This window comes from Gulosibacter chungangensis (assembly GCF_008831155.1).
Lineage (GTDB): Bacteria > Actinomycetota > Actinomycetes > Actinomycetales > Microbacteriaceae > Gulosibacter > Gulosibacter chungangensis.
In genome coordinates, this window is the sequence record NZ_WBKB01000006.1 from 173,015 (window position 1) to 228,933 (window position 55,919).

At 62.4% G+C, this 55,919-nt stretch carries 55 protein-coding genes, 1 pseudogene and 1 riboswitch (1 of these 57 cut by a window edge); of the genes and pseudogenes, 15 read left to right on the top strand and 41 right to left on the bottom strand.

The features are described 5' to 3' along the window. Window positions 1-35: 35 nt before the first annotated feature. The 3 genes from thiD to F8O05_RS10640 form a co-directional block, all read right to left on the bottom strand. Entirely contained in the window at window positions 36-833 is a 798-nt protein-coding gene (thiD, locus tag F8O05_RS10630) for a bifunctional hydroxymethylpyrimidine kinase/phosphomethylpyrimidine kinase (protein ID WP_158052723.1), read from the bottom strand. Between the two features lie 124 nt (window positions 834-957). Beyond that, window positions 958-2,247: an adenylosuccinate synthase gene (locus F8O05_RS10635; RefSeq protein ID WP_158052724.1), complete on the bottom strand. Its 1,290-nt coding sequence runs from the start codon at window positions 2,245-2,247 to the stop codon at window positions 958-960. Between the two features lie 93 nt (window positions 2,248-2,340). Continuing rightward, window positions 2,341-2,781 carry a DUF3151 domain-containing protein gene (locus tag F8O05_RS10640; RefSeq protein WP_158052725.1) on the bottom strand — a complete coding sequence of 147 codons (441 nt, stop codon included), beginning with the start codon at window positions 2,779-2,781 and terminating at the stop codon, window positions 2,341-2,343. Window positions 2,782-2,823: 42 nt separating this feature from the next. After that, window positions 2,824-2,950: riboswitch (FMN riboswitch) on the top strand. 111 nt (window positions 2,951-3,061) lie between these two features. Between F8O05_RS10640 and F8O05_RS10645 the strand changes: the two genes are divergently transcribed. The 4 genes from F8O05_RS10645 to F8O05_RS10660 all read left to right on the top strand — a co-directional run bounded on the left by F8O05_RS10645 (window position 3,062) and on the right by F8O05_RS10660 (window position 6,605). Continuing rightward, on the top strand, window positions 3,062-3,910 hold the full coding sequence (locus F8O05_RS10645; RefSeq protein WP_158052726.1) for an ABC transporter permease: 849 nt from the start codon (window positions 3,062-3,064) through the stop codon (window positions 3,908-3,910). 174 nt (window positions 3,911-4,084) lie between these two features. Then, window positions 4,085-5,104, top strand: coding sequence for an ABC transporter substrate-binding protein (locus F8O05_RS10650; protein WP_158052727.1), 1,020 nt, complete (start codon window positions 4,085-4,087; stop codon window positions 5,102-5,104). A gap of 27 nt (window positions 5,105-5,131) precedes the next feature. Next, complete coding sequence (locus F8O05_RS10655) at window positions 5,132-5,800, top strand: homing endonuclease associated repeat-containing protein (RefSeq protein WP_158052728.1); 669 nt, start codon at window positions 5,132-5,134, stop codon at window positions 5,798-5,800. Window positions 5,801-5,969: 169 nt separating this feature from the next. Next, window positions 5,970-6,605, top strand: a complete 636-nt coding sequence (locus F8O05_RS10660; RefSeq protein ID WP_158052729.1) for a TrmH family RNA methyltransferase — start codon at window positions 5,970-5,972, stop codon at window positions 6,603-6,605. Window positions 6,606-6,759: 154 nt separating this feature from the next. Here F8O05_RS10660 and F8O05_RS10665 read toward each other — a convergent pair whose 3' ends face one another. Genes F8O05_RS10665 through pyrE form a run of 3 tightly spaced genes read right to left on the bottom strand, consistent with a single transcriptional unit; the run spans window position 6,760 to window position 8,733 of the window. After that, the gene (locus tag F8O05_RS10665) at window positions 6,760-7,635 is read right to left on the bottom strand and encodes a DNA-methyltransferase (protein WP_158052730.1); all 876 of its coding nucleotides are present in this window, start codon (window positions 7,633-7,635) and stop codon (window positions 6,760-6,762) included. A 9-nt stretch (window positions 7,636-7,644) separates the two neighbouring features. Then, window positions 7,645-8,169 carry a septum formation family protein gene (locus tag F8O05_RS10670; protein WP_192497137.1) on the bottom strand — a complete coding sequence of 175 codons (525 nt, stop codon included), beginning with the start codon at window positions 8,167-8,169 and terminating at the stop codon, window positions 7,645-7,647. A gap of 9 nt (window positions 8,170-8,178) precedes the next feature. Continuing rightward, window positions 8,179-8,733: an orotate phosphoribosyltransferase gene (gene pyrE, locus F8O05_RS10675; protein ID WP_158052732.1), complete on the bottom strand. Its 555-nt coding sequence runs from the start codon at window positions 8,731-8,733 to the stop codon at window positions 8,179-8,181. 74 nt (window positions 8,734-8,807) lie between these two features. Between pyrE and F8O05_RS10680 the strand changes: the two genes are divergently transcribed. Further along, a complete protein-coding gene (locus F8O05_RS10680; RefSeq protein WP_158052733.1) occupies window positions 8,808-9,644 on the top strand; it encodes an exodeoxyribonuclease III in 837 nt (278 codons plus the stop codon). Between the two features lie 18 nt (window positions 9,645-9,662). On the opposite strand, the gene F8O05_RS10685 is transcribed toward F8O05_RS10680, so the two are convergent. Then, window positions 9,663-11,009, bottom strand: coding sequence for a serine hydrolase domain-containing protein (locus F8O05_RS10685; protein ID WP_192497138.1), 1,347 nt, complete (start codon window positions 11,007-11,009; stop codon window positions 9,663-9,665). A gap of 136 nt (window positions 11,010-11,145) precedes the next feature. Here F8O05_RS10685 and F8O05_RS10690 point away from each other — a divergent pair, with 136 nt between their 5' ends. Next, on the top strand, window positions 11,146-11,724 hold the full coding sequence (locus tag F8O05_RS10690; RefSeq protein WP_192497139.1) for a nitroreductase family protein: 579 nt from the start codon (window positions 11,146-11,148) through the stop codon (window positions 11,722-11,724). A 95-nt stretch (window positions 11,725-11,819) separates the two neighbouring features. Here F8O05_RS10690 and F8O05_RS10695 read toward each other — a convergent pair whose 3' ends face one another. Further along, the gene (locus tag F8O05_RS10695) at window positions 11,820-13,334 is read right to left on the bottom strand and encodes a UDP-N-acetylmuramoyl-L-alanyl-D-glutamate--2,6-diaminopimelate ligase (protein WP_158052736.1); all 1,515 of its coding nucleotides are present in this window, start codon (window positions 13,332-13,334) and stop codon (window positions 11,820-11,822) included. A gap of 158 nt (window positions 13,335-13,492) precedes the next feature. Then, window positions 13,493-15,637 (bottom strand): ATP-dependent Clp protease ATP-binding subunit, encoded by a 2,145-nt coding sequence (locus F8O05_RS10700; RefSeq protein ID WP_158052737.1) that lies wholly within the window; start codon window positions 15,635-15,637, stop codon window positions 13,493-13,495. Between the two features lie 319 nt (window positions 15,638-15,956). Between F8O05_RS10700 and F8O05_RS10705 the strand changes: the two genes are divergently transcribed. Next, window positions 15,957-16,580 (top strand): SRPBCC domain-containing protein, encoded by a 624-nt coding sequence (locus F8O05_RS10705; RefSeq protein ID WP_158052738.1) that lies wholly within the window; start codon window positions 15,957-15,959, stop codon window positions 16,578-16,580. A gap of 234 nt (window positions 16,581-16,814) precedes the next feature. On the opposite strand, the gene F8O05_RS10710 is transcribed toward F8O05_RS10705, so the two are convergent. From F8O05_RS10710 to F8O05_RS10740, 7 genes are all read right to left on the bottom strand, one after another. Then, a complete protein-coding gene (locus tag F8O05_RS10710; RefSeq protein WP_158052739.1) occupies window positions 16,815-17,552 on the bottom strand; it encodes a FadR/GntR family transcriptional regulator in 738 nt (245 codons plus the stop codon). 219 nt (window positions 17,553-17,771) lie between these two features. Beyond that, window positions 17,772-19,001, bottom strand: a complete 1,230-nt coding sequence (locus tag F8O05_RS10715; protein ID WP_158052740.1) for an allantoate amidohydrolase — start codon at window positions 18,999-19,001, stop codon at window positions 17,772-17,774. Window positions 19,002-19,005: 4 nt separating this feature from the next. Then, window positions 19,006-20,190 carry an FAD-dependent oxidoreductase gene (locus tag F8O05_RS10720; RefSeq protein WP_158052741.1) on the bottom strand — a complete coding sequence of 395 codons (1,185 nt, stop codon included), beginning with the start codon at window positions 20,188-20,190 and terminating at the stop codon, window positions 19,006-19,008. Between the two features lie 27 nt (window positions 20,191-20,217). Then, window positions 20,218-21,354: a tyramine oxidase subunit B gene (locus F8O05_RS10725; protein ID WP_158052742.1), complete on the bottom strand. Its 1,137-nt coding sequence runs from the start codon at window positions 21,352-21,354 to the stop codon at window positions 20,218-20,220. Window positions 21,355-21,460: 106 nt separating this feature from the next. Beyond that, window positions 21,461-21,799 carry a P-II family nitrogen regulator gene (locus tag F8O05_RS10730; protein ID WP_158052743.1) on the bottom strand — a complete coding sequence of 113 codons (339 nt, stop codon included), beginning with the start codon at window positions 21,797-21,799 and terminating at the stop codon, window positions 21,461-21,463. 83 nt (window positions 21,800-21,882) lie between these two features. Next, entirely contained in the window at window positions 21,883-23,109 is a 1,227-nt protein-coding gene (locus tag F8O05_RS10735; RefSeq protein WP_158052744.1) for an ammonium transporter, read from the bottom strand. A gap of 336 nt (window positions 23,110-23,445) precedes the next feature. Then, the gene (locus F8O05_RS10740; RefSeq protein WP_158052745.1) at window positions 23,446-24,918 is read right to left on the bottom strand and encodes a maltokinase N-terminal cap-like domain-containing protein; all 1,473 of its coding nucleotides are present in this window, start codon (window positions 24,916-24,918) and stop codon (window positions 23,446-23,448) included. Window positions 24,919-25,048: 130 nt separating this feature from the next. On the opposite strand from F8O05_RS10740, the gene F8O05_RS10745 reads away from it, so the two are divergent. Then, window positions 25,049-25,567, top strand: a complete 519-nt coding sequence (locus F8O05_RS10745; protein WP_158052746.1) for an 8-oxo-dGTP diphosphatase — start codon at window positions 25,049-25,051, stop codon at window positions 25,565-25,567. 5 nt (window positions 25,568-25,572) lie between these two features. Here the strand turns inward: F8O05_RS10745 and F8O05_RS10750 are convergent, their stop codons facing one another. Beyond that, entirely contained in the window at window positions 25,573-26,796 is a 1,224-nt protein-coding gene (locus F8O05_RS10750) for a class I SAM-dependent methyltransferase (protein WP_158052747.1), read from the bottom strand. Then, the gene (locus F8O05_RS10755) at window positions 26,793-27,227 is read right to left on the bottom strand and encodes a pyridoxamine 5'-phosphate oxidase family protein (protein WP_158052748.1); all 435 of its coding nucleotides are present in this window, start codon (window positions 27,225-27,227) and stop codon (window positions 26,793-26,795) included. The genes F8O05_RS10750 and F8O05_RS10755 overlap by 4 nt, the downstream gene beginning before the upstream one ends. Before the next feature lie 79 nt (window positions 27,228-27,306). Here F8O05_RS10755 and F8O05_RS10760 point away from each other — a divergent pair, with 79 nt between their 5' ends. The 3 genes from F8O05_RS10760 (at window position 27,307) to F8O05_RS10770 (ending at window position 30,548) form a co-directional block, all read left to right on the top strand. Next, the gene (locus F8O05_RS10760) at window positions 27,307-27,780 is read left to right on the top strand and encodes a DUF3224 domain-containing protein (protein WP_158052749.1); all 474 of its coding nucleotides are present in this window, start codon (window positions 27,307-27,309) and stop codon (window positions 27,778-27,780) included. Between the two features lie 245 nt (window positions 27,781-28,025). Continuing rightward, entirely contained in the window at window positions 28,026-29,282 is a 1,257-nt protein-coding gene (locus tag F8O05_RS10765; protein WP_158052750.1) for an NAD-dependent epimerase/dehydratase family protein, read from the top strand. A gap of 18 nt (window positions 29,283-29,300) precedes the next feature. Then, window positions 29,301-30,548 (top strand): glycosyltransferase family 4 protein, encoded by a 1,248-nt coding sequence (locus tag F8O05_RS10770; protein ID WP_158052751.1) that lies wholly within the window; start codon window positions 29,301-29,303, stop codon window positions 30,546-30,548. Between the two features lie 10 nt (window positions 30,549-30,558). On the opposite strand, the gene F8O05_RS10775 is transcribed toward F8O05_RS10770, so the two are convergent. The 4 genes from F8O05_RS10775 to serA form a co-directional block, all read right to left on the bottom strand. Continuing rightward, the gene (locus F8O05_RS10775) at window positions 30,559-30,849 is read right to left on the bottom strand and encodes a hypothetical protein (RefSeq protein WP_158052752.1); all 291 of its coding nucleotides are present in this window, start codon (window positions 30,847-30,849) and stop codon (window positions 30,559-30,561) included. Between the two features lie 85 nt (window positions 30,850-30,934). Beyond that, on the bottom strand, window positions 30,935-31,768 hold the full coding sequence (locus tag F8O05_RS10780; protein ID WP_158052753.1) for a lytic murein transglycosylase: 834 nt from the start codon (window positions 31,766-31,768) through the stop codon (window positions 30,935-30,937). A 191-nt stretch (window positions 31,769-31,959) separates the two neighbouring features. Next, entirely contained in the window at window positions 31,960-32,733 is a 774-nt protein-coding gene (locus F8O05_RS10785) for an SDR family oxidoreductase (protein ID WP_192497140.1), read from the bottom strand. A gap of 90 nt (window positions 32,734-32,823) precedes the next feature. Next, entirely contained in the window at window positions 32,824-34,029 is a 1,206-nt protein-coding gene (gene serA / locus F8O05_RS10790) for a phosphoglycerate dehydrogenase (protein ID WP_158052754.1), read from the bottom strand. Between the two features lie 243 nt (window positions 34,030-34,272). Between serA and F8O05_RS10795 the strand changes: the two genes are divergently transcribed. Then, complete coding sequence (locus F8O05_RS10795) at window positions 34,273-35,220, top strand: hypothetical protein (protein WP_158052755.1); 948 nt, start codon at window positions 34,273-34,275, stop codon at window positions 35,218-35,220. Between the two features lie 72 nt (window positions 35,221-35,292). On the opposite strand, the gene F8O05_RS10800 is transcribed toward F8O05_RS10795, so the two are convergent. The 18 genes from F8O05_RS10800 to F8O05_RS10885 form a co-directional block, all read right to left on the bottom strand. Further along, window positions 35,293-36,543 carry a ferrochelatase gene (locus F8O05_RS10800; RefSeq protein WP_158052756.1) on the bottom strand — a complete coding sequence of 417 codons (1,251 nt, stop codon included), beginning with the start codon at window positions 36,541-36,543 and terminating at the stop codon, window positions 35,293-35,295. Next, the gene (hemQ, locus tag F8O05_RS10805; protein ID WP_158052757.1) at window positions 36,543-37,271 is read right to left on the bottom strand and encodes a hydrogen peroxide-dependent heme synthase; all 729 of its coding nucleotides are present in this window, start codon (window positions 37,269-37,271) and stop codon (window positions 36,543-36,545) included. Before hemQ ends, F8O05_RS10800 begins: the two co-directional genes overlap by 1 nt. Window positions 37,272-37,333: 62 nt before the next feature. Beyond that, on the bottom strand, window positions 37,334-37,657 hold the full coding sequence (locus F8O05_RS10810; protein WP_192497141.1) for a branched-chain amino acid transporter permease: 324 nt from the start codon (window positions 37,655-37,657) through the stop codon (window positions 37,334-37,336). Continuing rightward, window positions 37,654-38,358, bottom strand: coding sequence for an AzlC family ABC transporter permease (locus F8O05_RS10815; protein WP_192497142.1), 705 nt, complete (start codon window positions 38,356-38,358; stop codon window positions 37,654-37,656). The genes F8O05_RS10810 and F8O05_RS10815 overlap by 4 nt, the downstream gene beginning before the upstream one ends. A gap of 164 nt (window positions 38,359-38,522) precedes the next feature. After that, complete coding sequence (locus F8O05_RS10820) at window positions 38,523-39,446, bottom strand: ATP-binding cassette domain-containing protein (RefSeq protein ID WP_158052760.1); 924 nt, start codon at window positions 39,444-39,446, stop codon at window positions 38,523-38,525. Beyond that, on the bottom strand, window positions 39,443-40,492 hold the full coding sequence (locus F8O05_RS10825; protein WP_158052761.1) for an ABC transporter permease: 1,050 nt from the start codon (window positions 40,490-40,492) through the stop codon (window positions 39,443-39,445). The genes F8O05_RS10820 and F8O05_RS10825 overlap by 4 nt, the downstream gene beginning before the upstream one ends. Before the next feature lie 39 nt (window positions 40,493-40,531). Next, on the bottom strand, window positions 40,532-41,500 hold the full coding sequence (locus tag F8O05_RS10830; RefSeq protein WP_225735856.1) for a sugar ABC transporter substrate-binding protein: 969 nt from the start codon (window positions 41,498-41,500) through the stop codon (window positions 40,532-40,534). Between the two features lie 622 nt (window positions 41,501-42,122). Continuing rightward, window positions 42,123-42,293, bottom strand: coding sequence for an alcohol dehydrogenase catalytic domain-containing protein (locus F8O05_RS15315; protein ID WP_158052763.1), 171 nt, complete (start codon window positions 42,291-42,293; stop codon window positions 42,123-42,125). A gap of 119 nt (window positions 42,294-42,412) precedes the next feature. Further along, window positions 42,413-43,207: an SDR family NAD(P)-dependent oxidoreductase gene (locus F8O05_RS10840; RefSeq protein ID WP_158052764.1), complete on the bottom strand. Its 795-nt coding sequence runs from the start codon at window positions 43,205-43,207 to the stop codon at window positions 42,413-42,415. A 29-nt stretch (window positions 43,208-43,236) separates the two neighbouring features. Continuing rightward, window positions 43,237-44,658, bottom strand: coding sequence for an aldehyde dehydrogenase family protein (locus tag F8O05_RS10845; RefSeq protein WP_158052765.1), 1,422 nt, complete (start codon window positions 44,656-44,658; stop codon window positions 43,237-43,239). 30 nt (window positions 44,659-44,688) lie between these two features. Then, window positions 44,689-45,456, bottom strand: a complete 768-nt coding sequence (locus F8O05_RS10850) for an HpcH/HpaI aldolase family protein (protein ID WP_158052766.1) — start codon at window positions 45,454-45,456, stop codon at window positions 44,689-44,691. Continuing rightward, complete coding sequence (locus tag F8O05_RS10855) at window positions 45,453-46,211, bottom strand: SDR family NAD(P)-dependent oxidoreductase (protein ID WP_158052767.1); 759 nt, start codon at window positions 46,209-46,211, stop codon at window positions 45,453-45,455. Before F8O05_RS10855 ends, F8O05_RS10850 begins: the two co-directional genes overlap by 4 nt. Window positions 46,212-46,267: 56 nt before the next feature. Beyond that, window positions 46,268-48,145, bottom strand: a complete 1,878-nt coding sequence (gene iolD / locus F8O05_RS10860) for a 3D-(3,5/4)-trihydroxycyclohexane-1,2-dione acylhydrolase (decyclizing) (protein WP_158052768.1) — start codon at window positions 48,143-48,145, stop codon at window positions 46,268-46,270. Window positions 48,146-48,168: 23 nt separating this feature from the next. After that, on the bottom strand, window positions 48,169-49,080 hold the full coding sequence (locus F8O05_RS10865; protein WP_192497143.1) for a phosphoglycerate dehydrogenase: 912 nt from the start codon (window positions 49,078-49,080) through the stop codon (window positions 48,169-48,171). A 17-nt stretch (window positions 49,081-49,097) separates the two neighbouring features. Next, complete coding sequence (locus F8O05_RS10870) at window positions 49,098-50,069, bottom strand: sugar phosphate isomerase/epimerase family protein (RefSeq protein ID WP_158052770.1); 972 nt, start codon at window positions 50,067-50,069, stop codon at window positions 49,098-49,100. A 54-nt stretch (window positions 50,070-50,123) separates the two neighbouring features. Continuing rightward, window positions 50,124-50,939, bottom strand: coding sequence for an IclR family transcriptional regulator (locus tag F8O05_RS10875; protein ID WP_158052771.1), 816 nt, complete (start codon window positions 50,937-50,939; stop codon window positions 50,124-50,126). Next, entirely contained in the window at window positions 50,936-52,141 is a 1,206-nt protein-coding gene (locus tag F8O05_RS10880; protein WP_158052772.1) for a Gfo/Idh/MocA family protein, read from the bottom strand. Before F8O05_RS10880 ends, F8O05_RS10875 begins: the two co-directional genes overlap by 4 nt. Continuing rightward, window positions 52,138-52,740 carry a VOC family protein gene (locus F8O05_RS10885; protein WP_158052773.1) on the bottom strand — a complete coding sequence of 201 codons (603 nt, stop codon included), beginning with the start codon at window positions 52,738-52,740 and terminating at the stop codon, window positions 52,138-52,140. The genes F8O05_RS10880 and F8O05_RS10885 overlap by 4 nt, the downstream gene beginning before the upstream one ends. Before the next feature lie 413 nt (window positions 52,741-53,153). Between F8O05_RS10885 and F8O05_RS10890 the strand changes: the two are divergent. The 3 genes and pseudogenes from F8O05_RS10890 to F8O05_RS10900 all read left to right on the top strand — a co-directional run. Beyond that, a pseudogene (locus tag F8O05_RS10890) lies at window positions 53,154-53,318 on the top strand (hypothetical protein); the annotation flags it as partial. Window positions 53,319-53,445: 127 nt separating this feature from the next. Then, window positions 53,446-54,438 (top strand): Gfo/Idh/MocA family protein, encoded by a 993-nt coding sequence (locus tag F8O05_RS10895; RefSeq protein ID WP_192497144.1) that lies wholly within the window; start codon window positions 53,446-53,448, stop codon window positions 54,436-54,438. After that, on the top strand, window positions 54,435-55,457 hold the full coding sequence (locus F8O05_RS10900) for a Gfo/Idh/MocA family protein (protein ID WP_158052774.1): 1,023 nt from the start codon (window positions 54,435-54,437) through the stop codon (window positions 55,455-55,457). The genes F8O05_RS10895 and F8O05_RS10900 overlap by 4 nt, the downstream gene beginning before the upstream one ends. On the opposite strand, the gene F8O05_RS10905 is transcribed toward F8O05_RS10900, so the two are convergent. Next, window positions 55,454-55,919, bottom strand: the end of a protein-coding gene (locus F8O05_RS10905) for a LacI family DNA-binding transcriptional regulator (RefSeq protein WP_158052775.1). It continues 563 nt past the right edge of the window; only the last 466 of its 1,029 coding nucleotides appear in the window; its start codon lies off the right edge, out of view; its stop codon occupies window positions 55,454-55,456. The genes F8O05_RS10900 and F8O05_RS10905 overlap by 4 nt on opposite strands.

Sequence of the window (55,919 nt, forward strand, 5' to 3'; positions counted from 1 at the left end):
CAGAGGGCTACGCCCTACTCGGGGAACGAAAGGCGTTATTTACCCTGCCAGACCACGTCGAACGGGGTCTCGGCGGTGATCGCGCGCTGGATGCCCGCGGTTACGAACTCCTTCGCGTTCTCGACGGCGGTGTGGAGGTCCTGGCCGTGCGCGAGACCCGCGGAGATCGCCGAAGCGAGCGAGTCGCCGGCACCCGAAACGCGGTTCTCGCCGATCTTGGGGCGCGAGAACTCAACGAGCTCCGACCCATCCCACAGCACATCCACCGCGTGCTGACCCGGGGTGTCGACTCCGCCCTTCACGAGCACCGCCTTCGCGCCGTGCTCGGCGATGCGCTTCGCAGCCTCTCCGAGGTCAGCAATCGACTCGAGCGATTCGATACCCGAGAGAATCTCCGCCTCGATTTTGTTCGGGGTCAGCACATCCGCGAGCGGCAGCACCTCTGCGCGCAGCGAGTTGTCGATGTCGAGCGCGGCACCAGGTTCCTGTCCCTTGCAGATCAGTACGGGATCGAGCACGATGTTTGGCAGCTTTGCCTCGGTGAGGATGTCGCGGACCGCTTCGATCGTCGGGACGGCTCCGAGCATCCCGATCTTGACGGATGCGGGCTGCCAGTCGGCGAGGATCGCCTCGGCCTGGTGGCGAATCACCTGGGCATCGACGGGGACGAAGCGGTGGTTCCAGTCATCCTTCGGGTCGAAGGCAACAATGCAGCTGAGGGCGGCGGCACCGTAGACGCCGAGTTCCTGCAGGGTGCGCAGGTCGGCCTGGACGCCCGCGCCGCCGGTGGATTCCGAACCGGCAATGACAAAAGTGACTGGTGGTTTGCTCATAGGGAAACTCTAGCGGCTGGGTGCCTCATACGTCGCTGCGCTCCTACTCACCGGACGGAGAGTGGCGGGAGCGCGCAGCGGTTCGATACGGCGCTGCGCTCCTACTCACCGAGCGGGTGCGCGGTTAGTCGCCGAGGAGGTTGTGGCGCTCGATGATGTGGTCGCGGGCGGGGCCGGTACCAATCGCCGAGATGCGCGCGCCCGAGAGCTCTTCAATCGCGAGCACGTAGTCCTGCGCGTTCTTTGGCAGATCCTCGAAGTTCTGGATGCCCGAAATGTCTTCTTCCCAACCCGGGAACTCTTCGTAGATCGGCTTCGCGTGGTGGAAGTCGGTCTGCGACATCGGCATTTCGTCGAAGCGCTGGCCCTCGACGTCGTAGGCGACACACACGGGGATCGTTTCGAAGGTCGAAAGCACGTCGAGCTTGGTCATCACGATGTCGGTAAAGCCGTTGATCCGTGAGGCATAGCGCGCAATCACCGAGTCGAACCAGCCGGTACGACGCGGGCGGCCCGTAGTGGTGCCAAATTCGCCACCGCGCTGGCGCAGCTTCTCGCCAACCTCGTCGTCGAGCTCGGTCGGGAACGGACCCGAACCGACGCGCGTGATGTACGCCTTCTGGATGCCCACGAGGCGGTCGATCTGTCGGGTCGAGATTCCCGAACCGGTCGCCACACCACCGGCGGTTGCCGAGGAAGAGGTCACGTACGGGTATGTGCCGTGGTCGATGTCGAGCATGGTAGCCTGACCCGCCTCGAACACAACGTTCTTGCCGGCTTCCAGTGCCTGGTGCAGCTCGAGCGCGGTGTCACCCACCATGTCGCGCACGCGGTCAGCGAACGGCAGCAGGCTGTCGGCGATCTCGTCCACCGTGAACGCACGGCGGTTGTAGGCCTTTACCAGCAGCTCGTTCTTCTGTACGAGCGCGCCCTCGATCTTCTGACGCAAGATGCCCTCGTCAAAGAGGTCCTGCATCCGAATACCGACTCGCGACATCTTGTCGGAGTAGGTCGGGCCGATGCCGCGACCCGTGGTGCCGATCCGGCGCTTGCCGAGGAAGCGTTCGGTGACCTGGTCAAGGGCACGGTTGTACTCGGGGATGATGTGGGCGTTGCCCGAAATGCGCAGCTTCGACACGTCGATGCCGCGCGCTTCGAGGTGCTCGAGTTCTTCGAAAAGCACGTTGAGGTCAACGACCACACCGTTGCCAATAACCGGAGTCACACCAGGAGAGAGGATGCCCGAGGGCAGCAGGTGCAGGGCGTACTTCTCGTCGCCAATGACGACCGTGTGCCCGGCGTTGTTCCCGCCGTTGAACTTGACTACATAGTCAATTCGGTTGCCGAGTAGGTCAGTTGCCTTACCTTTTCCTTCGTCGCCCCACTGGGTGCCGATGATTGCAACGCCTGGCATGAACTCATCTCCTTGAGTAATGCATTCTTCGTAGTGCGCCCCGAAACGGATGCGCCCTGAAATGCGCCTATGTAGACGCAGCCGCAGTCAACTCTACTGCTGTGCGCCGTCCAGTTTTTCGATAGCGACCTCAGCATTGGGGTCCGCATCGAGCAATAGCGCGGTCAGACGCGCCACTTCATCGCCCTCACCAATCTGCTCCGCCGCGCGACGAAGCTGCCAAAACGAACGCAGCACGCCCTGGTTCGGCTCGTGTTCCCAAGGAATCGGCCCCTGGCCCTTCCAGCCAGCCTTTCGCAGCGCATCCAGGCCGCGGTGATAACCGACCCGCGCGTAGGCATAGGCCTCGAGGATGCGCCCGTCGAGAAATTCGCGTTGTGCCGCTTCCGCCCAGGCGAGGGATGACTTCGGATGCTTTTCGACGATGGCCGCGAGCGCGTGCTTTTCGCGGGGAAGGTGGCTGAGGTCATCGAGGACTTCGGGCTCTTCCTCGAGCCGGGTCTCGGGGATACCAAGCAGGTTATTTGAGGTCATAGTTTCATTATTGCCGCGAACACGTTAGATTTCCTTTCAGTACACGTGCTCCGGGGTCGGTGAAAATCCGAACCGGTGGTAATAGTCCACGACCCGCCTGCTTCGGTAGGTGGTTGATTCGGTGTAATTCCGAAACCGACGGTCATAGTCCGGATGGGAGGCGCGCGTGAGCTGCAGCAGATCCACACCGGCAATTGGGCCGGTGGATTCGCCACAGCACTAATTGCATTCGTGCCTTCCCTTGTTGAACCAGTTCCCCGGAGCTGGAAGAAGAAAGACAATGGCACGAAATTCCGCAACCGGGTGGGCGCGCATCCTGGCACCGGTGCTGCTCGCGCTCGCAACCGTCCTCGTGTGGGAAACCGCGGTGCGCACGGGTGCGGTGAGCGCAATGTTTCTGCCCGCACCGAGCGATCTCGCCGGCCGATTCTGGCTCGAACTCACGCAGGGACCGCTGTGGGAACACACCGGCCAGACCCTCATCGCCGCCCTGATGGGCACCGTGATCGCCACCATCGTCGCGGTGCCGCTCGGCTATCTCATCGCCCGCATCGTCTGGGTGGACATGGCCGTGACTCCCTACGTCACCGCATCCCAAGCCATCCCGGCCGTGGCAGTCGCACCACTACTGGCGCTGTGGATCGGCTACGGGCTCACCCCGATCGCGATCCTCTGCGCGGTCGTCGCGTTCTTCCCCATGCTCATCACCACCGTGATCGGCGTGCGGGCGCTCCCGCAGGATGTGCTCGAGGCGGCAAAACTCGACGGCGCGAGTGCCTGGCAGTCGCTGCTGTGGGTCGAAGCGCCACTCGCAATGCCGAGCGTGCTCGCAGGCATTCGCGCGGGCGTCGCCCTCTCGGTCACCGGCGCGGTCGTGGGTGAATTCACGATGGGCGGCCAGGGGCTCGGGATGCTGTTGACGCTCTTCCGCGACGCGAACGACACCGAGGGGATGTTTGCGACGCTCTTCATGCTTGCGTTCCTCGCGGTCGGCATGTTCACCGCGCTGCGCATCCTCGAGGCCCTTGCCAATCGCCGCCAGCGGCGAGTCTCTCGCGACTTGCGACAGGTCACCCTCGAGGAGGAGACCGAACCTGTCACCGGACCCATCCCCACCCTTGTGCCGTAGCGGGCCTCGATACGCTCCGCTACTCGGCCATCGAAATGCAAACACCCCGGTCATTGAGTAGACGCCACAGGCGTCCTATCGAAATGACCACCACCACGCCAACACCCCGGTCATTGAGTAGACGCCACAGGCGTCGTATCGAAATGACCACCACCTTCACCAGGAGAAACCCAAATGCCCCGCACCCTGAAAGTCCTCGCGACTGCCGCCGTCGCTGTACTCGCCCTCGCGGGCTGCCAGGGCGGCTCGCCCACCGCATCCGACACCACCGAAGCCGTCAGCGGCGAGGCCCTCACCATCGGCCTGACCTACACCCCGAACATCCAGTTCGCGCCCTTCTACGTCGCCGAAGAGCTCGGCTACTTCGACGAAGCCGGCGTCAATGTGGAACTGCGCCACCATGGCGAAAGCGAAGAGCTCTTCGGCGCGCTGAAGACCGGCGACGAGCAGCTCGTGTACGCCGGCGGTGACGAGATCGTGCAGGGCATTTCGGGCGACGTGCCAGTGCAGTCGGTCGCGACGCTCTACAACACCTATCCCGCCGTGCTCATCGTGCCCGCCGATTCCGAAATCGAATCAGCTGCAGACCTCGCCGGCCACTCGATCGGTACCCCCGGGCCCTACGGCCAAACCTACTTCGCACTGCTCGCAATGCTCGATGGCGCCGGACTCACCGAAGCCGACGTGGACATCCAGCACATCGGTTTCACCCAGCAAGCTGCCCTGTCCTCGGGCAAGGTGGATGCGGTTATGGGCTTCGCAAATAACGATGCGATTCAGTTCGTAGCCCAGGGCATGGATGTGCGGACCATCGAGGCCGTCGACCCCGAGAACCCGACGCTCGTCGGCCCCGCTCTCGGCGCCGACACCACCACCATCGCCGAGCGCGGCGAAGACGTCACCGCGGTGCTCACCGCCGTCAAGCAGGCCGTCGAATACATCGAAGCCAACCCCGAAGAAACCATCGAAATCGCGGCCAACTACATCCCGACCCTCACCACCGATGTGCAAAAGGACGCCGCCCGCGCCACCCTCGACGCGACCATCCCGCTGATGACCGCCGACGGCGACCTGCCACTGCTGACCAACAACCCCGACACCTGGGCCGCAATGGTCACCTTCATGTACGACTCGGGCATCATCACCACCCCGGTGGCCGCCGAAGACGCATACACGAACGACCTCCTGCCCTAACGCGCGGACTCCTCTAGGGTGGAGACCATGATGCCTGAGTCGGAGCTCACCGCCCATCTGCGAGCCTGGGCGGCCGAAGCATCCTCGTTTCGTCTGAGCGACTACGACGAGTGGGCCAGGGAGCACGACGCTCCCAGCCCATCCACCCTCATCCTGCGATTCGGCAGCTGGAGCGAAGGGATGCGCGCGGCCGGGCTCGAGGACAAAATCACCAGCGTGCGGCAACAGCGCCGGGTGATTTCGGATGCCGAGCTGTGGTCGATCGTCGTGGCGTATTTACGTGCGGAACGCGAACGGCATTCCTTTGCTGATCTTGGGGTGTGGACGAAGCAGCAAGACCTGCCGAGCGCGGCGACCATCCGCGCGCGACTCGGTCGGTGGTCCGATGTGCGGGCCACCGCCGAGAAGGTCATCGACTACTCGAATCACCGCTCGGAGCCGTGGGACTTCGCGGATGAGGTGCTCTCGATCGTGCCGGGCGAAGGTCCGCGCCGCGAGATCACCGATGACGTTTGCTATGCGGCACTGCATCGGGCGGCCACGGTGCTGGAGGGGCCAATCACCGTCGCGCAGTACGACAAGGTGCGCACACCGGACGAACCAACCTCGGGAGTGCTGATGAAGCGCTACGGCAGCTGGTACGAATCCCTCACCTGGGCCGACCTGCGTGACCGCACGACGGCCCCGCGCGCCTGAGGAGCCGTCGGGGTCGCTCACGGCCGCCCGCTGAGTAGGCAAAGCCGTATCGAAGCGCCCCTGCGAGGCATGCGCGGTCGCTCGCTGAGTAGGCGAAGCCGTATCGAAGCGCCTCCCAGGCACTACCCTCAAGGGTGGACTGTGCGAGATGCACGCTGAGAGGAAGCGGATGAGCGAAACACACGAGCTGTCGACATACGGCGTTGGCCCCTGGGAGGGCGAGTGGCCCGAAGACCCGCGCTATGACCGCGAGCTTCTCGAGCACGGCGACACCCGCAACGTGATTGACCGGTTCCGCTACTGGACGATGGAGGCAATCATTGCCGACCTCGATGAGACCCGGCATCCATTCCATGTCGCGATCGAAAACTGGCAGCACGACATGAACATCGGCTCGATCGTGCGCTCGGCGAACGCCTTCGGCGCGAACACGGTGCACATCGTAGGCCGCAAGCGCTGGAACAAGCGCGGCGCGATGGTGACCGACCGCTACCAGCACGTGCTGCATCACGAGACCGTCGAGGCTTTCGTCGATTGGTGCCGCGCGGCGGAACTCCCGATCATGGCGATCGACAATGTGCCCGGCTGCGTGCCGATCGAGACGACCTCGCTCCCCCGCCGTTGCGTTTTCCTTTTCGGTCAGGAAGGCCCGGGGCTAACCAAGGCTGCCGTTGCCGCCGCCGAGCAGGTGATCGAGATCACCCAGTTCGGCTCGACTCGATCGATCAACGCATCCGCCGCGGCCGCCGTCACCATGCACGATTGGGTGCTGCAGCACGTCTACAACCGCGGCCCCGCCGCCTAACGCAACACTCGTCGACGAGTTTGCCGACTCCCCCTCCGCAAATTCGTCGATAGATGCTGCCAACGGCGGATAGAGCGACAATAAGTGACGAGTCGGCGATTCCCATCGCAGCAGACTCGTCAATGAATGCTCTGACTCGCTGCTAAAACTGCAACTAATGACCGATCTCTGACTCGGCAAACGCAACGTCATCCTCGGCAAAGCGGCGCTGCATGGTGGCGATGGCTTCGGGGTTCTGGTCGATCAGCAGGAACCGGCGTTCCAGCTGCAGCGCGGCGGCGCCGGTGGTACCGCTACCGCCAAAGAAGTCGAGCACCCAGTCACCGGGTCGACTGCTCGCGGCAATAATCCGCCGCAGAATTCCCACCGGCTTTTGGGTCGGATACCCGGTCTTCTCGCGCCCGTTCGGGGAAACGATCGTGTGCCACCAGACATCCGTCGGCAGCTTCCCGCGAGCTACTTTTTCGGGCGTCACCAGCCCCGGCGCCATGTACGGTTCGCGGTCCACTTCTTCGCTGTCGAAGTGGTACTGCCGCGGATCCTTCACGTACACGAGAATCGTGTCGTGTTTCGAGGGCCACCGCGATTTAGTGCGCGCCCCGTAGTCATAGGCCCAAATGATCTCGTTGAGGAAGCACTCACGCCCGAACAGCGCATCCAGCAGCACTTTCGCGTAGTGCACTTCCCGGTAGTCGAGGTGCAGGTAGAGCGTGCCGGTGTCGGCCAGCAGCCGCCAAGCTTCCTCGAGTCGCGGCTCGAGGAACTCCCAATAGTCCTCGAAGGCGTCATCGTAGGAGGTCACGAGCCCCCGCACGGTCTCGTAGGTCTGCCCCTTATAGCCAATCCGCGTGCCCGTCGACGACCGCACCGATTTGGTGTTCTGGCGAAGCTGCTTCCGGCCGGTATTGAACGGTGGGTCGATATAGATCAGCTGGAAGGATGCGTCGGGCAGGGATCGCAGGATCGGCAAATTATCGCCGTGCACCACCGTGTTCGGGCTTTCCGGAGCCCACGAAAACCCCTTCGTCATGCCCACATCCTAGGGTTTCAGCGAATCAAATTGTGCTGATGAGCTCGCAAAACAGTAATAGTCGCGGACCCCAGCGTCCCACTCCGTTTCGTTCGCGGGCCAGCGCACCTGAATCTCGAGATCCGGGATGCTCGCAGCAGCTTCGAGGTCGATCGCCTCGGGAGCTTGGCACGCGAGCATGGCCCGCTCCCGGAGCGCCTCCTCACCCGGCCAGCTGCCGGATGCATCCAACACCGAGTCGACCGGCACGATTGCCGTGAGCTGCGCGGTATGCGGGTCGGTGCAGGCGACGCGGTCGAAGCTTGCGGCCCAGGGAGATTCTAGGGTCGTAAAGCAGTCGCCGGTTTCGAGTGTGGCGAGCGGAGTTACCGTTGGTCCGGTGGTCGCTTCAACGAGTGAACTCGGTGCGGAGGGTCGTCCGAACGGTGCCCAGAGCCAGCCGCCCACTGCAGCGGCAACCACGACAACGGCCGCCACCACGAGCCACGGCCACCAGCTCTTCGCACGGTCGCCGCCCGAACCTGAACCCCGCACCACGTGGCTTTAGACGGCTTCGAGACCGAGGTCGTCGAGACCGATGGCGTAGCGGTAGGGGTAGCCCGCGTCTTCAATGCGCTGACCGGCACCGGTGGCGCGGTCGACGATTGTGCAAACCGCGACAACTTCCGCACCCACCTTCTCGAGCGCCTCAATCGCGGCGAGCGGCGACCCGCCGGTGGTCGAGGTGTCTTCAAGCACGACCACGCGCTTGCCGGCGACATCCGGTCCTTCAACCTGCTTGCCGCGGCCGTGATCCTTTGGTTCCTTCCGCACAACAAACGCGTCGATGGCGCGGCCCTTCGCCACCGCGTGGTGCATCACCGAGTTCGCGAGCGGATCGGCACCCATGGTGAGGCCGCCAACTGCGGCGACATCGCCGAACTCGTCAACGAGGTCGAGCAGCACTTCACCGATCAGGGGTGCGGCGCGGTGGTCGAGCGACAGCTTGCGAAGGTCGATGTAGTACGAGGCCTTCTTGCCGCTAGTGAGCGTGAAGTCGCCGTGGAAGACGGCCTCGTCGCTGATGAGCTGAATAAGTTGAGTACGTGGGTCGGTCACCCAACCAAGCGTAGTTGCTTGCGGCGCCGCACGGGTGAGGAGTCGTGCACCGCAGTCGCGATACGGTAGAACCCATGCGCATCGCCACCTGGAACGTGAACTCCATCCGGACCCGCAAGGGCCGCGTCATCGACTTCCTGCAGAACCACGACATCGACGTGCTCGCGATGCAGGAGATCAAATGCAAGACGGAGCAGTTCCCGTTCGAGGAGTTTGAAGAGGCCGGCTACGAGGTCATCGCCCACGGCCTCAACCAGTGGAACGGTGTCGCGTTCGCCTCGCGCCTGCCGATCGAGGATGCGGTGGAGGGCTTCGAGAATATGCCCGGTTTCGGTAAGCCTGCCGAGGACGGCACGCTCCCTCTCGAGGCCCGCGCGCTCGGCGCCACCATCGAAGGTGTCCGCCTGTGGTCGCTATACGTACCCAACGGTCGCGAGCTTGCGCATCCGCACTACACCTACAAACTCGAGTGGCTGAAGGCGCTGCGCGAGGACACCGCCGCCCGCCGCGAATCGCACCCCGAAGAGCCGATCGCGCTGATGGGTGACTTCAATATTGCCCCGCTTGACATTGACATTTGGGATCCCGAATTCTTCGTCGGTAAGACCCACACCTCCCAGCCCGAGCGGGATGCATTCAACGCCTTCCTCGAAGACGGGATGCTGGATGTCACGCGCGAGTTGGGCATCGAGGGCTACACCTACTGGGATTATCAGCAGCTGCGTTTCCCGCGCAATGAGGGGATGCGCATCGACTTCGTGCTGGGGAATCCAGAATTTTTCGAGCTGGTTTCGGCCGCCGAGATCGCGCGCGATGAGCGCAAGGGGGACGGGCCGAGTGACCACGTCCCGGTCATCGTCGAGCTCGACACCGAAACCTCGCTCGACGACGATATGCCGATGATTTTTTAGCGCTCGGCACCCGCCCGGCTAGCAGTCAATCGCGAGCGCGACATCGGCCAATTCGTAGGCGAGGTCGAGCCGCGAGTCCTGCGAATAGTCGGTTGGGGAGACGGTCCAGAGGATCGTCACCTGGCGGATCCCGTCCGGCGAAGACATAGTCAAACCGCGGTAGCCGAGCCCCGAACCGAGGTGGCCGTACACGTGATTGGGCGCACCGATCTGCACGAGCTCACCGAAGTCTGAGTCGTGCACGCTGCCCGAGCCCTCCTCCGGCACCTCAAAGTCATAGCTCGGCAGCGACTCGGCGGGTTCAGCAGGCCCGGTCGCCGCGGGAGTCGCATCCGTCGCGCCCGGCGCCGCGGTCTCCACGGCCTGATTCGCTGAGGATTCCAAATACACCGGATCACCGGCCGGGCAGGTGTCGGTGCGTGATTGCACGCCCAGCCCGTACCCCTGCGGCAGCAGGTTCAACATCTGCCCGAGCAGTTCCGGGGCAATGAGCTCACCCGTCAACAGTGCGCGCATGAAGGTATTCACGTCCGACACCGTCGAAACTACGCCGCCGGCACCCGACCAGAGCGAAGCATCCTGTTCGGTGACATCGATCGACAGCGCACCCTCGGTGACATAGCCGTGCGCGGCGTTTTCAGGCATCGAAGTTCCCGCCGGCAGGGTGGTTGAGGTGAGCCCGAGCGGCTCGGTAATCCGCTGCTGCAGCTGTTCGGCGAGGGTCGACGAAGTCAGCTCCTCAATCAGCATCGTGAGGACGATGTAGTTCGTATTCGAATACTCCCAGCCGGTGCCTGGGTCGAAACTCCAGCCCTGCGTCAGCGCGCGCTGCACCAGTTCTTCGTGGCTGATCGGCGAGACGATCTGAGTGGTGAAGGCGCTCGGGTCCTCAAGTGCGAGCGTCGGCACATAGTCGGGCAGGCCGGATGAATGATTCAGCAGCTGCCGCACCGTCACTTCCCGAACTTCCACGATTCCCGGCAGATAGTCCTCGATCGGGTCGCCGAGTTGCACGAGCCCCTCTTCGACGAGCTGCAGCAGGATGGTCGCGACCATGGGTTTGGTCAGGCTCGCGATCCGCGTCGGGTCGGTAATTTTTGCGGGCAGTTCCGTCTTTTTCGAACGCACACCCTGCACACCGCTCCAAACGTGCTCACCGTCGCGAATCTCCACGAGCACCGCTGGGGCGCCCGCATCCACCATCTGCGTCATTAGCGCCTCGATATCCGCGACCTCGAAATCGGCGGCTTCGGTGGGGCGCAGCGGTATCGCCGTGGGCCCGGGGTGGGGGCCGGATGCGCATCCCGCCAGCGTCGTCAGCGCGACTACCGAGAGGGTCGCGCCAATTCGCTTGATGACGGACATGAATGACGTTCCTAACTGAATTCCCATGACCCCGGAATAATTTCACGAATAGATAAGTTGCATGTGGATGGACCGCGACCGTCTGTGTTTCGACGGCGAGATGCTGGTCCACTACTGACTTGAAAGGATCCCACCCTTGACGATTACTGCGCCTCGCAATGCCACTGCTGCGCCGATTCACGAAGTGCTTGAGAACCGCTGGAGCCCCCGCGGCTTCGACGCCTCGCACGAGGTGAGTGAGGCGGAGGTCCGCTCGATCATTGAGGCAGCACGTTGGGCACCTTCCGCGTTCAACAAGCAGCCCTGGGGCTTCATTGTGGGCCGTCGTGGTACCGAGAATTTTGCGAAGATTTTTGACTCGCTGATGGGTTTCAACCAGAAATGGAACGCTAATGTTTCGGCGCTGATCGTGACGCTCGCGCGCGTTGAGATCGACGGCGAGCCTTTCGCCACCGCCCACTATGACCTTGGCCAGGCTGCCGCACACCTGTCGATTCAGGCGGAGTCGATGGGTTTGAACGCTCACCAGATGACCGGTTTTGAGGCCGAAAAGATCGCCGAGCAGTTCGTGATCCCCGAGGGCTACCAGCCCTACACCGTGATCGCGATCGGCCAGCACTCGACCGATGAGTCAATTGACGAGTCGATCCGCGAACGCGACGCGAGCCCGCGCTCTCGCAATGAGGTCGACGAGATTCTGCTGAGCTTCGAGTAGTGACGTAGAAAACGCTCGGTCGTCTCAGGCAGTATCGCTGTTTGACGCGACCGGGCGTTTTGTTGTCGCTGGCCCGGCGCCAGAAATCCCCGGAGCTACGGAACCCGCAGCTCCCGCGGGTCGAGGATGCGCGGGTTCTGACCCGCCATCGCGGTCTTGACGGCTTCGACCTCATCGAGGTGCACGATCCCTCCGCCATCCGGCAGGATGAGCTGTCGTTCGTGCCCCTTGCCCGCAACAATCACCACGTCACCGGCGCGAGCCCGAGCAACGCCCGCCGCAATCGCATCCCACCGATTCTCGATGAGTTCCCACTCGGCACCGGCGGCATCGAGCGCGCCGCCGACATCCGCCACCACCTCAGCGAGACTGCTGACTTTCAGGTCGTCTTCCGTGAGGATGATGTAGTCGGCGCCCGCGGCGGCCACCGTGCCCATTTCTTTTCGCAGTCGCGGGATGCGGTCGCCGAGCACGCCAAACACGAGGGTGATGGGGCGGTCGGTGAGTGCGCGCACTGCGGTTAGGCAGGAATCGAGCGCATCCGTGGTGTGCGCGTAGTCGATGAAGACGTCCAAACCGTCATCGTTGATCACTCGTTCGAGTCGGCCCAGAACCGGTTCGGCGGCGGAGAGCCCCTCGGCAATCACCTCGAGCGGATAGCCCTGAGCGAGTGCGGCTCCGGCGGCAACCAGCGCATTTCGCACGTGATAAGTGCCCAACGCCCGCAGCTGAACCGGCACCCGGCCGCTGGCAGTTACGAGGTCAAAGGTCGTTCCGGTCAGCCCCGTCTGCGTGTGCTCGGGACGCACATCCGCTTCCTGGTCGGTGCGCCCAACCCGAATGACGGCGTTCCCCGCCGCCGCAATTTCATCGGCCGCACGCTCGCCCCAGGGGCTACCGATGTCGACCACCGCGTGGCCCGTGGTTGCCTGCCCGAAGAGTCGCTTCTTCGCGCAGTAGTACTCCTCCATCGTGCCGTGCAGTTCGAGGTGGTCTTCGGTGAGGTTCGTGAACATGGCGACGTCAAATACCATCCCGCTGACGCGCTGCAGTTCGAGCGAATGGGAGGAGACTTCCATGATGATGTCTTCCGTACCGCCTTCCACCGCGGTGCGAATCAGATCGTGCAGGATGGGCGCCTCGGGTGTGGTGTTCGGCGTTTCAATGATCTTGCCGTCAACATCAAACCCGATCGTGCCCATCACCCCCACCCGTCGCTTGGCATGCCGCAGGATGGCGGATAAGAAGTAGGCGGTGGAAGTTTTCCCGTTGGTGCCAGTAACGCCATAGAGGCGCACGAGTTCGTCCGGCCGCCCGTTGAGCTCACGCGCGATCTGCGCCATTGTTGAGCGCACATCCGCAGTCAGCAGGTAGCTCACCCCGGGCAAAAGCTCCTCGGGCAACTGCGCGCAGACAACAACGTTTGAGCCGCGATCGACCGCATCCGGAATGAACTTGGTTCCATCCATCCGGAAACCTGGCACCGCGATGAAGATGGTTCCGGGGGCCGCGAGTCGAGAATCGTGGGTCACCGCGGTGACGACGCGGTCCGCATCAAACTGCGCCGTGCTGGGAAGCTGCAGCCTGGAAGCGAGTTCACCAAGCAGCATCGTTGGTCCTCATATGTGCAATAGCCAAGACAGATTATTTCTGGGACGGATGTCCACAACCCAGCGAGGCTAACACGCGTAGGTCACGTTTCGGTCACGCCAAAAGGGGTTCGGATGCACTCCGAACCCCTTTCGCTCACCTGCAGATTCGGTGCCGATTAGCTGCGAACCGTCAGCGCATCCCCATCGGATGCGACCGAGACCTCGACCGTCTCACCGTCGTGCACCTTGCCCGCGAGCAGGGCACGCGCGAGACGGTCGTCGATTTCTTTCTGCATCAGGCGACGCAGCGGGCGCGCGCCGTAGATCGGGTCGTAGCCGCGCTCTGCGAGCCAGGCCCGCGCATCCTCATCCACCTCAATCTGGATGCGCCGCTCAGCAAGCCGACGTTCGAGCGTCGCGACATTGAGGCCGACAATCTTCGCGAGCTGGTCTTGCGACAGCGCATCGAAGATGACGATCTCGTCGAGACGGTTGATGAACTCGGGCTTGAACGCCTTGCGCACCGCACCCATGACCTCATTGCGACGCTGCTCGTTCGTGAGCAGCGGGTCGATGAGGAACTGCGAACCGAGGTTCGAGGTGAGGATCAGGAGCGTATTGCGGAAGTCCACGGTGCGACCCTGGCCGTCGGTGAGGCGGCCGTCATCGAGCACCTGCAGGAGGATGTCGAAGACCTCAGGGTGGGCCTTTTCGACCTCGTCGAAGAGGATGACCGAGTAGGGTCGGCGGCGCACCGCTTCGGTGAGTTGACCGCCCTGCTCGTAACCGACGTAGCCCGGAGGGGCACCGACGAGTCGCGAGACGCTGTGCTTTTCACCGTACTCCGACATGTCGATGCGCACGATCGCCTGCTCATCGTCGAAGAGCAACTCCGCGAGCGCTTTCGCGAGCTCGGTCTTACCGACACCGGTCGGCCCGAGGAACAGGAAGGAACCGGTGGGCCGATTCGGGTCCGCGACGCCCGCACGCGAGCGACGGATCGCATCCGACACCGCACCGACTGCCTCATCCTGGCCAACTACACGCTGGTGCAATTCGCCCTCGAGTTCAAGGAGTTTCTCGCGTTCGGACTGCAGGAGCTTGCCCACCGGAATGCCCGTCCATGCGGCGACGACACTGGCGATGTCGTCCTCCGTGACGTGGTCGTTCACGAGTCGGTCTTCGTTCTGCTCCTGCGCCTCGGCTTCGCTCAATTGCTTCTGCAGCTGCGGAATTTCGCCGTAGAGCACCCGCGACGCGAGTTCGAGGTTGCCATCGCGCTGGGCACGATCGGCACGGATGCGCGCCTCGTCGAGTTTGGTCTTCAGGTCACCGACCTTATTCAGGCCGCTGCGTTCGGCATCCCAACGCTGCTGTAGCGCATCCAGCTCGACCTGCAGGTCTGCCATTTCCTGCTGGAGCTGCTGGAGCCGCTCCTTGGCGGCCGCGTCATGCTCCTTCTTCAGCGCGAGCTCTTCAAGCTTCATGCGGTCGATTTGCCGCTTGAGGCTGTCGAGCTCGGTGGGCGAAGAGTCGATCTCCATCCGCAGTCGCGAGGCGGCTTCGTCAACCAGGTCGATGGCCTTATCGGGGAGCTTTCGGGCCGCGATATAGCGATTCGAGAGGGATGCAGCGGCCACCAGGGCGGTGTCGCTAATCGCAACCTTATGGTGGGCTTCATATCGCTCCTTCAGCCCACGCAGAATCGCAATGGTGTCCTCGACACTCGGCTCATCGACGAAGACCTGCTGGAAACGGCGCTCGAGGGCAGAGTCCTTTTCAATGAACTCGCGGTACTCGTCGAGGGTGGTCGCGCCGATCAGCCGCAGCTCACCCCGCGCAAGCATGGGCTTGAGCATATTGGATGCGGACACGCTCGATTCGCCGCCACCGGCACCCATCAGGGTGTGGAGTTCGTCGATGAAGGTGATGACTTTGCCTTCGGATTCGCGGATCTCTTCGAGGACCGCTTTCATGCGCTCTTCAAAATCGCCGCGGTACTTCGCGCCGGCGAGGATCGCGGAGATGTCGAGTGAGATGAGTTCCTTCTCTTTCAGGGATTCGGGAACGTCACCCGCGACGATGCGCTGCGCGAGCCCTTCGGCGACCGCGGTTTTACCGACGCCGGGCTCACCGATCAGCACCGGGTTGTTCTTGGTTCGACGCGTGAGCACCTGGCTCACCCGTCGAATTTCGGCATCGCGGCCAATCACCGGGTCAAGTTTGCCGGTGCGGGCGATGTCCGTGAGGTTGACGCCGAAGCGTTCGAGGGCAGATTGCGACTCTTCGTCGGCTGGCTGTGCCCCTTGCATATTTGCCATGTGTTCTCCTTTCGTCTCTCTCAAGACGGCGCCTTATCGGCGTTCATTGTTCGTAGCTGGAATCTTTCGACTCAATAACGTTGAGCCGTGTTGACTCAAGTTTAGAACGAGGCCCTGGTTAATGCACGGTTCGCGAGGTGCTGTCAGCGAACGTGAAGGTTCACGAAATTGACCGGCGCCGTGTCGGCCTAGACTCGCCTCTGTCCGTGAAAATCAAGACGTTCACTATTTGTTCACCTATAATTCACCTAAAGGCATTGACGCCTGCCGCTCCGCAACCCTGCGGAGCATCCTATTTATCGCAAAGGAGGCGACTTCCATGGCTGAAATTTTTGGAACGCTATCCCGAATTTCTGACAACTACTCGGTCACCCTGGCTGCCGACTCGGACTTCGACCGCAAGACCATCTGGCGCGCGATCACCAAAGAAGACGCGCTTACCGCGTGGCTCGGCCAGCCCTCGGGCAAGATCATGACGGGTGAACCGTTCACCATTACCTACCCCAATGACGCGGACTACAGCATCGTCGCTCGCGTGCAAGAGCGACGCGTACCGAGCACGCTCGTGCTGCACTGGCAGTTCAACGACCTGCCGGAGAACCTCGTCCGCATCAGCTTGAGCAAGCGTCCCACTGGTGGCACCGAGGTGCGACTGGAGGTCATCGGCCTGCGTCGTGAAGATGCCGCAATCGCGGCCGCGACCTGGCACGCACAGATGGAATTCTTGCGCCGCTACCTCTACGGCGATGAGATCCTCGGCCACGCTCTACGGTTCCGCCGTGATGAGTTGGCCCCGGAATACGAATCCCAGCTGCTCGCTATTGGCGCACCGAAGAAATCGCGCCGCGAACTCCTCGCTGAGATCGCATTCGAACAGAGCCACACTCCCCCGCAGGAAAACGAGATCCGCCGAGTGCTCCACACCCACGGGCATCTCGCATAGCGGCCCCCGACTTCCTCCAACCGCATCGAGTGACGAGTCTGCGGCTTCCCGTCCGCAAACTCGTCACTCGATGCACTTTCCGGCGCTCTGCGCAGCACCCATCGACGAGTTAGCGACCCCTCTCCCACCAACTCGTCACTACTTGCATTCACCACGGCTCGAAACTGCAACGAGCGACGAATTGTGAAGGTGGCCGCGAGCGCGAGGGCAAACACAGACGCCAAGGCCCGCACGCTAGCGGGCGTCGCCACCGCGGACGATGTGCGACTGCTGCGTGCCCCAGTAATAGGTGATCTCGACGTGGTGCTCGAGCGCACGCCGCGCGGCTTCCGCGTCCCCCGACACAATCGCCTGCACGAGCGCGCGATGGCTCATATCGTCGTGTGAAAGGTCCATTCCGGGGTACGAGGTCACGCGGATGAACCGGGTCAACTGGTCCTGAATCTCCCGTTCCGCAGTCGTGAGACGACGGCTGCCCGACATCTTTGCGATGTGGATGTGCAGGAGCGAGTCGGCGAGGCGGCGCTCGGTCGTGCTGTCGATGACGCGCAGGAATTCTTCTTCGAGTCGTCGCAGTTCTTCGCGCTCGGCGGGAGTCCCGCGAAGTGCCGCGAGAAAGGATGCTGCTCCCGAAACTCCACAGCGCCAGTCGGTGAGATCGCGGAGCTCTTCGACGGAGACTTCAAGCCCGAGCGCTTCCTGCTCCATGCGATCGGCGATGCCCATCGCGACGCTCGTGCCCCCCGTGCGACCACGCGTCGTGACGATGTACTCCTCATCGCGAAGTCGGCCGAGCGCTTGCCGCAGCGTCATCGGCGCGACCCGGAAATGAGCGGCGAGCTGCGACTCCGCGGGGAAGCGATCCCCCTCGCGAAGCACGCCGGTCGCCATCGCCTCGATCAGCACACCGTAGATGTCGTCCGCGCCAATCTTCCCCGCTGACCGCGGGAGACGAAACGCGTTGAGATCCATGCTGCTCGACCCTCACTCCTCGGCGCAGCCTTTAGACCGGCCACGGTATCCGCATCAGCATGCCCGAGGGGCGACGGGTACGCAAATTGTTGCCCAGCTAACTACTCGCGCCCCTCCGCCGACTTCCCAAACGCCCGGCGTGATACTCCCCAAACCACACGCCGCAGCACACAAGCGACCATAGGCTGGCGTGACACCTGCGCCACAGCAACAACCCGCTCACACGCCCAACTCGCTCATCAACACGTCGGCCAGCACGAGCGCCCCGGCCTCAGCATCCGCATCCTCAACGTGCTCCTCCTGCGCGTGCGAGACCCCGGTCGGGTTCCGCACAAACAGCATCGCGGTCGGGATGTGCGCCGCAAGAATCCCGGCGTCGTGCCCGGCTCCCGTATCGAGCACCGGCGCATCAGGCAGCGCGACCTCAAGACGTCGGCGAAGATCCGAATCAAAGGACACCGTCGGACTCAGCGATTCTTCGCGAACCGTCACCGTGCATCCCTGTTCAAAAGCAAGCAACTCGGCCCGCGTCGAAATCTCGGCAACGACCTGCGCCGTCACGTCATCGTCGGGATGCCGCACGTCAAGCCACACGTCGACGCGCGAAGCGATCACGTTGGTGCCGCCGGGCACTGGCTGCAGGCGACCAACGGTGGCCCGAGCGCCGTCAAAACGAGACGCAATCCCCGGAATCTGCCCGATCAGCGCCCCGGCAGCGACCAACGGATCGCGGCGATCGCGCATCAGCGTCGTACCGGCGTGATTGCCCTGCCCCGTGAAGCTCAGACGCCAGCGTCCGTGGCCAAGAATCGACGAGCCGATCGCGACGGGCTGCCCGAGATCGATCAGCCCGCGACCCTGTTCGACGTGCAACTCGATGAACGCGCCGAGCTGGCCCAACCGCTCGCGATCCGCGCCCATGTGCGCCGGGTCAAGCCCCGCCTTCGCCGACAGTTCGGCGAAGGTCGTGCCATCGTCGTCCTTGAGCGCGAGGGCACGTTCCACAGGCATCGCGCCGGTCAGGATGCGCGACCCAAGACACGCGATCCCGAACCGCGAGCCCTCTTCCTCGGGGAATACCGCGATGGCGATTGCCCGTTCGGGCCGCCGGCCCTGCGCTCGCAGCGCATCCACCGCGGCCAACGCCGAAGCGACGCCGAGGGGCCCGTCGAAGGCCCCACCGCCCGGCACCGAATCGAGGTGACTGCCGGTGACGATCGCACCGGTTCGGTCGCCGGAAGGCGCATCCCACCAGGCCCAAATGATGCCGTTGCGATCGGTCTCGACGTCCAGACCGCGAGCGCTCGCCTCAGCGATGAACCAACTGCGCAGGTCGAGTTCGGCGGTCGAATAGACGGGGCGCGAGTAGCCGCCGCGGGCCGGATCGCGACCGGTCTCCGCGATCGCCGACATGAGTGACGTGACGCTCTTGCGTGAAGTAACTGTCATTGCCCTAGACCTTCGCCCCATCGAATTCGGCGCTCGCCGCCTGCGCGCTGAACTGCGCAACGCGGAATTCGTCGGGAACCGTGCCCGCACCCGTCGCGAGATCCGCCGCGAGCTCACCGAGCAGCGGCGCGAACTTGCCGCCGTGCCCCGAGCATGCGGAGACCACGATGACGCCGTCAGCCTCGTCGATCACGAAGTCTTCGTTCGGAGTATTTGTGAAGAGGCACGTGGTCTCGGCGTAGGGCTCGGGTATCGCGCCGGGCAGGAAGTCTTCGACGTAGCGGATGATCCGCTCGCGCATTTCGGGTCGAATCTGGCCATCCTGGTCGAGCGCCGAGGGCAGCTTCGGCCCGCCGTTGTACTGCGCGAGCTTCTGGCCGCGGAAGCCGGCATCCCGACCACCGGGCAGTCCGTAGGTTTCGAACTCGAGGCGCTTGTGGATGAACGAGGGCCACGATGGGTAGGAACCGTCTACAACATCCACCTCGCGCCACGGCACGTGGAAAGCCTGCTCTTGCCGAACCTCGAGCGTCGGGAAGGACGCGAGGAAAGCGGAGGGCAACGCGAGGTCCGCGAGGAGGTGGGGCAACCATCCACCCGCCGCGACGATTACCTTGGAGCCTGTGACGATCGTGCCATCCGTCGAGCGCACGTCAAAGCCGCCGCCGCGACGCTCGATGCTCGCGACCTCCCAGTTCGTGCGAACGACCGCGTTGCCCGTCGCCTCGGCAAGCTCGAGCATCGTCTCGACCGTGGTGATCGCGTCGAGAACGCCCGCGCCGGGGTGATAGAGCACGCCGGTATCGAAGGCGATCTGCGGGAAGCGCGCGCGAGCCTCGTCCCGGCTCAACAGTTCGTGTTCGATTCCCGCACCCTCGAGCACTCGGGCGATGCGCGACGGCCCCCGGACTTCGCCGAAGTCGACCGCGCCGGTCGGCGTAATGAGCTGGCGTCCGGAAGCCGCTTCAAGAGCATCCCACCCCCGCTTCGCCCGGACCACGAGGCTCGTGTAGAGCGGCGACGGGTAGGCGTAGCGGAAGATCCGCGCCGAACCGTGGGAGCTCCCCTCTTCATTGGCCGGGGTCGTGCGCTCGAGGACGGTGACGGTGTGGCCCTGCTCGGCGAGCTGCCAAGCGGTCGCCGCACCCGCAAGCCCCGCGCCGATGACGACAAACTCTGACTTCGACATACAATTGCTCCTTCAGAATTGGGGTCGTTAGGCGAGAACCGGCTGGTCCCACAGGTTGAGCACCGTGCCGATGTTCTTCTCCTCGGCAGTTCGGTAGAGCTCGGTCGCCCACGCGACGTCTTCGACGGGCATGCCGCCGACCGAATAGAGGATGATCTCGTCGTCATTGCGTCGCGGCGTCAGCGCGCCCGTCGCGATATCGGCGATCTCTTCGATCTTGGCGGCCGGGATCTTCCCTTCCTCGACGAGGCCGAACCAGTGCGAGCCCGGAATACCGAGGATCTGGTACGCGGTCGGACCGTATTCCTCGAGCCACGCTTCGTACAGGCCGTGAGCGTCGATGACGAGGCGCACGTTGTCCTGCGCCACGAACTCGTCGTCGAATCGCGCGGCGGCGGGCAGGAGCAGCAGCGCCCCGGGCTTGATCGCGGCCTTGTCGAAGTACGGGAAGGCCTCGCTACCGGCCGCGTCGGTCGAGGTGGTCGCCATCACGATGTCGGCGTCGGCGATCGCTTCTTCGATCGTGTCGGATGCAGTGATGGTCACCAGCTGCGGGAACTCACGCTTCGCCCAATCCGCGAACGCCTGCGTGCTGCCGACGCTGCGACCCTTGATCGTGAGCGTGTCGATGCTCGGACGCAGCGCGAGCGTCGTCGACAACACCGACCGCGCAATCACGCCGGGGCCGACCACCGCGACCGTTTTCGCATCCGCCTTCGCGAGGTGCTTGACGCCGACCCCCGGCACGGCGCCGGTGCGGTAGGCGCTGAGCAGGTTCGCGCTCATAATCGCGAGCGGCGCGCCAGAGTCGCGGTCGTTCAGCACGAACACGTGAATCGAGCGGGGCTGCCCCGCCTGCCGGTTCTCAGTGTTGGAGCCGTACCACTTCACGCCAGCCGTGCCGAAGCGACCGCCGAGGTACGCTGGCATCGCCATGAATCGGCGGTCGGGACCGTCCTTCGGCATGCCGTCAAATTCCGGCGCTTCGGGGAAGGTGATCATCGCGCCGTGCGAGTTGCCGGTCTCGCCGGCCATGCGATAGTCGCCCTGGCGCAGCAGCACGAGTGCCTCTTCCATGACGTCGGTGCAGCGCACGAGATCGCCGACGCCCGCCTCGATCATTTGCGGTTCGTTCAGGTAGCGGAAGTTGATGGTGGTGTTCATGGGGTTCCTCTTTGGGTGTGTCAGGTATTGGGTGATGCAGGCAACGTCACGGGTGGGATGCGCCCGGCCCTGTTGCGAGGCCGGGCGCAAGGGGGCGGATGCGCGGCTACAGTGCCTCGGGTCCGGTTTCGCCAGTGCGCACGCGCAGTACGTGGCTGACGTCCGTGACCCAGACCTTGCCGTCGCCGATGCTGCCGGTACGCGCGGACTCGGCCAGCACAGCCAGTGCCTGGTCAAGCTGCTCGTCGGCGACGACGAGCTCGATGCGGATCTTGGTGCGGAACTTCACGTTCACGGCTTGGCCGCGGTAGTACTCGGTCCGGCCGGCCTGGGTGCCTCGACCCTGGACTTCGGCGGCGGTGAGACCCGGGAATCCGGCCGCTTCGAGGGCGTTCGCGACGGTTTCCAACTTGGTGGGTTTGATGACTGCGGTGATGAGTTTCATGGTGAGTCCTTAGTTCGATTGCGGATGCTTGCCGGTCCGGATGCGGGTGCGCATGCCGTGTCCGTTTGGGTGCGCGTCGTGCGTTACAGCGTGCGCAGGTCGTACGCGCTTTCCGCGTGGACCGAACGGTCGAGACCGATTTCCTCGTCCTCTTCCGACACTCGAATCGGGCGGATCTTGTTCATGACCCAGGCGATTACGTAGGTCATGCCGAACGAGTAGCCAAGCGTCACAACAATCGCGAGGCCCTCTCGCCAAATGAGGTTGAGGTCGCCGCCGAAGACCACGCCGTTGAACCCGGCCGGTGCTGCAGCGGAAGCAAACAGCACCGCGAAGAGGGCGCCCGCGATACCGGCGATGCCGTGGACCGCGAAGACGTCGAAGGTGTCATCGACCTTGTGGCGGCGCTTCCAGGTGATGCCCCAGGCTGCGGCCGCCGCCGCGACGAAACCGACCGCGAGCGCACCAATCGGGTGCACCGCATCCGCTACCGGAGTGATGCCAACGAGACCCGCGATGACACCCGTGCCCAGACCGAGCATCGTGGCGTGACCGTCGCGGAATCGCTCGATCGTCATGAAGCCGAGCATGCCACCGCCAGCCGCGAGAATCGTGGTGAGCACGACATACTCTGCGAGGAAGTTGGCGCCCGCGGCAGTGCCGCCGTTGAAGCCGATCCAGCCGATCATGAGCAGGCCCACGCCAATGAGCATGATTGGCAGGTTGTGCGGACGCATCGTCGTCGACTTGCGGCGGCCGAGCACCATCGCGAGTGCGAGGCCCGCGGCGCCGGCGTTCATGTGAATCGCGGTTCCTCCTGCGTAGTCGTGCAGTTGGAGGATGTCGCGCATCCAGCCGCCAACGATGCCAGCTTCGGGGTCGCCGAACGCGAAGACCCAGTGGGCGAGCGGTCCGTAAACCACGACGACCCAGATCGCCGAGAAGATGATCCAGGCACCGAACTTTATGCGTCCGGCAGCACCCGAAGCGACGAGCGAGATGCTGATCGCGGCGAAGAGTACGTAGAACGCGGCGTTGAGCGCGCCTTCTTTCATGAATTCGTCGAAGAACGCGTATTCGAAAGGGTTACCGATGATGCCGAGGCCGCCGACCGAGTTACCGAGCACGAGTCCGTGACCGATCAAGACGTACACAACGCTCGTCACGGCGAGGCCACTCATGACCATCATCATCGTGTTGAGCACGTTGCGGCTGTCGTGCATGCCGCCGTAGAGCATCGACAGCCCCGGGAACATCACGAGCACGAGGGCGGTGGCGGCGAGTATCCACGCGATATCGGCTGGATTCATAACTGTCTCCTCACATTTGACAGTGTCTACTAGGGCTAACATCTAGAAACTAGCAGTATTAAACACGCGGTGTAAATGCTCGGATTCAACTTTTCTTGCGCGCGTCTGAGCCCCTTCGCTGCACGCGGCCTTCGCACCCCTCCGCAAACTCGTCACTAGATGCACTTCCAAGCGCCCTAACCAACAAGTAGCGACGAGTCTGCAATCAACGCGCTCACGGAGTCGTCGACGGACGCACTTCGAGGCGCGACAAATAGCAACGAGTGACGGGTCTGCGGATTTCATTCCGCAGACCCGTCACTCGTTGCTGCTACCTCAGCTCAGTGCTGAATACGCCTACTCGGCTTCGGTCAGCGCATCCGCTTCGTCGTCGACCTCGGGCGCATCCTCGATCCCCAGAATACGCTTCACCGCGGCGACCGGAATCGGTAGCCAACTCGGGCGGAACTGCGCTTCGTAAATCGTCTCGTAGATCGCCTTGTCGAGCTCGTAGGCGGCGAGAATGCGCTCGAGATCTTCATCGGTCATCCCGCGTCGAGCCTCTTCCCCTTCCTCAACCAGCTCGTCAACGTAACCCTCGAGGAACGCTGCCCGCGCCGCATCCGCCCAATCACGGGCAACCTCGTACCCGGCCTGCAGCGAAAGCGAACCCGCAACGTAGTCGAAGGAGCGCAGCAACCCGGCAACATCGCGAGCCGGAACGTCGGGCGCATTGCGCGCATCCAGCGGCCGCAGCGGCTCGCCTTCGAAATCGAGCAGCACCCAACCCCGATCCGGCACCGCCAGCACCTGTCCGAGGTGGAAGTCGCCATGGATGCGCTGCAGCGTCGGCCACTTCGCCTCACTCGCGAGCGCGTATACACGTTCCACCTCGCTCGCGTACTCACGCAATTCAGGTACCTCGGCGACCGCAAGCTCATAGCGCCGCCACATTTGCTGGGTAGCGAGGTCAATATCGGACTGTCCCGGCTCCACCGTTGGCATCACGCGCCGCAGGGTGGCGTGCACCTGCGCGGTCGCGTGCCCGAGAGCCCGAGCGAGCGGCGTGAAGTCTTCGCCGCCCTCCGCGGCACGCAGCGCAACCCGCCACGCATCCTCAACACCCACAAAAAATTCCTGCGCGAAGGCGAGGTGACCGGCGGCCTGACCGCCCTGAGCATCCGGCCACACCGCCGAAACCTGACCGAAGGTCGGTGGGACGTGCAGCGAACCGGTAGCCGCAAGCGCCGTCTGCAGCGTCACATCCGGGTTATCGCCCGCGTGCAAGGTGCGGAAGAGCTTGACGATCAGCGGCACCGCTGCATCGCCGTTTTCATCCTGCAGCTCACAGATGATCGAGGTGTTCGACTGCTCCCCCGACAGCACCCGCGAGCGCACGAACTCACCGGCCTTGGCACCCGGCATCGGCTGACCATAGACCCGCACCCGGGGTTGGCCGTCGGCACCGACCGCGCCGGAGGCCTCGGCCTCATCGGCAATCAATCGCACGAGGGCGCGGGCGAACGCATCGTCGTGCGGCCCGTCCACGAGCGCCGCGCGCTCACCGTGCTCCCTAATCGGACCGATAAACCCGAGCGCTTCGACCTGTCCGTCGACGTCACGGATCACCAACGGCACCTGATAGAGCGGGGCGGGCTGGCGCGAATGGTCGCGCACGAGCGCCACGGTGATCAGCCGCAGGCCCGGGTCCTCCGCCGCCGGCTCGAGCTCGTAGCTACCAATCAGTTCGAGTTGCGGTTCGCCCGCACCACCCACATACCACCGCTGCTGGGGCATCCATTCGCTGAGCAGTGTGAGGACATCAGACATCTGGTGGAGCCTTCCTTAGTTGAGGTACCGCAAACCACCACCAAGGCTAGTGGCCTCGACCTGACCGCGCCCCATCCGCGCCCGAATCTCAGAGATTTCCCTTGCGTGCGCACGCGAGTACCATTGGTACATGGCACTCCCACAGGTGTGCGTCACGTATTTGCTTCGCGAAAGTTCTCGGGGCAATGAAGTGTTACTCGGACGCAAGAAGTACGGTCTGGGCGAGGGAAAACTCGTCGGCTTGGGTGGCAAGCTGCACCCGGGCGAGCATCCGCGCATCGCCGCAATTCGCGAGATCGAGGAAGAAGCGAGCGTCTACGTCGACCCGGAGTCGCTGCGGCACACGGGCCTGCTCACCTATATCTTCCCAACCAAACCCGCCTGGTCGCAGGAATCCTGGGTATACCTCTGCCGCGAATGGATCGGCGAGCCGGTCGAAACGGCGGAGTTGATTCCCGAGTGGCATCGCCTCGACGAGCCGCCGCTTCGGCGCATGTGGTCGGATGCGCAGTACTGGCTTCCGCGCGCTCTGCAAGGCACCTTCGTGCGGGCGAGCTATATCTTCGGCCACGATCTGGACACGGCGGTCGCCTCCGACGACCCCGTGAGCGGACTGCCTTCGACCCCGCCGGACGGACTGCTGGGCTAGAAAGGTCAGCGCTTGGTGGACAGGGTGACCGTGAACTTTTCGGTGCGGTTCAGCTGGCGCGTGGGTCCGACGATCCGCTCGAGGTGCTGCCGGTGCTTCAGGTGCGAATTGAAGACGGTCACTAGCTGCCCGCCCGGCCGCAGCATCCGCGCCGCACCGCGAAAAAGCTCGTTCGCGAGGCCCGGGTCAACCTTGCGGCCCGTGTGGAAAGGTGGATTGCAGAGAATCAGGTCTACGCTCGAATCGGCGATGCCCTCGCCCGCGTTCCCGCGCACGATCTGGATCTGCTCGGCGAAACCGTTCGCTTTCGCTGTCGCGGCGGTGGATGCGCAGGCCCACCAGGATGCGTCGGTCGCGATCACCTTCGCCTCGGGGAAGCTGCGGGCCAGGACGCTCGCGAGCAGCCCGGTCCCGCAGCCGAGGTCGACGGCGACCCGCACGTCCGATGCGTTCGGAGAATCGGCCGCGCGCCGCCCCGATTCGCCGCGCATGCCTATGCCGAAGCCGTGTGTCGGATCGGCGAGCGCCTGCAGCAGCACCCGCGTGCCAAGATCGAGGGTGGTTCCGGCGAAAGCGCCGCCGCGCGCGGCGACCGTGAGTGAGAGCTCATCCAGCTGTGCGAACCGCGGGAACTCTCGCTCTGAGGCAGCGGCACCCGACGCGGATGTTCGGCTTGCTGCGGAGTTACTCTCGCTGGCCGCAGCCGCACCGGCCGGGCCACGCCCACCACTCGCATCCACACCAACAATCGGCGCGCTTGCAACCAGCGCCCGCGACTTGCGCATCCCGCGAGTGCCGCGGACCTGCGCAAAATACTTACCGAGGCTCTCGTTCATGGACTGCGTCAAGTGCTTGTCCCGCGCACCCAGGATGAGCTGAGCATCCGCCGCGACCTGGTAGGCGGCGCACTCCGCGAGGTCCTCGAGCTCGGCCAAGGACTTTGGCAGCCGTCCAACAACCAGCGATACACCTTCGAAGAGCCCGCCAACGGGGCTCCCCTGCCGCACTCCCGCAGGCAAGGCCCCGGCCACGCCGAAGTCGCTGAACACACGCACCTCGCGCGCACCGTGATCAAGCAGTGGCTGTGCGAAACTCACGTCAGCGTCGTCGATCACCGCGACGATCTCGGGAAGCGGCCCGTTCGCGAGTGCTTCGGTGAGCACCACATCGATGACCGGGTCATCGTGCAGCGGCGTGTGCCCGGCTGCGGGGCTTGAAGCCTCACTCACGAAACGGTCTCGGGCTGAGCCTTGGGTTCATCGCCGAGGTTGAAAGCCCGACCCGAAATCTCACCGACGGTGAACTCGACGAAGACTTCCTTCACCGTCGGAATGAGCGGTTTGAGGTCCAGTTCTGCGGCTTGGTCGATTTCAGCTGACGACTCGAGGATGCGTCCGGTGCAGTGTGCGATCACGCTCCAGGCGGTGGTCTCGGTCACCTGATCGGCTTGGAACAGAATTTCATCGGCGACGACCACTCCGGCGAGCTTGGTGCCGGGGGCAGTGCGGATCACGATCCGGTGCCCATCGCTCCAGTAGTTCACGGGGAACACTTCGGTGATGTTGCCGATGCGCTCAATGAGGCGGCCAAGGTTGTGTCCGCTCAAGAAGCTGCGGGCCCGAGTACCGTTCAGAATCTCCACTACCGCATTCTCTGTCATGGCTCTATCGTGTCACGTTCAGCTGAGGGAAATCCGCGACTGACCGCACATTCAGAACCACGTGCCAAAATCCTGAAGTATGCGAGCGAGCAGTTCTTTTCAGATTGATGTGTGGGATGCGAACGGGCACACTCCGGATGTCGAAACAGGCGCTCCGATGGCGGGTTTCTTCATCCGCCGGACCTTCGCCGGTCCGGAAATCACCGGCGCCTCCCAGGTGCTGATGGTGAGCGCCTTCAACTCCGAAAACGGTTCCGGCACCTACGTCGCCATTGACGCTTTCGAAGGCGAGATCGATGGCCGCCGTGGCACCCTGAATTTCTGGCACACTTCAACCGCCGATCACGGTCGATTTGTGGCTGAGGATGCGCAACTCAAGATCGTGCCCGGCTCCGGCACCGGCCAGCTCGCTGGCGTGCGGGGTACCGGCCTGATCACGAGCCGAGGTGACGAGGAGATTCTGGAACTCGACCTCGAGTTTGCCGGGGATGCATCCGAGGACGACCTCGACGGCGAAGCCGCGATCGGGAAGCTTGAGGCACCCGCCGAATAGTCCGCCCGCTGCTGAGTCGTCGCGCAGCGACTTATCGAAGGCGGTCCCTGAGCTTGTCGAAGGACGTTCCCTGAGTCGTCGCGCAGCGACTTATCGAAGGGGTGCGCTCCCGCTTCACTTGCTGTTAACACAAGGCAATACGATGGACCAGGCGTACCGATTCGCCCTAGCGTACGGCGCGCAAAGCTACACCGGCCCGGTCAGGGCCAACCCGCAGCGGAAACCCCGCTAGTTATGGAGTACTCGTGAAGATTGCAATTCTCGGTGGCGACGGATTCTGTGGTTGGCCAACCGCACTGCACCTGTCGGCCCAGGGCCACGACATCGTCATCGTCGACAACCTCTCGCGTCGACGCATCGACCAGGAACTCGGAGCCGAATCGCTCACCCCGATCTCGTCGATCGAAGAGCGAATCGCCGCCTGGCAAGAGGTTTCGGGCAACACGATTCGCTTCGCGAACATTGACGTCGCGCAGGAGTACGACGACCTGTTGAAGTTCATCATCGACGAAGAGCTCGAAGCGATCGTGCACTTCGCTGAGCAGCGTGCCGCTCCCTACTCGATGAAGAATTCGAAGAACAAGCGCTACACGATCGACAACAACGTCAACGCGACCGGCAATGTGCTCACGGCGATCGTTGAGTCCGAGCGTGACGTGCACCTCGTGCACCTCGGCACCATGGGTGTCTACGGCTACGGCACCGCGGGGATGAAGATCCCCGAGGGCTACCTCGACATTGAGGTCACCACCGATGAGGATGAAAACGGCAATCCGCTCGCCGAACCCACCCGGGTACAGCAGCAGATCCTCTACCCGACGAACCCCGGCTCGGTGTACCACCTCACCAAGGTGCTCGATCAGAACCTCTTCGCCTACTTCGCGAAGAACGACGCACTGCGCATCACCGACCTCCACCAGGGCATCGTGTGGGGCACCAACACCCGCGAGACTTCGCTCGACGAACGCCTGATCAACCGTTTCGACTACGACGGCGACTACGGCACGGTCCTCAACCGCTTCCTCATGCAGGCAGCCGTGGGCTACCCGCTGACCGTGCACGGCACCGGTGGCCAGACCCGCGCGTTCATCCACATTCAGGACACCGTCCGCTGCATCCAGATCGCGATCGAAAACCCGCCAGCCACGGGCGAGCGGGTGAAGATCTTCAACCAGATGACCGAGACGCACCGAGTGCGTGACCTCGCGAACCTTCTGGCGAAGATTGCGGATGCGCAGGTCGAACTCGTGCCGAACCCTCGTAACGAGGCGCCCGAGAACGAGCTCCACGTGAAGAACGACACCTTCCTCGATCTGGGCCTCAACCCGACCAAGCTCGAAGAAGGACTGCTGCTGGAGGTCACCGAGATCGCCCGCAAGTACGCCGACCGTGCCGACCTGTCGAAGGTGCCCGCGACCTCGCTGTGGACCTCGAAGCAGTCCGCCGGTGTACCGCCTTCGGTTGCTGCCGAAGCAGCTACCGAAACCGCCCCCGCGAACTAGCCCGGAGCATCCACCACTATGCGGATCGCGCTGTTCACCGAGGTCTTCCTGCCGAAGATCGATGGGGTGGTGACGCGCGTTCTGCGCACCCTCGAACAGCTTGAGGCGCTCGGCCACGAGGTGCTCGTGTTCGCCCCGGGTGACCCGCCCACCAACTACGCCGGTGCGCGGGTTATCCGGGTCAACTCGGTGCCGCTGAAGCCCTGGTATCCGGAGCTGAAGATCGGCCTACCGACGCCGAATATCGCCAAGCTCGTGGAAGAGTTCGCGCCCCACGTGGTGCACCTGGTGAATCCGGTCGCGCTGGCTGCCTACGGTGCGCTCTCGGCTGCGCGCCGCGACCTGCCGATGCTCGCGTCTTTCCACACCGACACCCCGCAGTACGCGGATGCGCTGGGCCTGGCGCCGATTCGCCGCGGCGGCACCGCGTACCTGCGTGAGATTCACAACCTCGCGGAGGTCAATCTCTGCACGTCGCCGCAGATGGTCGAACGCGCCGAGGAGATCGGCATCAAGCGGGTGGGCCTGTGGCCCAAAGCCATCGACACCGTGACCTACCGCCCGGATAAGCGCTCGGACGCGATGCGGGAGTTGCTGACGGATGGGCACCCCGACGAGAAGCTGATGATCTACGTGGGACGGATGTCGAAAGAGAAGAACCTGCGGGTGCTGCTGCCGCAGATCCGTACGCTGCAGTCGCGTGGCGTACGGCTCGCGATGGTCGGTTCCGGTCCGGATCGGGATGACCTCGAGCGGGAGTTCGCTGGCACCAATACGGTCTTCACCGGCTATATGTCGGGGGATGCGCTAGCTTCAGCATTCGCTTCGGCCGACGTTTTTGCGTTTCCGTCGACTACCGAGACACTCGGACTCGTGGCTCTCGAGTCGATGGCTTCGCAGGTGCCGGTGGTTGCGGCGCGGGCTGGCGGGATTCCCTTTGCGGTGACCGAAGGGCGCAGCGGGCTGCTGTTTGATCCGGATTCGGACGCGGAGTTCACCGCGGCGCTTGAGAAGCTGCTCTTCGATGACGAGTTGCGCCTGTCGATGGGTGCCGAGGCTCGGGTCGAGGCCGAAGAGAGTTCCTGGCGGGCCGCAACCGAGACGCTGGTGCACCACTACGAAGAGGCCATCGACCGGCACTGGGCACGCGCGCACTCGCTGTCGAGCTATTCGCTCAAGATGCGGCTATTCGGCAAGCCAATGCCGCGTCCGAAGGATCTTCCGCCGCGGCTGACTGATGGTGTGCGCGGCAATCTGGAAAATTAAGCCGCAGGGATCACCCGAGCACCATCGCGAGCGTCATCGCCGCGATGTTCAACACCACCGCGATAGCCGCGGTCCACTTCCATGGACCCAAGACCCCAAGGATGCCGAAGAGTAGCCCCACGATCGACGGGAAGGGGACGTAGTTCGCCGCGAGTTCGAGTTCGCCGAATATCGCGCCGAGGGCAATGACGATCAAGCCGATTGCCCCGAGCACGAGCGAAATCATCGCGATGGTGGTGAATCCGCCGCGGTGAAACCAGCGCACGCGAGGGTCCGTTTCTGGTTGATTGATGTTCGCCATGACCGCCCCCCCTAACTGATGGTGTTGGTCCTGGTTGAGTCTTTAAGGCTAGGGCGCGAAGGTTGGCTTCGGCTCAATGCTTCTGCTATCCGAACAGTTCCCGTTCTATCTCCGCGTAGTGGGATGCGGCATCGGCGACCTGCTGCTGATAGTCGGCGGTGTTGTTGTACGAGCGGATTGCCGAGATCCAGTTCTCGGAGCCTTCGAGGGTGCCCTGCGCATTGCAGAGGTAGAGTGCGGCGGTCATCGCCGCATCGTCGATGTGGTGCGGATCTTCCACGCCGTCGCCATTGCCATCCACGCCCCAGATCTCCCAGGTCTCGGGGATGAACTGCAGCGGGCCGACCGCGCGGTCCCACTCGGTGTCGCCGTCGAGATAACCCTTGTCGGTGTCGGGGATTGCCATGGTGTTATTCGTGCCGTTGAGCGGAATCCCGTAAATCTTCTGCGACATCGAGCCATCCGCGGTGATTGCACCACCAAAGAGGGTGCCGTGGTGGCTCTCCACATAGCCAATCCCCGCAAGGGTGTTCCAGCCAACCCGACAGCCATAGACATTGGATGCGACAAGGTCGGCACCCGCATAGGCCGCGAGGGCTCGTTCGGGGATGCCGGTGGCGGCAGCGACTTCCGCAAGCCAGGTGGCGTCGGGCAGCGTTGCAATCTCAGTGGATTGCATCGGAGGCATCCCTCCGGGACCGGTCGCATCAGCTTCAGCTACAGAGTCTTCAAGCTCTTCCGCATCATCCGAGGTCGGTACCTCTGCGCCCAGTGCGGCCGCGGGACCGCCCGTCCCCGGGCCATAGGACAGCTGACCCATGAGCTGGATACCGGCCACGAGCATCCAGGTCGCGACCACGAGCGTGGCGACGCCTAGCAGCGCACCAATAGACAGCAGCACCTTAGTGCGCGTGCGCATCCCACCGACGCGCGCGCCACGCACCTTCGCGACCCGGGTGCTGCCGGGTGACCTCCGGCGGGTATTAGCCGTCGACCGTTTCCGGTTCGCGCTTCGCGATGCCTTCGAGACGGTTCCCTCCAACTCGCTTCAGACACTTCTCGGGCCGCCGTATTGGCCGTCCGCAAGACCCCACAATCAAGACTTCAAGGCTACCGAGTCTCGAGCGGCCCCTTGTGGACATGGAAATTGCTCGACTGCGCAACAGGCCGCAGCACGATCAGGTCCTGATTCACGTGTGGTGGCCGCTCGAAGGCGCCCACCAAGACCTCCGCCACATCCTCCGCGGTAAGTGGCTGCACATCCTCGTAGAGTCGCAGCCCAGCCGCCGCATCCGCGTTGCCGCGCATCCGGTTGAGGGCGAACTCCTCGGTCTGCACTAGCCCCGGCGCGAGCTCCATTACCCGGATTGGTTCACCGGCAAGCTCCAGCCGCAGCGCTCCCGTCACCGCGTGTGCCGCGAACTTGGCGGCGTTATAGCCACCGCCGCGCGCATAAGCACCGAGCCCAGCGGTCGAAGTCAGGTTGAGAATGGATGCGCAACCGACGCGCCCCGCACCCTCCCGCAGCACCGGGAGCAGCGCTGCCGTCACGGATCGCAGGCCGATGACGTTCACCTCGAACATCTGGCGCCATTCATCGTTGGAGGCTTCCTCGACGAGATCGAGCCCGATCGCTCCCCCGGCATTGTTGACGAGCCCCGTGGCCCCGCCGGTCTGCCGAACGGTTTCAGCCATGGCAGCAACCTGCTGCTCATCGGTGACATCGCACACCACCGGTAAACAGCCGGTTTCCTCCGCGAGCTTGCGCAGCCGCTCTTCGCGCCGCGCCACGGCCACGGTTTGCCAGCCAAGTTCCGCAAAGCGGCGGACTGTGGCCGCACCAATGCCGGAACTTGCACCGGTGACTACGATTCGCTGCGACATGGATTCTCCTCCAATCGAGCCCATTGCGAGCTCACGTGTACACGAAATCATGAGCCACCGACACGAGTACCGGCGGACCGACTAAACCGGTTAGCGAACCTCGCCGATGGCGGTCAGGCGACGCGTTGCCTTAAGGCTACGAATTTCATCCAAGGCTGCCTGTGGCACCCCGTTGGCGCAGTCGGTAACCACGTAACCGAGCTGCCCACGGGTGGTCAGCTGCTGGCCGTCGATGTTCACACCGTACTGGCCGAGCACCGAGGTGACGGTCGCGAGCACACCGGGAACGTTCTCGTGTAGGTACAGCAACCGCGCGCCCTTCGACAGCGGTGCGAGCTGCACTTCGGGGAGGTTTACCGACATATAGGTCGATCCGGTGCGCACGTAGTCGCGGAACTTCCCGGCAACGAAGCGACCGATGTCTTCCTGTGCTTCGGCGGTCGAGCCACCGATGTGCGGGGTGAGGATCACGTTCGGGATGCCCTGCAGCACCGACTCGAATGGGTCCCCCGCCTTCTTCGGCTCAACCGGGTAGACGTCGAGGCCGGCACCGGCGATGTGGCCCGAGACGAGGTTGTCGCGCAGTGCCTCAAGGTCGACCACGTGGCCGCGCGAGAGGTTAAGGAAGAGCGAACGCGGACGCATCATCGCGAAGGTCTCGGCGTTGAAAAGATTCGTGTTCTCGGGGCGGCCATCCACGTGCACCGAGACGGTCTCCACGGTCGACAGCAGTTCTTCGAGCGAGTCGCAGCGCACCGCGTTACCAAGCGCGAGTTTGTCGACCACGTCGTAGAAGTAGACGCGCATCCCGAGGGCTTCAGCGATCACCGACAGCTGCGAACCAATGTTGCCGTAGCCAACGAGACCGAGCGTGCGACCGCGCACCTCGTGCGAACCCTTCGCGGTCTTGTCCCACAGGCCGTTGTGCATGTTGCGGTTGTGGTCGCCGATGTGACGAGCCAGGTTGATGATCTCCCCGACCGCGAGCTCCACAACAGAGCGCGTGTTGGAGTACGGGGCGTTGAATGCCACGACCGAGTGCTCAGCGGCAGCCTCAAGGTCGATCTGGTTGGTGCCGATGCTGAAGGCACCAACGGCCTTCAGGTTCGGGCGCGCTTCAATCACTCGACGCGTCAGCTGCGTCTTTGATCGGATACCGAGCAGGTCCACACCCTCCAGGGCGGCAATCAGCTCGTCCTCGTCGAGTGCTCCCTTGCGGGTCTCGACCTCAATACCGTCCGCTTCGAGCAGGCGAGTAGCTTCGGCGTGGATGTTTTCGAGAAGAAGGGCTTTCACCCGCACTATCCTAGCCCCGCTCGGGTTGTTCGTACATTTATCGCGGATTCATTTTGCTCAGGAATTGGTCAAGTTTTGCCCAGCCACCTGCAAGCCGTTCCTGCTAGCGCACGCCTCACGTAACTCCGATGCCTTGATATTCCCTTCGTACCCAGCGCGTCGTACCCTTGATTCACAGCAGCGTTTTGTGGCCCAGCCCGCAGGTCGTCGGGCCGCCCAAGGCAGAAATTCGAGGTCCCGATCATGAAATCGCTGTCATACTCTCTCGCCTCCGGCTTCGCGGCAGTTTTGCTCTTGGCCGGATGCACGGCAGCCCCGGGCGCGGACGATCAGCCCACCAACACGACCGGTTCTTCGGACAGCAACGCTGGCATCGACTCGGCCGGTACCGCAGCCGACAGTTCCGGCGGGGATAGCAACTCAAGCAACCCAGACGGCGCAGTCACCGCAGACGAAATTCTCGAGTACGTGTCCAACACCGAGTGGTCGTTCTCTCACAACGGTCTCAGCGACCCCGTCACCATCACGATCGAAAACAGCGCCGGCACCGGCGAATACGGCCAGACCTACAGCCTCGGTGACCCAGTCGAGGGGGATGCGAATGGTGACAGTATTCCGGATCTCGCGATCCCGATCAGCGAGCTCGACGGCAATGGCTTCCACGAGCTCTGGTACATCTGGCTCGGCTCCGACAACGCGGACACAGTCGCCGAGCAGGTGCCATTCCCAATCGGCGTTACGAGCCGGTGCGGTCACGTCGTGAACTCAGTCACTGCATCCAACCAAGGTTTCACCGTGGATGAGAATCTCCGCACGATCTACGACCAAAGCCTCGATTGCGCGACTGCGGGCAGCTCGCACCAGATTCGAGAAATCGCGGTGTCCGAACTGGACGGCGCATGGTTTCCGATGCAGGTCTCCCCGAGCCCCGCGTGGGGCGGATTCCGTCCGCCTTCACTGTGGGGTGATTCCGACGCGGTCTCAACAGAGGTGGAATTACTGTCTGCACCCACCGATTCCGCGCCGGTATCCGCCAGCCTCGGCGAAGAACTCGTACTCTTCCCCGTCGCCGACAGCTCCCGATTCGACTCGATGGGCTACGAAATCATCGGCTACCGCAGCAGCGTGACCGGCGAGGTCGATTCGAGCGACACCACCCCGCTCCTTAACTGCGCATTCCACCGCCGCTAGGTATTGCAAATAGCGCTCACCATTGCCGGTACTTCGGCAATGGTGAGCGCTAGTGGCAATGGGCGCAGAACGCTAGGGCTGCAGTCCAGCAACCGCCGGGCGGAACCCGAGTCGCACGTTCTCACAGCATCCGGGTCGGCACACGTCGTACCAGGGCCCGAGATCGGTGCGAGCCGGGCGATCTTCCTTCGACGTGCCATTAACGCGCTCGAGGATGAGGTCCACGAGTCCCGAAACATATTCGGGGTGGATGCCCGGGGTCGGGGTGCGGCGGAAGGCCAGCTTCGCGTCTGCCGCCGAGACCTTGGCCTCGTTATCGAGGTCCCAAAGGACCTCCATGTGGTCTGAGACGAACCCGACCGGCACAACGATGATCGCGCGGCGTCCCTTCGCGGGGAGTTCTTCGATCACGTCGTTGATGTCCGGCTCAAGCCAGGGCTGGCTGGGCGGACCCGAACGCGACTGGAACACGAGCTGCCAGTTGAGCTGTTCGAGGCCGTCGCCACGCTCCTTGAGCTGGGCGAGCACATCCTGCACCACGACCTCGCTCACGGCCAGGTGCTGCGCGAAGTACGCGCCGCCCTCACCGAAGTTACGGTCCTCAGGGCCAGAACGATTGGCGTCGTCAGTCGGCACGGAGTGCGTCGTGAAGAGCACCTCAACGTCGGTTGCGAGATCGAGGCTCGGATCTTCCCGCTTGAGGTCGTCAAGAGCATCCCGAACACCATCAACAAACGGCGTCACAAAACCGGGGTGATCGAAGAACTGACGAACCTTATCGATTTCGACCTCACCCTGCAGGTTGAGGTCCTCAAGGAGGTCCGCGAAGTCTTCGCGGTACTGACGGCAAGACGAGTAGGAAGAGTATGCGCTGGTCGCGAGCGCGATGATTTTCTTCGCACCGTTTTCGTGCGCGTCGCGCACCGCGTCGTTCATGTACGGCAGCCAGTTGCGGTTACCCCAGTACACCGGCAGGTCGACGCCCCGCTTTCCGAGTTCTGCTTCGATTGCCTTCTTCAGCGCCAGGTTCTGGTCGTTGATCGGGCTCTTTCCACCGTTTTCGCGGTAGTGCACGGCGACTTCTTCGAGTCGTTCATCGGGGATGCCGCGGCCCCCAGTCACGTTCCGCAGAAACGGAATAACGTCATCTTGCCCGTTCGGGCCGCCGAAGGATGCGAGCAGAATTGCGTCGTACTGCACCGGTTCGGACACCCAAGGGGCGCCGTCGCGGGCCGCTTCGGTGGCAGCCGAAACCAGCGCACCCGGGGCGAGCGGCGCATCCTTCGCCGGAGCAGGCTTGCGGCCGATGTTTTCTGCCGCCATTAGCTGGGATCCTGCACGTAACGAAGTGCAACCGGTACTTCCGCCTCGGGGATGCGGCGGCCGGTGTAGAAGGGAAGTTCCTCGCGCACGTGGCGGCGGGCTTCAGTGTAGCGAAGGTCGCGCATCATGTCGAGAATCGTGATGAGTTCGTCGTCTTCGAAGGAGAGCATCCACTCGTAGTCGCTGATGCCGAAGGCCGCGATGGTGTTCGCGAGTACCGACTTGAATGCGGCGCCGCGGATGCCGTGGTCGCGCAGCATGACTGAGCGCTCTTCCTCGGGCAGCAGGTACCACTCGTAGGAGCGGACGAAGGGGTAGATTGTGATCCACTTCTTCGGTGCGTGGCCGAGCATGTATGCGGGCGCGTGGCGCGGGTTGAATTCGGCGGCGGCGTGCACGCCCATGACCTGCCACGACACCTCGAGTGACTCGAACAGTTCGGTCGAACGGATGCGGCGGATGGCTGCCTGAATCGCCTCCGGGTCTTCGCCGTGGGTCCAGACGAGCAGGTCGCCGTCCTGACGGAAACCGTTGAGGTCGTAAATGCCGCGGAGGGTTACGCCCGAGGGCTCGAGCTTCGCGGTGGCTGCCTCAAGCTCTGCGACTGCGGCTTCGAGATCAGCCGGAGCTGCCGTTCCCGGCAGGCGGCGAAATACCGAATAGTTTGCATACTGCGTGAGCTGGCTGGGCGCCTGGGCCTCAGCGGCTCCTCCATGAGGATTCGACATGACTCCATCTTAGGCGGGCGGATGCTGAGCCCTAAGTCAGTGCATCCGAGTCAAGTAATCCCCTACGCCCCAATCGTGAAGTACAGAATCGAGTAGCTCAGGATCCCGCCCACGAGGCTCAACAGCACATTGCTGCGCCACAAGTGCAGCAACACCGTCACGACGATCCCCACGAGCGGCGCGACCCAGTCGTAGCCGGCCAGCGAGGTATCGCGCACCGTGTACGCGGTCAGAATCACCATCACCCCAACCGGCAGCAGCGCACCAATATCGCGCACGATCTCGTTGTCGTCGAACCAGCGGCGCAACACGAGCGGCGCCGCCCGCATCGCAAAGGTAAGTGCCCAGATCACGAGCATGAGCAGGATCGAGTGCCAAAGGTTCACGCGGCGGCTCGCTTTCTCCGCACCAGCACCATCGCAACCACGAGCACGAAGTAGGCCGTCAGCGCCACCAGCAGCATTGCATCCTTCGCGAACATAATCGCCAAGATGCCGATGATGGCGGATGCGCCAAACAGGCCCCATTCGCGGCTCACCTTGGCGGCGTTGATCGCGAGGATCGCGAAGAGCGCCGTCATCGCGAAGCCCATGAAGGACAGGTCAAACGGTAGCAGGGTCGCAAAGACGGCACCGAGAGTGCTGCCGGTCACCCAATAGGACTGGCTCGCGATTGAGATGGCGAGGATGCGTGGCCCGGTGAGCTTTTCGCGTTCAATTCCCGAGCACACGGCATACACCTCATCGGTGAGGGCGTGGATGCAGTACAGCCTCGCGAAGGTGTTTCGGACGCGTTCCAGCGGCACGCTGAGGCCGTAGAAGATGTGACGCGAGTTGACGAAGAGCGTGGTGGTCGCGGCCTGGGTCAGGGGTGCGCCGCCGACGAGCATCCCGGCCGCAAGAAACTCCATCGAGCCGGCGTAGATCACCAGCGCCGTGATTGTGACCCACCACCACGGCAGGCCAACTGAAACCGCGAACAGTCCATAAGAGATCCCGAGCGGGAGGTAGCCGAGAGCGACCGGAATCGTGTCCCGCAGCCCCTGCCGGAAGTCGCCGGGCGACGCGGTTGGGGCTACTCCAGTCATGCTGTCCATTGTGCCCCAGATCAAGGCATTGTCTGCACAAACGAAGGCGCCTTAGCTGCAGCGATTGCTGCAGCTAAGGCGCCCTCATAAGTGACTAGCGAACTAGCCTGCCAGTGGCTTAGACCGCGACGACGTGCGATGCACTACTTCCTGATTCCGGTCGATTACTCGGCCTGCTTCCGTTCCTCCGGTGGAATCGTTTGGACACCTTCGGTGACGGGGACGTGCCCGACACCAGCAGACGTGTCGTCAGCGATTTCATCGCGGATGGTGCGCACCGATTCGGTGTCGGCACCGGATGCGCGCAGTTCGTGGACGAGCTGCTCGAGTTCGGCGCCACCGGCCATCAGCCCGGTGAGCTCTTCCAGCGTGATGTCTTCCTTCTCGTGGTAGCCGATGCTCTGGCCGCGCTTGAGGAGCAGGAATCGGTCCCCGACCGGGTAGGCGTGGTGCGGGTTGTGCGAAATGAAGATCACGCCGAGGCCGCGGTCGCGCGCCTGCACGATGTACTTCAGCACAACGCCCGACTGCTTCACACCGAGTGCTGCCGTGGGCTCATCGAGGATGAGCACCTTGGCACCGAAGTACACGGCGCGAGCGATCGCAACACACTGCCGCTCACCACCCGAGAGTGTCCCGATGGGTTGGTCGACATCGCGCAGGTCGATACCCATATCGAGCAGTTCCTGCTTCGCGGTCTTCTTCATGAAGTCGACGTCGAGGCGCCGGAATGGCCCGAAGCCCCTGGTCTTCTCCGACCCCAAGAAGAAGTTTCGCCACACCGGCATGAGTGGCGCGACCGCGAGGTCCTGGTAGACCGTGGCAATACCGTGATCGAGCGCCTGCCGCGGTGAGTCGAATTTCACCGGCTTACCTTCGACGAGGTATTCGCCGTCGGTGTTTTGGTGCAGCCCCGCAATGATCTTAATCAGCGTCGATTTTCCGGCACCGTTGTCGCCGAGCACGCACATCACTTCACCGGCGGCAACCTTCAGGCTGACGTCGCGGAGCGCGATGATATTGCCGTAGCGCTTGCCGGCGTCCCGGAGTTCGACAAGCGGAGTGTCTGTGGCCGTGGTGGTGGTCATTTCTTCCCTCCCTTACCTGCTCTGCGTTGCAGCGTGAAGTTGAGCACGGTTGCTGCGAGCAGCATCGCGCCGAGGAAGAACTTCAGCCAGTCCGGGTTCCACTGCGCGTAGACGACACCCTTGAGTGCCATACCGTAAATAAGTGCACCGATCGCGCCACCGATGGCGCTTCCGTAGCCACCGGTCATGAGGCAGCCACCGACCACCGCGGCGATGATGTAGAGGAACTCGTTACCGACACCCTCACCCGACTGCACGGTGCGGAAGGCGAAGAGCTGGTGCATACCGAGCAACCAGGCGCAGAAGCTCACGCCCATGTAGAGGCCGATCTTGGTACGTACCACGGGCACACCGACCGCACGGGCTGCATCCGGTGCGCCACCGGCGGCGAATATCCAGTTACCCGCGCGGGTGCGCGAGAGAATCCAGGTCGCGATCAGCACGAGCGCGATCCAGTAGAAGACGGTGATCTTCACATTGACTCCGAAGATCGGAATTTCTGAGGCGAAGATCGCGGCGGCGGACTCGAACCCAGCTGCTGGAGCGATGCTCGGCGTGGCCACACCACCGGTGATGATACGGGTAAGGCCGAGGTTCAAACCGGCCAACATGAAGAAGGTCGCCAGGGTCACGATGAAGCTTGCGAGCTTCGACTTCGTGAGTAGCCAACCGTTGAGTAGGCCGATTGCGAGCGAGATGGCGAGGGATGCGAACACACCCAGCCAGACATTCGAACCGAACCAGTAGATGGTGAGGGCACCGGCAAGACCCGCGGTCGTGACGCCGACACCGGCGGACAGGTCCACCTCGCCACCGATCATGAGCAGTGACACGCCCACGGCCATGATGCCGACCGTGGATGCACCGTACAGCGTGGTGGCGATTGACTCGGGTTGGGTGAACTGGGGGGCAACTACGGCGAACATCACTGCGAGGACAATCGCAGCCGCGGTGGCTCCCGCCTCCGGCTTCGTGAAGGCTCTCACGAAGAGGGAGGCGGAAGCGACCCGCTCATCGCCTGACTTGGTAGCGACTTGAGCAGTCATGAATCAGGTTCCTTAGCTGGTGAGCAGTAGGGAAGCGGTCTAACGCGTACCGTTTTCGACGTACGTGCTGAGCGTCTCTGCCATATCTGGGGTGACAATGGTCGGGCCGGTAAGCACCGACTTGCCACCACCAATAACGTTGGCGTTATTGACGGAGAGCCATACCGAGTCCACGGCGAGATAGCCTTGAAGGTAGGGTTGCTGGTCAACGGCAAACTCGAGGTCGCCAGATTCAAGACCGGCAACCACATCCGCATTCATATCGAAAGTCGCGAGCTTGGCGCTGCTACCCGATTCGTTAATTGAATCGAGAGCGATCGGTGCCTGTGGGGCCCCAAGTGTCAACACATAGTCAATGGAGTCGTCCGTTTGCAGCTTCGCTGTGATGGTCGACTGGATGTTTGTTGGGTCGGCAGCAGTTACATACACGATTTCCATCTCACCATTGAGCGTCTCAGACACGCCCTTACAGCGGGATTCCAGGCCTACGTGGCCCTGTTCCTGAATCACACAAAGCACATGCTCAGCTCCGAGGTCGTTGAATTTCTCACCTGCAGCTTGACCTGCGACAATCTCATCTTGACCAAAGTGAGCGAGCACACCCATCGCTTCCCAGGCGCTTTCACCAGCATTAATACTGAAGACTGGGATGCCGGCGTCTACCGCCTTCTGAACAGCTGAGGACATTGCTTCCGGCTTTGCGAGGGTGACAATAATTCCATCAACACCTTGGTCAATTGCCTGTTCTACGAGCTGCGACTGTCGAGCCCCGTCCGGGTCCGAACTATAGAGAAGCTCGATGCCATCCTTCGCGGCTGCCGCTTCGGCACCCTTTCGAACGATGTCCCAGAAGGTGTCGCCGGGGGTCGAGTGGGTAATGAGAGCCACTGTCATCGTGGTTTCGACTGAGGTCCCGCCACCCTGTGTCGAGTTGTTCTCACCGGATACGCCTGCGGGACCACCACAGGCAGCGAGTAGCAAGGCTGCTGTAGCGGCTACAGTTGCCAATCCAATGCGCTTTAAGCGCCGAACGCTTTTCAACATGTTTTCACTCCATTGTGTTTCTCGTTGAACACGTGTGAACGACAATATTCACGCGTGCATTTTTGAGGTGTTGTCCTTACAAAACTGCTCGACTGCAAGATTACCTCAAAGTTTGGACCAGTTCGATTGCAAATCTAAGAATCTAGTAACGGAGAACTTCGTTAAGGTTAGGACAGGGAGGCAATCCGGAAGTTCGTACTCCTGCTTCTGGAGTGCACTTTTTGGACCGTTCCAAATTTGACACGTTTACGCATCCCTGTCAACTAGACAAAGTCATCGGTTCCGCCGGGATCCGCTCCATCCGTGGCGTCCCGCGCCACACACACATTCCTACCCCGCAAGGTAAATCCGCGGGATCTCTATGGCGGATACTCCGACACAGTCGAGCTAACGTCATTCAACCGGTGGGAAGTGCTCAACATTTTTACTCCGTTGCAATTGACGTGGAAGAAGCATTGGCCAGACAAGCGGTGTCTGGGATAACTGCGTATGCAGCAAGACTGCCTTCCGTAGAAACCCTTGGGCGTGCTTGGTTGAGTTCTCCGCGAAGGCAGAATTTGCATGCTCCGCAGCTAACGATTGGGTTCTACCACCACGCGGTCACCCAGCACGACGGTGATACCTCGTCGCCGACTTCAGCAGCCTCAGCGATGTAGTCATGGCCGAGGACAACACCGACCTGAGCTGAATGCAGTTGAGGTACTCCGAGTACGTGAAGGTCAGTACCGCAGATGCCGCAGGCTAGTGGCATGAGCATCACGTCATGTGGTCAACGAACCCCGGGGTCGGACATCTCCTTCAGCTAGAGCATTCCGCCGCCGTCGAAGATGACCACCTTTACAGTAGTACTTTCCTTTTTCATAGCGTTCATAGCTGTCAGGCGGGCAGTTCGATACCCAGATACTGGGTGAGATCCGGGCCGCGACGCAGGTGCTGACCACCATCGACACTCACGCTCACTCCCGTCACCCACGAGGCTTCGGAACCGAGGAGGAACCGCACGACCCGCGCAACCTCAATCGGTTCGCCGAAACGGCCGAGCGGAGTCTGAGCCACGTAGTCTCCGGCAAGCTGCTTGTCAGCAACGAGATCTGTCGACATCTCGGTGACGATCAATCCCGGGCGAACAGCATTGACACGGATGCCCCAGGGGCCGAGTTCATCAGCGCTATTCTTGACCAGTGAATCGACGGCCTCCTTGCTCACTGCATAGGCAGATACGTAGCGATGGGTGACCGCGGCGGCGATCGACGAGAAGGCAACGATGCTGCCCGAGCGCTGCTTGGTCATGATACGCGCCGCCTCGCGAATGGCCAGGAATACACCGTGTAGGTTGATGTCGATGACGCGTCGCCAGTCATCGAGCTCAAGTTCTACAATCGGCACTTGCTGGCCGGTGCCAGCGCACGCAATGAGCCCGTCTAAACAACCACCCTCGGCCGCGGCTACCTCAACCGCACGACGAACATCGTGCTCGTTCGTGGTGTCTCCCGCCACGCAACGCACAGTCCCCGGAGTCCCGAGAGCGTCGAGTTCCCGCCTCACTTCTTCGAGCTTCTGATCGTCGCGAGCGAACAGGGTCACGTTCGCGCCATCTTGTAGTAGAAGCTCCGCAGTGGGCACTGCGAGCCCGCCTGAGCCTCCGGTGATAAGAATGTTCTGCCTGTTCATGTCTGCTCCTTCATACAGTCACTGACCGCTCACACGTCGCCGTGGAGTACGATCGTCTTTTCCTCGGTCATCTCCGCGATGGCCGAGCGAATTCCTTCCTTGCCGATACCGCTCCCCTTGGTGCCGCCATACGGCATGAGATCAGCGCGCCATAGGGGCGTCCAGTTCATGTGCAGCACGCCAGCGTTGACACCACGCAAGAACTTGATCCCCTTCGAAAGGTTCTCGGTGAACAAACCGGCCCCGAGACCATAGGTCGTGGAATTGGCAGCAATCAGCGCTTCCTCGAGCGAGGAGACCGACGTGACTGCCACCGCGGGGCCAAACAGCTCATCCTGGCTCAAGGCGTCTGATGAATCCACGTCGGCAACGATCGCGGGTGTCACGGTCGCGCCTGAACGCTCACCACCCGTGATCAACCGAGCGCCGCGTCTTACGCTCTCGCTGATGCTCCGCTCCACGCGCTCAGCCTCGGACTCGCTTACCAACGGGCCGAGCGTAGTTGACACGTCGAGAGGGTTCCCGAGCGTGAGAGCCTCAACCTTCGGCTTCAGCGCGTCCAGGAAGTCAGCGTAGATCTTTTCATGAACGATGGCCCGTTGAACCGAGATGCACACCTGACCAGCATTTGCATAACCGCCGGAGGCAACCGCCACCGCAGCTCGCTCAATATCAGCGTCATCGAGGATGACGGTGGGACAGCTGGCGCCGAGTTCGAGCGACAGCTTCTTCGCCCCCGCGACGCGTGCGATGTGGTTGCCGACTCCGGTGCTTCCTGTGAAGGTGATCTTACGCACACGCTCATCCGCGCAAAGTCGGTCTCCAACGGTGCTCCCGGAGCCCGTGATACAACTAATCGCCTCGGGGTCGAGGCCTGCGTCGAGGAAGACACGGGTGAGCGCGAGGGCTGTGAGCGGCGTATGAGAGGCTGGTTTGAGGATCACCGAGTTTCCAGCCGCGAGTGCGGGAGCGATCTTGTGAAGAACCAGCAGCAGCGGGAAGTTGAATGGTGTGATGGCGACTACAACGCCACATGGTTCGCGCAAAGTGAACCCAAGGCGCTGCTTGCCTGCCCCGGGATGAGCATCGAGTGGAAGACCCTGGCCGTATAACTGAGCACCTTCGAATCCGGCAAGGCGAATCAGATCTCCCGCACGCGAAGCCTCGATGCGCGCTTCCCTGATGGGCTTGCCGAGTTCGAGACTGATCGTTTGCGCAATTTCCTCGACACGTTCGTCGGCAAGTTGTCCAGCACGTTCCATGATCTTCTGACGCTCGGCTCCCGTGGAGTTGAGGAGACGCAGTGCGGCACGATCCGCTGCCGCAAGAGCGCGCTCAATTGCCGAAGCGTCAGCAAGGGGAACTTCATCGACGATGCTCCCGTCGAAGGGATTGATTACGCTCTGGGAGCGATCGGACCCGACCCACTCACCTGCGATGTACATTTTCATCAGTTGTCTCCTGAATTCGTCGTAGTCGTACTAGCGGGTTTCCTTGTTGGTGGGAATGCAGGCAGCCAGTCCGCGTCGCAGATGTCCGGCATCCGATCCGATTGCGATGAGGGTGTATCCAGAATCTGCGAAGGCTTCTGCAGATTCGCGGTCTGATGCGAGCACGGCCGCATCGATACCAGCCTCGGCGGCTGCGGCAGCGACCTCTGCGACTGCCGATCGAAAGCGGGGATGATCCTGCTGTCCGGGGATGCGGAGGTCGTGCGTAAGGTCAGTGGGACCGAGGAAGAGAGCGCCGACTCCGGGAACCTTGGCAATATCGTGCACATGTTCGAGCCCAGCTTCAGTTTCGATCTGCACCACGATGTACGGGGCGTCAGCGAGGTCTGCCACATCTGCATGCCGCAGATTGCCGTAACCACCCGCCCGACTCTGCAGGCTCACCCCTCGTCGACCGACAGGCGGCCAGAAGGCCGCCTGAACAATCGCCTCCGCTTCCGTTACGGAGTTGACTGACGGGAGCATGATCGCGTCGGCGCCGAAATCTAGGGCGCGAGCGATGCGGGCCGGATCGGCCGACTCGACACGAACAAGGGATTGCCCGCCCGCTGCTCGCACAGCCCACAACGTCGGAAGGAGACCAGCCTCGGAACCAGAACCGTGCTCAAGGTCAATCATCACCCAGGATGCGCCCGCGAGGATGCAGACCTCGGCGTTGACTGCGCTGCCGGTGTTGACGAAGACCCCGAAATAGGGGCGCGCATTGAGCTCGCGCTGAAACGGCCCGCGCTCACTCATTCTGCGCCCGGTGCTTCGAACTTGAACAGCGACAGCCCGCCGTCGACAAGCAGCACGGTGCCAGTGATCGCCTGCGCATCTGCCGAAAGCAGATAGGCGACGCCAGCTGCGATGTCGCTGGGCTGCTGTAGATCTCCCAGTGGGATACGACCGTTGACGCGTGCCGCATACTTCGGGTCGTGGTCGAGCGAGTAGCGCGCCATTCCGGAATCGACAATGCCCGGGGCAATGGCATTGATGCGGATGCCATGCGCTGCAAGTTCACGGGCCATCTGCTTGACGAGCTGCTTCACCGCTGCCTTGCTGACGCTGTACGCGGTAATGTCTGGCCACGGGTAGTCCTGCACCCAAGATGAAAAGAACACGATCCTGCCCTCGACACCGCGTTCGACGAAGATCTTGGCTACGGCCTGACCGACGTTAAAAGAGCCATACACGTTGACGTTCATATGCAGCTGGAAATCATCGTGGTCAATCTCCAGAAAGGGCTGTTCCTTCACCACGGCGGCAGATACGACCACTTGGTCGAACTCAGGAATCGCAGCTAACGTCTGCTCAACAGACTCCCGCGAGGTGATATCAGCCTGGACGTAAGGTACGTCGCCGAACTCCTGACGAATGGGCTCCAGCCGCTCGTCGGCTGCTTCCATCGGCAGCGCGTCGACGACCGTGACAGAATGTCCATCACTGAGCAACCGCTTCACAGTGACGCTGCCGATACCACCAGCACCTCCGACGATCAAGGTATGTGCCATGTCTCTACTCCTTATAGTTTTCTTAGCGTTTGAGAGAAATACTCGGGGTCTCGGGGTCAGTAGTAGAACTTCTGCCGCTCATCGCGCACCTGCTCGTATGCCGGAAAGAGTTCAGCTCCGGTGGCGGAATGGGTGACCTCGGAGGGGATTACCTCGTTCCAAACATCCGAGTCCGGAAGTGTGCGCTCACGATCCGTCTCGATGAGGATCACGGTGACGCCGCGGGCATCGCGGGTGTCGACCAGGGCCTGTTCGAATTCCGCGGCGCCACGTACCCGTGTCAGCGTGGCACCGAGTCCCTCGACGACCTTGCCGAGGTCGAGGGAGATGTAATCTTCGGAGAGCCAGCTGTCCCCGCGGTGACGGAACTCGTTGCCAAAGTCGAAGCCGGTGGTAGCGAGCTGAAGGTCACGAATGCACTGGAAACCATGGTTTTCCGATAGCACGATCGTCATGTCGATTCCCTCCTGCACTGCTGTGACGATTTCACTTGGCATCATGAGGAATGTGCCGTCTCCGATAGCAACGGTTATCCGCCCTTCGGGGCGGGCGAAGCGCGCTCCGATCGCCGCTGGGATCTCATACCCCATGCAGGACGTACCCCACTCAATGTGGCAGTCCCGTCCTTCGGTCGCATCCCAGCCGCGCTGTAGGTCACCGGGAGCGGATCCTGCGGCCGCGACCACAAGATCCCCGGAGCGGGCCTGACGCAGCATGGCACCGATGACCTCGGCCTGCGGTGGCACCTCAGCGTCAGTGGGGGAGAAGACGCGCTCACGTTCTTCGCGCCACTCTGCGCGCGTCTCGGCAACTTCACGTCGGTAGCCTTCCGAGCTCGTGAAACGTATCCCTTCCTGGTTGAGCCGCTCAAGGACTGCCCGTGCATCTCCGACGAGGGGCAAACCACCGTTCTTATACGCGTCGTAACGAGAAGTGTTGATGTTGATGAAACGTACTGACGGGTTCCGAAAAACACTGTGCGATCCCGTGATGAAGTCGTTGAGGCGGGTGCCGATGCAAATCACGAGATCAGCATCACGAGCGATGCGCCCTGCTGCCACATTACCGGTAGCACCGAGGCCCCCAAGTGCGAGTTCGTCCTCGACCAAGCTCGAGCCTCGGCCTGCAAAGGTTTCTACGACGGGAATGCCATGGGCATGGGCGAAGTCGTGCAGAGTTTGCTCCGCCTCGGAGTAGCGTAAGCCGCCGCCGGCCACGATGAGAGGGCGCTCGGCCTCGCGCAGCAGAGACACTGCATCCGCAATCGCCTCGGGCGTGGGCGGGGTACGATCCACGCGCCAATGGCGCTCCTCGAAGAAGCTCGCAGGGTATTCGTACGCCAGAGACTGCAGATCCTGAGGCAGCGAGAGTGTGACGGCGCCGGTCTCCCCGGGTGTTGTGAGGACCCGCATGGTTTCAGGCAGTGCGGTCAGCAACTGCTCAGCACGAGAGATGCGATCGAAGTAGCGGCTGATCGGACGGAAGAGGTCGTTGACGCTTAGGTCGCCCGCGAGAGGGTGCTCGAGCTGCTGCAGGACGGGCCCTTGGCGGCGAGTGACGTAGATATCACTCGGGAGAAGGAGTACGGGTAGGCGATTGATGGTCGCCGTCGCCGCGCCTGTGGCCATATTAGTGGACCCCGGTCCGATGGAGGCCGTGCACGCGTAGGTCGACAGGCCCTTGCTCTCCTTGGCGTAGGCCGTTGCAGCGTGGACCATTGACTGCTCGTTCCGCACCTGATGGTAGGTCATCTCATCGCGGAACTCGGCGAGCCCCTGTCCCACGCCAGCGACGTTGCCGTGCCCGAAGATGCCGAAGATGCCAGGAATAGCCCGTCTGGAGACACCGTCACGCTCGGTGTACTGCGCAGCGAGGTACTTGACGACTGCCTGACCGACGGTCAGTCGGATGGTAGGTGTCTGGTGAGTGTTCATGGTTGTTCTTCCTTAACGTTGCTCTAGAGGAATGGCAGCAGTTCGGACGCAGCGAGACGCAGCATTGCGTCTGCACCATCCGCGCTGAATGCCGCGACGTGTGCGGTGGTCAGAATGCGATCGTTTTCGAGGAGGGGGTTGCTTGGACGCACGGGTTCAGACGTGAAAACATCGGTAGCAGCGGCGAGTAGTTGGCCAGATTCGACGGCTGCCCGCAACGCGGCTTCATCGATGATTCCGCCACGTGCGGCATTCACGACAACGGATCCGCGCGGCATCTGCGCGAGTTCCGATTCGCCAATGAGTCCCGTGGTTTCCGGCAGCAGCGGAACATGCACGGTGAGGAACCGGCTCTCAGCGAGTAGGTCATCAAGCGGTACAACACGCACGCCATGGACGGCAGCACCTTCAGGTAGTACGGGATCGTAGGCGAGCAAGGTGCATTCGAATCCAGTGAGTCGCCTTGCCACCGCCTGGCCGATGGCGCCGTATCCGACGATTCCAACAGTCTTGCGGAATAGATCGATACCTTGCTGCGGCGTCCGCCACTGGCCATCGCGAACCGCTCGGTCGTTGGGGAGGATGAGCCGGCCCGCGGCTAGCATCAAAGCAAGGGTGTAGTCCGCCACTGATTCCGCGTTTGCTCCAGGGGTGCTGGAAGCATGGATCCCAAGTTCGGTGGCGGCGCTCACGTCGATGCCATCGATACCTGCGCCGGCCCGCACAATTGCCTTCAGTTCTGGGAGCTGCTCAAGTGTGCTGCGCCGGTATGGTTCGGAACCCGCGATGATCGCTCGGGCTCCCGAAACTGCAGCGAGAACTTCCTCGTCGCTTGAAGTCTTGCCCAAGCCGGGCGCCAAAATGACCTCAGCGTCGGCCTCTTCGAGAACCACGCGGAAACGCTCATCGATAGTTGCGGCGAAGCTGGTAACCACCACCCGAGCCCTGGTACTCACAGCGCACTCGTCCAATCCCCTTGCATGGGGTCGCGCGGTACAAGCGGCTTCAGGAAGTCGATGGCTTTCCTGAGCCCTTCATCAGCCGAAAGTAGAGAGTCCTCGTGTTCGATTGCGAGTACGCCATCGTACCCACTGATACGTAGCTGAGTGATCAGTGCAGTCCAGTACTCACTGCCGGAACCCCAGCCGAGAGTGCGATAGGCCCACGAGCGCTCCGACGTGACACCTAGCGATGTTGTGTCGAGAACGCCGCGCACTCGCAGAATGTGCTGGTTCGCTCTAACGTCTTTCGCATGCACGTTGTAGATCGTGCCTTCCAGGGCGCGGACTGCCTCAAGCGGGTCGATCTGCTGGAACAGGAAATGAGAGGGATCATAGTTCGCCCCAACGACATCACCGATTTCGTTGCGGAGCTTTAGCAGCGTCTCTGGGTTGTAGATCGTGTCGTTCGGGACCATCTCGAAGCAGAGTTTCACTCCCTCGGCCTCCGCATGGGGAGCCGCCTCCTGCCAGTACGGGAAAACACGTTCGTTCCACTGCCACTTAAGTGCTTCGGCCAGCTTCGGAGGGAAGGGGAAGGTAATCCAGTTCGGGTTCTCGTCATTCGGGCCCGCCCCGGGAAGGCCCGCGAGTAGAGATATCCGATCGGTGCCGAGCTTCGGCGCCAAGGCACAGGTTGCGAGGTACTGCTGTCGGTAGTTTTCGGCCACCGTCGGGTCCGGGTCGAGCGGGTTGCCGTGAATCGAGATAGCCGAAAGCGTAAGCTCACGCTCCGCGAACATTTCGCGAACACGTGCGATGCGTCTTTCGTCATTGACGACCTTCAGCGGATCCAGATGCCGGTCGGGCCAGAAGCCTCCTGCGGCTGCGATTTCGACGTGGGTGATACCGAGCGATTTCACCGTATCAAGGGTGTACTCGAGGTCACGGTCAAAGAGCGCCGTGGTGATGATTCCGATTTGCATGAGGATCCTTTGCAGGTGTTTCGAGGAAGTGCCACTAGAAGTGGAGCTGCGTTCTTATTGCTGGTGGTCTAGGTACTCACTTGCATGGCCGGAACCACTAATGAGAGCGGGCAGATCACCGCCGAGGTGGGCCGACAGCTCGGTGGCGATTCCCAGTACCTGCTGACTTCGGTGGGGTACGAGATCTAACGTGAATCGGGATGAAGGCGCGGATATCCCAAGTGCTGCGATGACACCGGTGGCGTCGCAAATTGGCGCAGCGAGGCATCGCAGCTCCAAGCTGTTTTCAAGGGCGTCCTGACTAATGCCAGTGCGACGCACTTCGAGCAGCTTTTCCTGGAGCTGCGCCCGGCTGGTGACGGTGTGGCGCGTGAACGGGACAAAGTGTTCAGGAAGGTATTCCCAGTATTCGTCCTGGAACGCGAGCAGAGCCTTGCCCACTGCCGTGGCATAGAACGGGACGTACTCGCCTGCCCGGGGCTTCGCGATGACGAGGCTTTCACCCCCTTCCTGAAGGACGTGGCTCACGCCATCCCGGGATCCCATGCTCAGGTGCGCGGCTTCTCCGGTGACGTCACGCAGCTTGGCTACATACGGAGCACTGATCTGGATGAGATCCGAGTCGTGCAGCAGACGCTCGGAGAGCGTCGTCAGCTTCAAAGTAGCGCGATATAAGGGTTGTCCATGATCGTTGCCGACCACCCCGACGTACTGGAGTTGCACCAGAGCCTCGAGCATTCGCTTGACCGTTCGGGGATGCACCTCGAGTCCTTCGGCCAGTGAAACGACTGAATGAGTTTGCTGCGCGAGCATCTCAAGGGCTCCGATAGTCCTCGCCACATGACCCGACTCGGCCGGGGTACGGTTCATTTCTCCATTCCAATCGAATCGAGTTCGACCCGGCGCCCATCCTGGTGCGCGCGCTCGGCCGCTTCGATCAGCCGTAGCGTCCGTACTCCATCGGCACTCGTCGGCAACTGAGCGATGGCTGTCGATGGGTCTTCCCCGCAGAGATGTCTCAGGACACCATGGAAGAACTCGCGATAGAGGACAGCGAATGCCATGACATAGCCCTCGGGGTGCCCAGCGGGGACGCGAGTGGCCAATCGAGCTTCATCAGAGAGGTTGCTCGATCCGCGGGTGAGCAACTGCGCACCCGCGTCGGGATGCAAGACCCAGAGCTGCTCCGGACTCTCCTGACACCAGCGGAGGGATGCCTCCGAGCCGTAGACCCGCAGCTGAAGGCCGTGTTCCTGGCCCGCAGCGACGTAGCTGGACCAGAGTCGGCCGACAGCACCGCCGTTATAACGCACATTAAGGTAGGCGTTGTCGTACACCTCACGACCCGGGGCGACCATCTGCAGATCCGCGCTAACAGACTCCACATGCTGCCCGGTGACGAATTCGCTCAGGTGATGCAGGTGGGAACCGAGTTCACCGAGCACAACCGCCTTTCCCATCGGCCCTGGACGGAAATGCCAGTGCTTTGGTTGATCTGGTTCGGGTTCCCGCAGTAGTGCTCCCACGCCGACGCCGTACTCGCCTTCCACGAGAGTGATTTCGCCAAGCGCACCTGATGCGACGAGTTGTCTTGCGTGACGAACCATGGGGTAACCGCTGTAGCAGTGATTTACCGCGAACACCGCATCAGCCTGGGCCGCGGCCTCTTCGACGCGTTTTGCCTCGGTCAAATTTGATGCGAGCGGCTTCTCGCAGAAGACGCTAATGCCAGCTTCTAGGAACGCGAGCGTCGGCTCGGCATGCACCTGGGGCGGGGTCGCGATGACGACGGCATCGATGCCGTCTTCGCGATTGCGTTCGCTCTCCAGCATGATCCGCCAGTCAGTGTAACGTCGGCTGGGTTCGATGAGTTGGGATGCAGCGGAGCTCTCTGCGACGGCGGGATCGATACTCATGGCGCCAGCTACAAGATCCGCCAATCCGTCGACGCGGTGAGTGAGTAGATGGATACTGCCGATTACAGAGTCAGAGCCGCCACCGACGATGCCGAGCCGCACACGGCGACCGAGACGAGTCAAAAGTTCTTGGGAAAGCTGTTCAAATGTCTTCATGGGACCCTCCTGAGATCGCTGTTCTCCGACGCGTGTTCGGATGGGCCGTTTTGCCAGTATTCGGCCGGAGGCGCTGAGCGCTTTAAGGTGCGCTTTTCGTACCCCATCCCGGCTGGTGCTGAGACGAGTTCCATCTGCTGCCCCCAGGGTGTGAGAAAGTAGCAGAAGGCAAGACCCGCGGGGTCGGTATCGCCCGTGTTGAGGTTTGGCCCGTCTTGCAGTACGACTCCGGGCACGGTGCGAAGGTATTCCACAGCAACCTCAATGTCGTCGACGTAGATTCCAAGGTGGCTACCTCCGAAGTCGCTATTCTTGGGCAGCTGCTTCACCTGATCGGGAGCACTGTATTCGAAGAGTTCGAGGTTGAGTGTAGGACCCATTCGTAGGAACGCGATCCGGGCAATGGCTTCTGGGTGTACGTTGAGCTGCCGACGCATCATGTCACCGTCATTCCCATAAGGGCCGAATTCCCATACCACCTGGCAGCCCAGATAGTTGGTGAAGAACGCCACCGCCTCCTCAAGGTCCGGCACGGTGAGACCAATGTGATCGACACTACGCGCCGTGGGGATGCTTGTCCCAGCATGCGATGTTTCCATGGTTGCCTTCCATTTGACTTCCTTGTCAGGGTGTCTATCCCATTCAAATGATGATGACTAAAAAGTTCTACAAAGGGACATTTTTGTCACTGAGCCTCGTTCTGAACTCAGCGCGCAGACCAGCCAACTTGAGCTTGAGCCTTCCCGCCCTGGATCGTAGAAGGATTCTCGGCTCTACTTTCGTCACTTCACCATTCCAGCGGGTGGGCATTCCTGACCCAATCGCCGCAGACACGTAGGGCTTCTAACTGGCGGGATAAACCCTTGCCTCAACTAAACCCTCAGCAAACCCATGTGGACTGCCATTGTTGACACCCTTTTTGTTCAGGGTGTTTCACTGACCACCTGAAATCGCCCCAAGTTGGGAATAGACCACTTGCGAATGAAAACGTTGCCCAGACCCACTCGGCTGGTTCGGCACTCCCGAGGAGATCGCAAAAGTGGCGCGATTCTTGCTAAGCAAAGATGCGTTCTGGGTAATGGGAATGAGTGTCAGTGTTGATGACGGACGTCATCTTCGCCGAGGAGCGGACCGCACCCGGTTCGTGGGAATCAGGTCTACTGAGAGGGCCGAATAAGGATTCGCCTAGCAAGAACTACCCATCCTACGGCTCAATCTCACGCTCGCAATCTATGATGTGTCAACAATTGCCAGGACAACATGACAAATTTGGGCAACCCGCCAATCTCGCCAAAGGAGCTGAGTTGAAAATCGGAATCATCGGCACGGGCATCATGGGAACCTTCCATGCGCAGTGCCTGCACGAATCAATATCGGGAGCGACGGTATCCGCAATCGCAGATCCGAATCTCACTCGCGGCCGCGAGGTGGCCGACGCGGTGGGTGCGATCGCGCTAGCTGATCCGCTGGAATTGATCCAGCATCCGGATGTCGATGCCGTACTGATCGCCTCCCCCGATGCCTTCCGCGCGGCTCAGACACTCGCCTGCGTTGAGGCAGGAAAGCCCGCGCTGTGTGAGAAGCCGCTGTCCTATTCCGTGGCCGAAGCGGAACAGGTTGTAAAGGCGCACCGGGAAGCCACCGACGGCGGTGTGCCGCTGGTCTACCAGGGGTTCATGCGACGATTTGACCCGGGCTACGTTGCGCAGAAGGGCGCCATAAGCTCTGGCGAATACGGAAAAGCGCTGATGGTGCACTCGATCGGTCGAGGCGTGACCTCCGGCCCGGGTGCCACCGATGAGTCGGTCATCTTCAACTCGGCAATTCACGACCTGGACATCGTGCCGTGGCTGCTCGACTCGCCGGTAACCTCCGTCAGCTGGCTGGCACCGGAGAACTCGAGTTCGAATACCGATCTGCACGAGCCCTTCCTCATGCTGCTGCGGACCGCTGACGGTGGCCTCTCAACCGTGGAGATCTACCTCAACGCTCGGTACGGCTATGACATGCGCTCCGAAGTGGTCTGCGAAAACGGCGTGATCTCGATTACCGAGCCGCACCGGGTCGCGATCTCGAGTGAACTTGCCACCAAGACAGCGATTCCGGATGACTTCCGGCCGCGATTCGCCGACGCGTACCGGCTCGAGCTTCAAGAGTGGGTGGATGCGCTCAACGAAGGCCGAGCCGCGACCCTCGCCACCGTCGAGGACGGTGCCGTGGCCACGCGAGTCGCCGCCGCAGCCGTCGCGTCGATGCAACAGCACGGCGCATTTATCAACGTGAAGGACGTCAAATGACCGAACGCAACCTGCCCACCCCGCAAGTGCCGGAGCCACACAGCGCACCCGTCAAGCGCTGGGCCATTCTCGGGACCGGCTGGATTGCCAGCCAATTTGTCCAGGCGCTGCAGGCCCACACGAACCAGCAGGTCGTCGCCGTCGGGTCTCGCAATCTCGCGCGGGCCGAGGAATTTGCAGCCAAGCACGGCATCGCGCAGGCCTTTGGTTCATACGAAGAGCTCGTCGAAGCGGATGTGGATGTGGTCTACGTCGCCACCGGTCACCTCGATCATTTTGAGCACGCGAAACTGGCAATCGAAGCGGGCAAACCGGTGCTCGTCGAGAAACCAATCACCCCGCGACTCAACGACACCCAGGAGCTGGTCGAGCTCGCACGCGAACGCGGGGTCTTCCTGATGGAGGCGGTTTGGACCCTCGCGCTGCCGAAGTTTTCGGTGGTCAGGCAGATCCTTGAGCAGGGACTGCTCGGTGAAATCGAGGAGGTCTCCGCGAATCTCGGCGAGCGCCTCGTAGATCACCATCGCGCGATGGATCCCGCCCAGGGCGGCGGCGCGATGAACGACATCGGCACCTACGTGATGATGTTTGCGAACGAAATGATCCCAGGCCTCAAGGTCATCGCCGCACACGGCCAGCGTCATCCCGAGCACGGGTCGATCGGTCAATTCCACGCGCTCCTCACGGACGCGGACGACCGGATTGCCACGGTGAGCGCATCCATGCTCGCGGACACACCGACCACGGCTTACGTTGCCGGCACAGAGGCCACGCTTGTGCTTGACCACATTTTTTATCAGCCCGGTCCCCTCACGGTGCGTTTCCACGACACCGGCGAGGAACTTCGCTATACCGAGCCCGCGGTCGCGCATACCGCGCTGTTTTGGGAAGCGCTCGAAGTCGCTCGCTGCCTCGACGAGGGCTTGACCGAATCGCCATTGCGTCCGCTCGATCAGACGATTGCCTCCATCTCGCTGATGGAAAGTGCGCGCGAACTCATGGGCGACCCGTTGCCCTAGCGACTCGTGTTGAGTGTGGAACGCCGCACCACCAGCTTCGGTGGCACGAGGTGTTCGGTACCCGCCGGCGGCGGTTCGTCAGCAGCTAACCAGGATGCGGCGATCCGGCCAATTTCTGCGGCTTCCGTGTCAACCGTGGTCAGGCCGATGGCTTCGATTCCCGCGAGAAAGGTGTTGTCGTAGCCGGCAATCGCGATATCTTCCGGTACCCGCAAGCCCGCAGTTCGCGCGGCACTCATCGCGCCCAAGGCAACAAGGTCGTTAACGCAACTCACTGCGGTGGTGTCGGGAGCTTCGGTAAGCAGCTGCGCAAAAGCATCCCGACCACTCTCCTCCGTAAATTCGGCCGGAATGACCCGGGCCTCGGACTCGAGCCCCGCATCCCGCATGGCCTTCTCATATGCAGCCGCGCGCCTGCGCGCCGCCGGCCCGCCCGCCCCGCCGAGATGAGCAATCTTGGAG

What these genes read in the sequence shown, in the direction of transcription:
- thiD (WP_158052723.1), bottom strand. Translation starts at nt 833, where the DNA reads ATGAGCAAACCACCAGTCACTTTTGTCATTGCCGGTTCGGAATCCACC.
- F8O05_RS10635 (WP_158052724.1), bottom strand. Translation starts at nt 2,247, where the DNA reads ATGCCAGGCGTTGCAATCATCGGCACCCAGTGGGGCGACGAAGGAAAA.
- F8O05_RS10640 (WP_158052725.1), bottom strand. Translation starts at nt 2,781, where the DNA reads ATGACCTCAAATAACCTGCTTGGTATCCCCGAGACCCGGCTCGAGGAA.
- F8O05_RS10645 (WP_158052726.1), top strand. Translation starts at nt 3,062, where the DNA reads ATGGCACGAAATTCCGCAACCGGGTGGGCGCGCATCCTGGCACCGGTG.
- F8O05_RS10650 (WP_158052727.1), top strand. Translation starts at nt 4,085, where the DNA reads ATGCCCCGCACCCTGAAAGTCCTCGCGACTGCCGCCGTCGCTGTACTC.
- F8O05_RS10655 (WP_158052728.1), top strand. Translation starts at nt 5,132, where the DNA reads ATGATGCCTGAGTCGGAGCTCACCGCCCATCTGCGAGCCTGGGCGGCC.
- F8O05_RS10660 (WP_158052729.1), top strand. Translation starts at nt 5,970, where the DNA reads ATGAGCGAAACACACGAGCTGTCGACATACGGCGTTGGCCCCTGGGAG.
- F8O05_RS10665 (WP_158052730.1), bottom strand. Translation starts at nt 7,635, where the DNA reads ATGACGAAGGGGTTTTCGTGGGCTCCGGAAAGCCCGAACACGGTGGTG.
- F8O05_RS10680 (WP_158052733.1), top strand. Translation starts at nt 8,808, where the DNA reads ATGCGCATCGCCACCTGGAACGTGAACTCCATCCGGACCCGCAAGGGC.
- F8O05_RS10685 (WP_192497138.1), bottom strand. Translation starts at nt 11,009, where the DNA reads ATGTCCGTCATCAAGCGAATTGGCGCGACCCTCTCGGTAGTCGCGCTG.
- F8O05_RS10695 (WP_158052736.1), bottom strand. Translation starts at nt 13,334, where the DNA reads ATGCTGCTTGGTGAACTCGCTTCCAGGCTGCAGCTTCCCAGCACGGCG.
- F8O05_RS10700 (WP_158052737.1), bottom strand. Translation starts at nt 15,637, where the DNA reads ATGGCAAATATGCAAGGGGCACAGCCAGCCGACGAAGAGTCGCAATCT.
- F8O05_RS10705 (WP_158052738.1), top strand. Translation starts at nt 15,957, where the DNA reads ATGGCTGAAATTTTTGGAACGCTATCCCGAATTTCTGACAACTACTCG.
- F8O05_RS10710 (WP_158052739.1), bottom strand. Translation starts at nt 17,552, where the DNA reads ATGGATCTCAACGCGTTTCGTCTCCCGCGGTCAGCGGGGAAGATTGGC.
- F8O05_RS10715 (WP_158052740.1), bottom strand. Translation starts at nt 19,001, where the DNA reads ATGACAGTTACTTCACGCAAGAGCGTCACGTCACTCATGTCGGCGATC.
- F8O05_RS10720 (WP_158052741.1), bottom strand. Translation starts at nt 20,190, where the DNA reads ATGTCGAAGTCAGAGTTTGTCGTCATCGGCGCGGGGCTTGCGGGTGCG.
- F8O05_RS10725 (WP_158052742.1), bottom strand. Translation starts at nt 21,354, where the DNA reads ATGAACACCACCATCAACTTCCGCTACCTGAACGAACCGCAAATGATC.
- F8O05_RS10730 (WP_158052743.1), bottom strand. Translation starts at nt 21,799, where the DNA reads ATGAAACTCATCACCGCAGTCATCAAACCCACCAAGTTGGAAACCGTC.
- F8O05_RS10735 (WP_158052744.1), bottom strand. Translation starts at nt 23,109, where the DNA reads ATGAATCCAGCCGATATCGCGTGGATACTCGCCGCCACCGCCCTCGTG.
- F8O05_RS10740 (WP_158052745.1), bottom strand. Translation starts at nt 24,918, where the DNA reads ATGTCTGATGTCCTCACACTGCTCAGCGAATGGATGCCCCAGCAGCGG.
- F8O05_RS10745 (WP_158052746.1), top strand. Translation starts at nt 25,049, where the DNA reads ATGGCACTCCCACAGGTGTGCGTCACGTATTTGCTTCGCGAAAGTTCT.
- F8O05_RS10755 (WP_158052748.1), bottom strand. Translation starts at nt 27,227, where the DNA reads ATGACAGAGAATGCGGTAGTGGAGATTCTGAACGGTACTCGGGCCCGC.
- F8O05_RS10760 (WP_158052749.1), top strand. Translation starts at nt 27,307, where the DNA reads ATGCGAGCGAGCAGTTCTTTTCAGATTGATGTGTGGGATGCGAACGGG.
- F8O05_RS10770 (WP_158052751.1), top strand. Translation starts at nt 29,301, where the DNA reads ATGCGGATCGCGCTGTTCACCGAGGTCTTCCTGCCGAAGATCGATGGG.
- F8O05_RS10775 (WP_158052752.1), bottom strand. Translation starts at nt 30,849, where the DNA reads ATGGCGAACATCAATCAACCAGAAACGGACCCTCGCGTGCGCTGGTTT.
- F8O05_RS10780 (WP_158052753.1), bottom strand. Translation starts at nt 31,768, where the DNA reads ATGCGCACGCGCACTAAGGTGCTGCTGTCTATTGGTGCGCTGCTAGGC.
- F8O05_RS10785 (WP_192497140.1), bottom strand. Translation starts at nt 32,733, where the DNA reads ATGTCGCAGCGAATCGTAGTCACCGGTGCAAGTTCCGGCATTGGTGCG.
- F8O05_RS10795 (WP_158052755.1), top strand. Translation starts at nt 34,273, where the DNA reads ATGAAATCGCTGTCATACTCTCTCGCCTCCGGCTTCGCGGCAGTTTTG.
- F8O05_RS10800 (WP_158052756.1), bottom strand. Translation starts at nt 36,543, where the DNA reads ATGGCGGCAGAAAACATCGGCCGCAAGCCTGCTCCGGCGAAGGATGCG.
- hemQ (WP_158052757.1), bottom strand. Translation starts at nt 37,271, where the DNA reads ATGTCGAATCCTCATGGAGGAGCCGCTGAGGCCCAGGCGCCCAGCCAG.
- F8O05_RS10815 (WP_192497142.1), bottom strand. Translation starts at nt 38,358, where the DNA reads ATGACTGGAGTAGCCCCAACCGCGTCGCCCGGCGACTTCCGGCAGGGG.
- F8O05_RS10820 (WP_158052760.1), bottom strand. Translation starts at nt 39,446, where the DNA reads ATGACCACCACCACGGCCACAGACACTCCGCTTGTCGAACTCCGGGAC.
- F8O05_RS10825 (WP_158052761.1), bottom strand. Translation starts at nt 40,492, where the DNA reads ATGACTGCTCAAGTCGCTACCAAGTCAGGCGATGAGCGGGTCGCTTCC.
- F8O05_RS15315 (WP_158052763.1), bottom strand. Translation starts at nt 42,293, where the DNA reads ATGCTCATGCCACTAGCCTGCGGCATCTGCGGTACTGACCTTCACGTA.
- F8O05_RS10840 (WP_158052764.1), bottom strand. Translation starts at nt 43,207, where the DNA reads ATGAACAGGCAGAACATTCTTATCACCGGAGGCTCAGGCGGGCTCGCA.
- F8O05_RS10845 (WP_158052765.1), bottom strand. Translation starts at nt 44,658, where the DNA reads ATGAAAATGTACATCGCAGGTGAGTGGGTCGGGTCCGATCGCTCCCAG.
- F8O05_RS10850 (WP_158052766.1), bottom strand. Translation starts at nt 45,456, where the DNA reads ATGAGTGAGCGCGGGCCGTTTCAGCGCGAGCTCAATGCGCGCCCCTAT.
- F8O05_RS10855 (WP_158052767.1), bottom strand. Translation starts at nt 46,211, where the DNA reads ATGGCACATACCTTGATCGTCGGAGGTGCTGGTGGTATCGGCAGCGTC.
- iolD (WP_158052768.1), bottom strand. Translation starts at nt 48,145, where the DNA reads ATGAACACTCACCAGACACCTACCATCCGACTGACCGTCGGTCAGGCA.
- F8O05_RS10870 (WP_158052770.1), bottom strand. Translation starts at nt 50,069, where the DNA reads ATGCAAATCGGAATCATCACCACGGCGCTCTTTGACCGTGACCTCGAG.
- F8O05_RS10875 (WP_158052771.1), bottom strand. Translation starts at nt 50,939, where the DNA reads ATGAACCGTACCCCGGCCGAGTCGGGTCATGTGGCGAGGACTATCGGA.
- F8O05_RS10880 (WP_158052772.1), bottom strand. Translation starts at nt 52,141, where the DNA reads ATGAAGACATTTGAACAGCTTTCCCAAGAACTTTTGACTCGTCTCGGT.
- F8O05_RS10885 (WP_158052773.1), bottom strand. Translation starts at nt 52,740, where the DNA reads ATGGAAACATCGCATGCTGGGACAAGCATCCCCACGGCGCGTAGTGTC.
- F8O05_RS10900 (WP_158052774.1), top strand. Translation starts at nt 54,435, where the DNA reads ATGACCGAACGCAACCTGCCCACCCCGCAAGTGCCGGAGCCACACAGC.